General features: G+C 54.2%; 65 protein-coding genes (2 of these 65 only partly in view). 10 read left to right on the plus strand and 55 right to left on the minus strand.

Features of this window, described 5'->3' with window-relative positions:
• Positions 1-141 carry the beginning of a ribonuclease Z gene (gene rnz / locus KNP64_RS04745; protein ID WP_138859294.1) on the minus strand. 765 nt of this gene lie to the left of the window's left edge, so the window shows 141 of its 906 coding nt (coding positions 1-141); it begins with the start codon at positions 139-141; its stop codon lies off the left edge, out of view.
• Positions 142-216: 75 nt separating this feature from the next.
• Between rnz and KNP64_RS04750 the strand changes: the two genes are divergently transcribed.
• Entirely contained in the window at positions 217-390 is a 174-nt protein-coding gene (locus tag KNP64_RS04750) for a hypothetical protein (RefSeq protein WP_167491781.1), read from the plus strand.
• Between the two features lie 44 nt (positions 391-434).
• On the opposite strand, the gene KNP64_RS04755 is transcribed toward KNP64_RS04750, so the two are convergent.
• The gene (locus KNP64_RS04755) at positions 435-1565 is read right to left on the minus strand and encodes a M20/M25/M40 family metallo-hydrolase (protein WP_214753147.1); all 1131 of its coding nucleotides are present in this window, start codon (positions 1563-1565) and stop codon (positions 435-437) included.
• Between the two features lie 179 nt (positions 1566-1744).
• Positions 1745-2734, minus strand: coding sequence for an aromatic acid exporter family protein (locus tag KNP64_RS04760; RefSeq protein ID WP_034777929.1), 990 nt, complete (start codon positions 2732-2734; stop codon positions 1745-1747).
• Positions 2735-2801: 67 nt separating this feature from the next.
• Between KNP64_RS04760 and KNP64_RS04765 the strand changes: the two genes are divergently transcribed.
• Both KNP64_RS04765 and fadH read left to right on the plus strand, forming a co-directional pair.
• Positions 2802-3881, plus strand: a complete 1080-nt coding sequence (locus tag KNP64_RS04765) for an N-acetylglucosaminidase (RefSeq protein WP_371815283.1) — start codon at positions 2802-2804, stop codon at positions 3879-3881.
• 93 nt (positions 3882-3974) lie between these two features.
• Complete coding sequence (fadH, locus tag KNP64_RS04770; protein WP_371815273.1) at positions 3975-4739, plus strand: 2,4-dienoyl-CoA reductase; 765 nt, start codon at positions 3975-3977, stop codon at positions 4737-4739.
• Between the two features lie 32 nt (positions 4740-4771).
• On the opposite strand, the gene KNP64_RS04775 is transcribed toward fadH, so the two are convergent.
• The 8 genes from KNP64_RS04775 to KNP64_RS04810 form a co-directional block, all read right to left on the minus strand.
• Complete coding sequence (locus KNP64_RS04775; RefSeq protein WP_138859289.1) at positions 4772-5359, minus strand: HD domain-containing protein; 588 nt, start codon at positions 5357-5359, stop codon at positions 4772-4774.
• A complete protein-coding gene (locus tag KNP64_RS04780; protein WP_034777938.1) occupies positions 5359-6033 on the minus strand; it encodes a metal-dependent hydrolase in 675 nt (224 codons plus the stop codon). The genes KNP64_RS04775 and KNP64_RS04780 overlap by 1 nt, the downstream gene beginning before the upstream one ends.
• Positions 6034-6072: 39 nt before the next feature.
• The gene (locus KNP64_RS04785; protein ID WP_138859288.1) at positions 6073-6795 is read right to left on the minus strand and encodes an amino acid ABC transporter ATP-binding protein; all 723 of its coding nucleotides are present in this window, start codon (positions 6793-6795) and stop codon (positions 6073-6075) included.
• Entirely contained in the window at positions 6792-7451 is a 660-nt protein-coding gene (locus tag KNP64_RS04790) for an amino acid ABC transporter permease (RefSeq protein WP_138859287.1), read from the minus strand. The genes KNP64_RS04785 and KNP64_RS04790 overlap by 4 nt, the downstream gene beginning before the upstream one ends.
• A gap of 56 nt (positions 7452-7507) precedes the next feature.
• On the minus strand, positions 7508-8296 hold the full coding sequence (locus tag KNP64_RS04795; RefSeq protein WP_138860293.1) for a transporter substrate-binding domain-containing protein: 789 nt from the start codon (positions 8294-8296) through the stop codon (positions 7508-7510).
• Positions 8297-8480: 184 nt separating this feature from the next.
• On the minus strand, positions 8481-8822 hold the full coding sequence (locus KNP64_RS04800) for a DUF952 domain-containing protein (RefSeq protein WP_138859286.1): 342 nt from the start codon (positions 8820-8822) through the stop codon (positions 8481-8483).
• 55 nt (positions 8823-8877) lie between these two features.
• Positions 8878-9306, minus strand: a complete 429-nt coding sequence (locus KNP64_RS04805) for a BrxA/BrxB family bacilliredoxin (RefSeq protein ID WP_034777946.1) — start codon at positions 9304-9306, stop codon at positions 8878-8880.
• 34 nt (positions 9307-9340) lie between these two features.
• On the minus strand, positions 9341-10525 hold the full coding sequence (locus KNP64_RS04810; protein ID WP_214791913.1) for a class I SAM-dependent methyltransferase: 1185 nt from the start codon (positions 10523-10525) through the stop codon (positions 9341-9343).
• 99 nt (positions 10526-10624) lie between these two features.
• Here KNP64_RS04810 and KNP64_RS04815 point away from each other — a divergent pair, with 99 nt between their 5' ends.
• Positions 10625-11401, plus strand: coding sequence for a sporulation protein (locus tag KNP64_RS04815; RefSeq protein ID WP_138859284.1), 777 nt, complete (start codon positions 10625-10627; stop codon positions 11399-11401).
• 81 nt (positions 11402-11482) lie between these two features.
• Here KNP64_RS04815 and KNP64_RS04820 read toward each other — a convergent pair whose 3' ends face one another.
• The 8 genes from KNP64_RS04820 to KNP64_RS04855 all read right to left on the minus strand — a co-directional run bounded on the left by KNP64_RS04820 (position 11483) and on the right by KNP64_RS04855 (position 21123).
• Complete coding sequence (locus tag KNP64_RS04820; RefSeq protein ID WP_214791911.1) at positions 11483-12826, minus strand: dihydrolipoamide acetyltransferase family protein; 1344 nt, start codon at positions 12824-12826, stop codon at positions 11483-11485.
• Positions 12827-12837: 11 nt separating this feature from the next.
• Positions 12838-13815 (minus strand): alpha-ketoacid dehydrogenase subunit beta, encoded by a 978-nt coding sequence (locus KNP64_RS04825; RefSeq protein ID WP_214791909.1) that lies wholly within the window; start codon positions 13813-13815, stop codon positions 12838-12840.
• Positions 13815-14813: a thiamine pyrophosphate-dependent dehydrogenase E1 component subunit alpha gene (locus KNP64_RS04830; RefSeq protein WP_138860292.1), complete on the minus strand. Its 999-nt coding sequence runs from the start codon at positions 14811-14813 to the stop codon at positions 13815-13817. The genes KNP64_RS04825 and KNP64_RS04830 overlap by 1 nt, the downstream gene beginning before the upstream one ends.
• A 21-nt stretch (positions 14814-14834) precedes the next feature.
• Positions 14835-16244: a dihydrolipoyl dehydrogenase gene (lpdA, locus tag KNP64_RS04835; protein WP_214791907.1), complete on the minus strand. Its 1410-nt coding sequence runs from the start codon at positions 16242-16244 to the stop codon at positions 14835-14837.
• Positions 16228-17319, minus strand: coding sequence for a butyrate kinase (buk, locus tag KNP64_RS04840; RefSeq protein ID WP_214791905.1), 1092 nt, complete (start codon positions 17317-17319; stop codon positions 16228-16230). The genes lpdA and buk overlap by 17 nt, the downstream gene beginning before the upstream one ends.
• Before the next feature lies 1 nt (position 17320).
• Positions 17321-18442 (minus strand): Glu/Leu/Phe/Val family dehydrogenase, encoded by a 1122-nt coding sequence (locus KNP64_RS04845; protein WP_138859279.1) that lies wholly within the window; start codon positions 18440-18442, stop codon positions 17321-17323.
• A gap of 24 nt (positions 18443-18466) precedes the next feature.
• Positions 18467-19363: a phosphate butyryltransferase gene (yqiS, locus tag KNP64_RS04850; protein ID WP_138859278.1), complete on the minus strand. Its 897-nt coding sequence runs from the start codon at positions 19361-19363 to the stop codon at positions 18467-18469.
• A gap of 122 nt (positions 19364-19485) precedes the next feature.
• Positions 19486-21123, minus strand: coding sequence for a sigma 54-interacting transcriptional regulator (locus KNP64_RS04855; RefSeq protein WP_138859277.1), 1638 nt, complete (start codon positions 21121-21123; stop codon positions 19486-19488).
• A 130-nt stretch (positions 21124-21253) separates the two neighbouring features.
• On the opposite strand from KNP64_RS04855, the gene KNP64_RS04860 reads away from it, so the two are divergent.
• A complete protein-coding gene (locus KNP64_RS04860) occupies positions 21254-21502 on the plus strand; it encodes a DUF2627 family protein (RefSeq protein WP_034777970.1) in 249 nt (82 codons plus the stop codon).
• A gap of 613 nt (positions 21503-22115) precedes the next feature.
• On the opposite strand, the gene spo0A is transcribed toward KNP64_RS04860, so the two are convergent.
• The 15 genes from spo0A to aroQ all read right to left on the minus strand — a co-directional run bounded on the left by spo0A (position 22116) and on the right by aroQ (position 35841).
• Positions 22116-22847 (minus strand): sporulation transcription factor Spo0A, encoded by a 732-nt coding sequence (gene spo0A, locus KNP64_RS04865; protein ID WP_214791904.1) that lies wholly within the window; start codon positions 22845-22847, stop codon positions 22116-22118.
• Positions 22848-24545, minus strand: coding sequence for a DNA repair protein RecN (recN, locus tag KNP64_RS04870; RefSeq protein ID WP_214791902.1), 1698 nt, complete (start codon positions 24543-24545; stop codon positions 22848-22850). It lies immediately after the preceding gene.
• A gap of 13 nt (positions 24546-24558) precedes the next feature.
• Positions 24559-25008, minus strand: coding sequence for a transcriptional regulator AhrC/ArgR (ahrC, locus tag KNP64_RS04875; protein ID WP_021067696.1), 450 nt, complete (start codon positions 25006-25008; stop codon positions 24559-24561).
• A 139-nt stretch (positions 25009-25147) separates the two neighbouring features.
• Positions 25148-25969, minus strand: a complete 822-nt coding sequence (locus KNP64_RS04880; RefSeq protein WP_214720374.1) for a TlyA family RNA methyltransferase — start codon at positions 25967-25969, stop codon at positions 25148-25150.
• A 6-nt stretch (positions 25970-25975) separates the two neighbouring features.
• Entirely contained in the window at positions 25976-27868 is a 1893-nt protein-coding gene (dxs, locus tag KNP64_RS04885; RefSeq protein WP_214791900.1) for a 1-deoxy-D-xylulose-5-phosphate synthase, read from the minus strand.
• A gap of 123 nt (positions 27869-27991) precedes the next feature.
• On the minus strand, positions 27992-28870 hold the full coding sequence (locus tag KNP64_RS04890) for a polyprenyl synthetase family protein (RefSeq protein ID WP_214791898.1): 879 nt from the start codon (positions 28868-28870) through the stop codon (positions 27992-27994).
• On the minus strand, positions 28867-29097 hold the full coding sequence (xseB, locus tag KNP64_RS04895; RefSeq protein ID WP_034777980.1) for an exodeoxyribonuclease VII small subunit: 231 nt from the start codon (positions 29095-29097) through the stop codon (positions 28867-28869). The genes KNP64_RS04890 and xseB overlap by 4 nt, the downstream gene beginning before the upstream one ends.
• Entirely contained in the window at positions 29066-30415 is a 1350-nt protein-coding gene (xseA, locus tag KNP64_RS04900; protein ID WP_138859272.1) for an exodeoxyribonuclease VII large subunit, read from the minus strand. The genes xseB and xseA overlap by 32 nt, the downstream gene beginning before the upstream one ends.
• Positions 30408-31244, minus strand: coding sequence for a bifunctional 5,10-methylenetetrahydrofolate dehydrogenase/5,10-methenyltetrahydrofolate cyclohydrolase (locus KNP64_RS04905; protein ID WP_214791896.1), 837 nt, complete (start codon positions 31242-31244; stop codon positions 30408-30410). The genes xseA and KNP64_RS04905 overlap by 8 nt, the downstream gene beginning before the upstream one ends.
• An 84-nt stretch (positions 31245-31328) precedes the next feature.
• Entirely contained in the window at positions 31329-31712 is a 384-nt protein-coding gene (gene nusB / locus KNP64_RS04910) for a transcription antitermination factor NusB (RefSeq protein ID WP_138859270.1), read from the minus strand.
• A 112-nt stretch (positions 31713-31824) separates the two neighbouring features.
• Positions 31825-33168 (minus strand): acetyl-CoA carboxylase biotin carboxylase subunit, encoded by a 1344-nt coding sequence (gene accC, locus KNP64_RS04915; RefSeq protein ID WP_251126298.1) that lies wholly within the window; start codon positions 33166-33168, stop codon positions 31825-31827.
• 7 nt (positions 33169-33175) lie between these two features.
• Positions 33176-33631 carry an acetyl-CoA carboxylase biotin carboxyl carrier protein gene (gene accB, locus KNP64_RS04920; RefSeq protein ID WP_138859268.1) on the minus strand — a complete coding sequence of 152 codons (456 nt, stop codon included), beginning with the start codon at positions 33629-33631 and terminating at the stop codon, positions 33176-33178.
• A gap of 113 nt (positions 33632-33744) precedes the next feature.
• Positions 33745-34311 carry an elongation factor P gene (gene efp, locus KNP64_RS04925; RefSeq protein ID WP_021067706.1) on the minus strand — a complete coding sequence of 189 codons (567 nt, stop codon included), beginning with the start codon at positions 34309-34311 and terminating at the stop codon, positions 33745-33747.
• Between the two features lie 29 nt (positions 34312-34340).
• The gene (locus tag KNP64_RS04930) at positions 34341-35408 is read right to left on the minus strand and encodes a M24 family metallopeptidase (RefSeq protein WP_371815282.1); all 1068 of its coding nucleotides are present in this window, start codon (positions 35406-35408) and stop codon (positions 34341-34343) included.
• Positions 35404-35841 (minus strand): type II 3-dehydroquinate dehydratase, encoded by a 438-nt coding sequence (aroQ, locus tag KNP64_RS04935; RefSeq protein ID WP_138859267.1) that lies wholly within the window; start codon positions 35839-35841, stop codon positions 35404-35406. The genes KNP64_RS04930 and aroQ overlap by 5 nt, the downstream gene beginning before the upstream one ends.
• A 144-nt stretch (positions 35842-35985) precedes the next feature.
• On the opposite strand from aroQ, the gene KNP64_RS04940 reads away from it, so the two are divergent.
• Both KNP64_RS04940 and KNP64_RS04945 read left to right on the plus strand, forming a co-directional pair.
• Positions 35986-36930 carry a DUF1385 domain-containing protein gene (locus tag KNP64_RS04940; protein WP_214711441.1) on the plus strand — a complete coding sequence of 315 codons (945 nt, stop codon included), beginning with the start codon at positions 35986-35988 and terminating at the stop codon, positions 36928-36930.
• Positions 36931-36946: 16 nt separating this feature from the next.
• Positions 36947-37360: an SA1362 family protein gene (locus KNP64_RS04945; protein WP_034777995.1), complete on the plus strand. Its 414-nt coding sequence runs from the start codon at positions 36947-36949 to the stop codon at positions 37358-37360.
• A gap of 55 nt (positions 37361-37415) precedes the next feature.
• Here the strand turns inward: KNP64_RS04945 and hpt are convergent, their stop codons facing one another.
• Both hpt and mntR read right to left on the minus strand, forming a co-directional pair.
• Positions 37416-37943, minus strand: coding sequence for a hypoxanthine phosphoribosyltransferase (gene hpt, locus KNP64_RS04950; protein WP_138860290.1), 528 nt, complete (start codon positions 37941-37943; stop codon positions 37416-37418).
• A gap of 178 nt (positions 37944-38121) precedes the next feature.
• Positions 38122-38550: a transcriptional regulator MntR gene (mntR, locus tag KNP64_RS04955; RefSeq protein WP_034778001.1), complete on the minus strand. Its 429-nt coding sequence runs from the start codon at positions 38548-38550 to the stop codon at positions 38122-38124.
• Between the two features lie 164 nt (positions 38551-38714).
• Between mntR and KNP64_RS04960 the strand changes: the two genes are divergently transcribed.
• Positions 38715-39095: a rhodanese-like domain-containing protein gene (locus KNP64_RS04960; RefSeq protein WP_034778003.1), complete on the plus strand. Its 381-nt coding sequence runs from the start codon at positions 38715-38717 to the stop codon at positions 39093-39095.
• Positions 39096-39186: 91 nt separating this feature from the next.
• Here the strand turns inward: KNP64_RS04960 and gcvPB are convergent, their stop codons facing one another.
• The 13 genes from gcvPB to KNP64_RS05025 form a co-directional block, all read right to left on the minus strand.
• Positions 39187-40662, minus strand: coding sequence for an aminomethyl-transferring glycine dehydrogenase subunit GcvPB (gene gcvPB / locus KNP64_RS04965; RefSeq protein WP_214753118.1), 1476 nt, complete (start codon positions 40660-40662; stop codon positions 39187-39189).
• A complete protein-coding gene (gene gcvPA / locus KNP64_RS04970; RefSeq protein ID WP_214763585.1) occupies positions 40662-41999 on the minus strand; it encodes an aminomethyl-transferring glycine dehydrogenase subunit GcvPA in 1338 nt (445 codons plus the stop codon). The genes gcvPB and gcvPA overlap by 1 nt, the downstream gene beginning before the upstream one ends.
• A 25-nt stretch (positions 42000-42024) precedes the next feature.
• The gene (gcvT, locus tag KNP64_RS04975) at positions 42025-43098 is read right to left on the minus strand and encodes a glycine cleavage system aminomethyltransferase GcvT (protein WP_138859263.1); all 1074 of its coding nucleotides are present in this window, start codon (positions 43096-43098) and stop codon (positions 42025-42027) included.
• Between the two features lie 147 nt (positions 43099-43245).
• On the minus strand, positions 43246-43584 hold the full coding sequence (locus KNP64_RS04980) for a hypothetical protein (RefSeq protein ID WP_034778008.1): 339 nt from the start codon (positions 43582-43584) through the stop codon (positions 43246-43248).
• Positions 43581-44066, minus strand: a complete 486-nt coding sequence (locus tag KNP64_RS04985; RefSeq protein WP_034778010.1) for a shikimate kinase — start codon at positions 44064-44066, stop codon at positions 43581-43583. The genes KNP64_RS04980 and KNP64_RS04985 overlap by 4 nt, the downstream gene beginning before the upstream one ends.
• On the minus strand, positions 44059-44337 hold the full coding sequence (locus KNP64_RS04990) for a hypothetical protein (protein ID WP_214791890.1): 279 nt from the start codon (positions 44335-44337) through the stop codon (positions 44059-44061). The genes KNP64_RS04985 and KNP64_RS04990 overlap by 8 nt, the downstream gene beginning before the upstream one ends.
• Positions 44337-44819 (minus strand): prepilin-type N-terminal cleavage/methylation domain-containing protein, encoded by a 483-nt coding sequence (locus KNP64_RS04995; protein WP_138859261.1) that lies wholly within the window; start codon positions 44817-44819, stop codon positions 44337-44339. Before KNP64_RS04995 ends, KNP64_RS04990 begins: the two co-directional genes overlap by 1 nt.
• On the minus strand, positions 44755-44991 hold the full coding sequence (locus KNP64_RS05000; protein ID WP_138859260.1) for a hypothetical protein: 237 nt from the start codon (positions 44989-44991) through the stop codon (positions 44755-44757). Before KNP64_RS05000 ends, KNP64_RS04995 begins: the two co-directional genes overlap by 65 nt.
• On the minus strand, positions 44978-45415 hold the full coding sequence (locus tag KNP64_RS05005) for a prepilin-type N-terminal cleavage/methylation domain-containing protein (RefSeq protein ID WP_138859259.1): 438 nt from the start codon (positions 45413-45415) through the stop codon (positions 44978-44980). The genes KNP64_RS05000 and KNP64_RS05005 overlap by 14 nt, the downstream gene beginning before the upstream one ends.
• A complete protein-coding gene (locus KNP64_RS05010) occupies positions 45412-45723 on the minus strand; it encodes a prepilin-type N-terminal cleavage/methylation domain-containing protein (protein ID WP_034778021.1) in 312 nt (103 codons plus the stop codon). Before KNP64_RS05010 ends, KNP64_RS05005 begins: the two co-directional genes overlap by 4 nt.
• Before the next feature lie 17 nt (positions 45724-45740).
• On the minus strand, positions 45741-46718 hold the full coding sequence (locus tag KNP64_RS05015) for a type II secretion system F family protein (RefSeq protein ID WP_214791888.1): 978 nt from the start codon (positions 46716-46718) through the stop codon (positions 45741-45743).
• Positions 46700-47506, minus strand: a complete 807-nt coding sequence (locus tag KNP64_RS05020) for an ATPase, T2SS/T4P/T4SS family (protein ID WP_034778024.1) — start codon at positions 47504-47506, stop codon at positions 46700-46702. Before KNP64_RS05020 ends, KNP64_RS05015 begins: the two co-directional genes overlap by 19 nt.
• Positions 47507-47564: 58 nt before the next feature.
• Positions 47565-47951 carry a Spx/MgsR family RNA polymerase-binding regulatory protein gene (locus tag KNP64_RS05025; RefSeq protein ID WP_052090134.1) on the minus strand — a complete coding sequence of 129 codons (387 nt, stop codon included), beginning with the start codon at positions 47949-47951 and terminating at the stop codon, positions 47565-47567.
• A gap of 248 nt (positions 47952-48199) precedes the next feature.
• Here KNP64_RS05025 and KNP64_RS05030 point away from each other — a divergent pair, with 248 nt between their 5' ends.
• Positions 48200-48463, plus strand: coding sequence for a DUF2626 domain-containing protein (locus KNP64_RS05030; RefSeq protein WP_021067727.1), 264 nt, complete (start codon positions 48200-48202; stop codon positions 48461-48463).
• A gap of 38 nt (positions 48464-48501) precedes the next feature.
• Here the strand turns inward: KNP64_RS05030 and KNP64_RS05035 are convergent, their stop codons facing one another.
• Complete coding sequence (locus KNP64_RS05035; RefSeq protein WP_034778027.1) at positions 48502-49122, minus strand: MBL fold metallo-hydrolase; 621 nt, start codon at positions 49120-49122, stop codon at positions 48502-48504.
• A 158-nt stretch (positions 49123-49280) separates the two neighbouring features.
• Between KNP64_RS05035 and KNP64_RS05040 the strand changes: the two genes are divergently transcribed.
• Entirely contained in the window at positions 49281-49460 is a 180-nt protein-coding gene (locus KNP64_RS05040) for a DUF2759 domain-containing protein (RefSeq protein ID WP_214791886.1), read from the plus strand.
• Positions 49461-49540: 80 nt separating this feature from the next.
• On the opposite strand, the gene KNP64_RS05045 is transcribed toward KNP64_RS05040, so the two are convergent.
• The 5 genes from KNP64_RS05045 to KNP64_RS05065 form a co-directional block, all read right to left on the minus strand.
• On the minus strand, positions 49541-51457 hold the full coding sequence (locus KNP64_RS05045) for an LTA synthase family protein (protein ID WP_138859256.1): 1917 nt from the start codon (positions 51455-51457) through the stop codon (positions 49541-49543).
• A gap of 242 nt (positions 51458-51699) precedes the next feature.
• On the minus strand, positions 51700-52662 hold the full coding sequence (locus KNP64_RS05050; RefSeq protein ID WP_138859255.1) for an ROK family glucokinase: 963 nt from the start codon (positions 52660-52662) through the stop codon (positions 51700-51702).
• Positions 52663-52755: 93 nt separating this feature from the next.
• Positions 52756-52950 (minus strand): YqgQ family protein, encoded by a 195-nt coding sequence (locus KNP64_RS05055; protein ID WP_034778034.1) that lies wholly within the window; start codon positions 52948-52950, stop codon positions 52756-52758.
• Entirely contained in the window at positions 52947-53969 is a 1023-nt protein-coding gene (locus KNP64_RS05060) for a M42 family metallopeptidase (protein ID WP_138859254.1), read from the minus strand. The genes KNP64_RS05055 and KNP64_RS05060 overlap by 4 nt, the downstream gene beginning before the upstream one ends.
• A 15-nt stretch (positions 53970-53984) precedes the next feature.
• Positions 53985-54503: the final stretch of a rhomboid family intramembrane serine protease gene (locus tag KNP64_RS05065; protein WP_138859253.1), read on the minus strand. The gene runs 534 nt beyond the window's last position; 519 of the gene's 1053 nt are visible here — the last part of the coding sequence; the start codon falls outside the window, past its right edge; its stop codon occupies positions 53985-53987.

Here is a 54503-nt window from a genome sequence, read left to right on the forward strand (position 1 = left end):
TTTCGTATGAAGCATTTGGTGCTGGGTCGCTTCACCGCAATCGATGAGCCACGTCTGTTTCGAAAGCGTGAGCGCCAGACCGGAAACGTTCCGTTGTTTCGAGGGCATGCCGGAGCCAGTTCCTAAAAATTGTAACTTCATAAATAATTTTGTCCTTTCTTCTAGTGCATTCCATGCTATACTGTAGGCAATCGTTGATAAAGGATGTGATCCGTGATGAATAAAGTTGAACATTCCGACTCGATCTATGAACTGATCCGGGAACGGGCGACTTCAATGAATCGCAAACACCAACAAGAACTAGGCACCTCAATCCACATTCACGACATAGCGATGGAACTTCACTGTTCAGACGAACTCGTCTTGGAATCATTGGAATTCGCCGCATAATCACTCGAACACATAGGAAGAGCCGACATCGCGTCGGCTCTTTTTCACTTCGTTTTCGGTGTCGCGACGTGCTCGACAATTTGAACGACATATTCAACCAACTTGTATAGCTCGACGAGCGGCATGCGCTCGTTCGTCGTATGAATCTCTTCATAACCGACAGCGAGGTTAACGGTCGGAATCCCGCCCCCAGCGATGACGTTCGCATCTGACCCTCCACCTGAATGTAAGATTCGTGTCGGGCGTCCGATGGCCGCTGCCGCCGCTTTCGCGACTTCGACGACTTCGTCGCCTTCTTCGAACTTGAAGCCCGGGTACATGATGTCGATGTCGACTTCGGCTCGGCCACCATGTGCCGCTGCCGCCTCGACGTAAGCTTGTTTCATCGACTCGGCTTGGGCTTCCATCTTCTCGTGGATGAGCGAGCGCGCTTCGGCGAGCACCTCGACGTAATCGCAGACGATGTTCGTGGCACGTCCGCCTTCGAACCGTCCGATATTCGCTGTCGTCTCGTCATCGATTCGTCCAAGCTTCATCTTCGCGATCGCTTTCGCCGCGATTTGAATGGCCGAGACCCCTTTCTCAGGCGCGACACCGGCATGCGCCGTCTTACCGTAAATTCTAGCGTTCACTTTCGCTTGTGTCGGGGCAGCGACGATGATATCGCCGACCGGGCCGTCCGAGTCGAGCGCGAAACCGAACTTCGCATCAATTTTCGACAAGTCGAGTACTTTCGCCCCGACGAGACCTGACTCTTCGCCGACCGTGATGACGAATTGGATTTGACCGTGCGGAATCGCTTGTTCCGTCAAAACACGGACCAGCTCAATCATCGCCGTCAAACCAGTTTTATCATCAGCGCCGAGGATGGTCGTCCCATCCGTCACGACGTAGCCATCTTGAATACTCGTCTTGATCGCTTTACCTGGTGTGACCGTATCCATATGCGCCGTGAAATAAATCGGGTCGACGCCTTGTTTCGTAGCAGGTAGCGTGATGATGAGGTTGTTACCTGAATGAGCCGTTTTCGTCGATGCGTCGTCCTCGTAGACGTCACATCCGAGCTCAGTGAAGACCGCCTTTAAATGCTCACAGATGACTGCCTCTTCTTTCGTCTCCGAATCGATGCCGACCAACTGTAAAAATGTGTCAAGCACCCGTTTCTCGTTTACCATGAAAACATCCCTCCATCCAAACATTTCTAGGTTATTATAACAAACTCGTGCCGTTTGCACGAACCTTTTCCATTCTGTACAATGAGGACAAACACATTTGGAGGAACGTCATGAGTAAGAAACAGAAAAAGCGACAACGCATCATTCAAATCGGTGTCGTCGTCATCGTATCCATCTTTTTATTGAGCACGTTTTTGTCGGGGATGGCCATGTTCCTGTAACAATAGGATATAGCGCTCTTTCAAAATCAAGTAGCTCTTCACATCAGACAAAATATTGAGCAACGATGAACGTACCTCAAATTCCTCACGTGACGTGGGGAGGGGTACGTTTTTTCGATAATGCTCAATCGTCTCCTCGAGCTCCCGCAAGAACGTCGAGGCGTCGGCTTGTTGGTTGACGTTGTCGCCGACGAGTCGAAGGAACGTCGCGACCGGTTTGGCTTCATTGACGACGAGTGTGATTTCCCGTGAGTTCTCAGCGATGCGTTTCAAGATGTCATATTGCCGCTCCCGCATTCGGAAGTACAAGTAATCCATGTCCTCGTTCCGCTTCCCGATCGAATTCCCCATCCGGCGGAGCGCAAGATCTTTTCCTTGCTTCAAATAATCGCGTGTCTTCAACAGCATCATCGAATGGTCGTTATAGACGCCGGTCTCGACACATGCGGCCACATCATAAAAATGTACGGCGAGCGCCCGGTCGATATTGTCCTTGATGCGTTCGATCTCTTTATCGAGCGTCGGCATATACATGTTGACGACGAGCCCGACCCCGACCCCGATGGCGATCAACAACAACTCGTTCACGAACAAATCGAGTGAGAACTGTCCTTCCGTATACAGATGGGTCAGGATGACGACACTTGTGATCATGCCATCTTGCAGTTTGAGCTGTTGTACGAGCGGGATGAACATGACAAAATAAAGTGTGAGCGTCGCTGGCGAATAGCCGAGCAAGGTGAACATCAACGCACCCATGCCGATGGCAATCAAGCTGGCCATGACCCGTTCATAGGAGGCCCGAAACGACTTTTTCCGCGTCTCCTGAATACTGAGGATGGCGATGATGGCCGCGAAGACGTAATAGTCGAGATGAATCGTCTCCGAGATGAGCATGGCAATCCCGGCGGCTGCCGCCGTCTTGAGCGTACGTGATCCGATTTTCATAATAGCTCCTCCTCTCTCACAAAATTGTTCACTAGTTTCTTCCGTTTGGCAATCCATATGTTTGGAAGTGATCGTATTGAAAAGAAAGAAACGCGGCGTGATCCCGACGATTCTCACGCTCGCTCTCGCCATATCCGGTTTCCTTTGGCTCCAAGATCGTCCGATCGGGTCGTATACCGTTCAGACCTATGACAACGGGGACGTCTCGACCCGGGCGTTCGAGTCGCTCGATGAGGCGCGCGCCTACATGGAACGCGGGGGCAATCGCGCCCTACTCGATGCGTCGGGAGACGTCATCGATTTCACAGGTACTGGAATCGCGGTCACCCCGACCGACCGAATCACAAACCTATATCAGGACGCCGAGTTTAAGAAACGGCAGTCCTATGTCGCCGGTGGAACACGTCTCCGTCTCATGCAAACGGGCGACAAGCATTTGTTGGTAAATATCTCTGGGGCCGATGTCTACGTGAAGCCGGCCGACATGACGCTTTATCCGGACGCCGTCGTCGAGCGGCGCGGCTTCTATCAGATACAGGACGGACAAGTGTTCCATACCGTCGAGGCGAACGGCAATTTGGCCGGGACGTTTCTCGTCGGACCGGCGCCGCAACAGTCGTCCGACCGATATTACACGGAGGACGTACGCGACGTGTTCGATTCGCCCTACCAATTCGCTTCAATCGCGTCGAAGGCACCGTATTCGGCTCGCGAGCTCGACGCATTCCTCGAATCACTCGACGATAGCCCGCTCGCTGGGAAAGGCGACGCCTTCAAGGACGCCGAGGCCGAATTCGGCATCAACGCCTTGTTCCTCATGGCTGTAGCCGGACACGAGTCCGGTTTCGGTACGTCTGCCATCGCCCGTGAAAAAAATAACTTGTTCGGCTTCCAAGCGACCGACAACGATCCGAGCGGAAATGCGGCCTCTTATCCATCCGTCGAGGCGAGCATCGATGCGGCGGCTCGTTTATTCGCCGAGAAGTACGTGACCGGAGATTACGACCGCGGTCCGTTTCCGGGCAATAAACAAGAAGGCGTCAACGTCTTTTACGCCTCGGACCCATATTGGGGCGAGAAAGTCGCCGGGACGATGTATCGCATCGATCGTGAACTCGGATTAACCTATTTCAAACAGCTAAAATGACGGCCACGGCGGCCGTCATTTTTTTTGCAGGAATCCCCCCTTCGCTGAGCGAATACCTAAATGAACGACCATTCATTCCAAAGGGGGATTTGTATGAAAACGATTTGGATCACAGGTGGCTCATCGGGGATGGGCAAGGCGATGGCGCTAAAATTCAAAACCGAGGGTTGGAACGTCGCCATCAGCGGCCGCAACGAAGAGCGGCTACAAGAAGCGATGGGCGAACTGGAGGCCATCGGGGCCGGAGCAGCGATGGCCGTGCAACACGATGTGCGTGACTACGAGGCGTGTTCACAAGCACTCGATCAAATCAGCCAACGGTTCGGACCGGTGCATGCGCTCGTCAATAACGCAGCCGGCAACTTCGTCTGTCCGACGCTCGACTTGACGCCGAACGGCTGGACGAGCGTCATCGACATCGTCTTGAACGGGACGTTCAATTGTACCCACGTCCTCGGCAAACATTGGGAACGGGAGCAACTGCGGGACGGCTCCATCATCAACATGGTCGCCTCCTACGCCTGGCAAGCGGGCGCCGGTGTCGCCCCGAGCGCCGCCGCCAAGGCCGGGGTGCTCAATTTGACGCGGACGCTCGCCGTCGAATGGGGGTATCAGTTCGGGGCACGCGTGAACGCGATCAGCCCGGGCCCAATCGAGCGGACCGGTGGTGCCGACAAACTCGCCGTCCACGTCATAGAAGTCGAGCGCATCCGTCGTAACGTGCCGCTCGGACGGTTCGGCACACCCGAAGAGATTGCCGACCTCACCTATTGGATGGCGTCGGACGAGATGCGCTATTTGAACGGAGAATGTATCTCGCTCGACGGCGGCCATTGGCTCAATAAACATCCGTTCTAACCTAAAACGGCCGAGGAGATTCCTCGGCCGTTTCATATGTCTTGTCCCGTCCATTCCGCTTCGAACCTGTCCAAAAATGAGACCATGAATGCGTGGCGTTCCCGAGCAATCTGTCGTGCCCGTTCCGTATGCATCCCATCCGCGAGCCGGAGCAACTTATCATCGAAGTGGGCGACCGCACTTGTCGCATCGTTCGGGTCATATAAAGCCGTTCCGCGTGACCCCGCGAATTGGAACGTGCGGGCGATGCCGATCGCCCCAATCGCGTCGAGTCGATCCGCATCTTGCAGGATGGCACTTTCCAACGTCGATGGACTTCTATGTTTCGAGAACGATGTCTCGCCGATGATCGTCAGGACGTGCGCCCGTCGATTCGGGTCGAGCGCTAACGTGTCCAAGTGACGCGCGACGAGCCCCGCCTCGCGACCGAGCTTCTCATCCTCGACGTCGTGCAAGAGCGCCGCGAGCGTCAAGGCGAGACCATCGACCACCTCGCCTTCCGCGAGATGCATCGCCAAACGGCGGACGCGGTCGAGATGAGTCATGTCATGCCCGGTATGGTCTCCGGCATGGAGCTTTGTCACGTACCGTTCGGTCTCGAGCACCGCTGGATGACTCATCAAATCTCGATCGTCGTGTTCGGCTCGATCAAGAGGCCGCGTTGATGCAATTGATCGCAGAAAGCCTGTGCGTCTTGTTTGATGGGTGGGAACGTGTCGAAGTGAATCGGTACGACCCGTTTCGCTTGGAGCCAGTGCGCCGCATCGAGTGCGTCGACCGGTCCCATCGTGAAGTTGTCACCGATCGGGAGGAACGCGACGTCGATATCGAACCGCTCCCCGTACAGTTTCATGTCCGAGAACAGGGCCGTGTCCCCGGCGTGATACACCGTGAGCGCCTCTGTCTCGATGATGAACCCGCCCGGCATACCCATGTAGATCGGGACGTCCCCCATATCAAGACTCGAGCTATGGAAAGCCTGCGTCATCGTGACGCGACCGAACGAAAACGAATGGCCGCCCCCGATGTTCATCCCGTGGACCGAATAGCCTTTTTTCTCATAATATGTCGCCAGTTCGTGCGTCGCGACGATTGTCGCGCCCGTCTGTTTCGCGATCAGTTCCACGTCTTCGATATGGTCGAAATGAGCGTGGGTGAGCAGGATATAGTCTGCTTTGACGCTCGCCGGGTCGACGTCCGTATGCGGGTTGCTCGTCAAGAACGGGTCGATCAAGACGGATGTCCCGTCGATATCGAGTTGTACGGTCGCATGGCCATAGTAGGTGATCTTCATAGAAATCCTCCCTTTCTGTTATCAGATGGAATCTTTCACTTATAATACTTTTTCTAAGAAGCGTTTTGCGCGGTCGGTCTGCGGGTTGAGGAGCAGGTCGGCCGGTTTGCCTTCCTCCATCAAGATACCTTCGTCGAGAAAGAGGACGCGGTCCGCCACTTCGCGGGCAAAGCCCATCTCGTGCGTGACGACGACCATCGTCATCCCTGAATCGGCGAGTCCTTTCATGACGTCGAGCACTTCGTTGACCATCTCTGGGTCGAGCGCCGACGTCGGCTCATCGAACAACATGACGTTCGGCTCCATGGCGAGCGCCCGGGCGATCGCGACCCGTTGCTTCTGTCCACCCGACAGTTGGCTCGGGTAAGCGTCAATCTTCTCCGATAATCCGACGCGTTCGAGGAGCTTTTTAGCTCGTTCGATCGCTTCGGCCTTGCTCACTTTCAAGACGTTGATCGGCGCGTACGTCAAATTGTCGAGCACGCTCATATGCGGGAACAAGTTGAACTGTTGGAACACCATGCCGATGTTTTGACGAGCCTTCGAGACGTTCGCCCCTTTTTTCGTGAGCTCATAGCCGGCGACGCTGACCGTGCCGGACGTCGGCACTTCAAGCATGTTCAAGCAACGGAGGAACGTCGATTTCCCGGAACCGGACGGACCGATGACGGCGACGACTTCCCCTTTCTCAATCGATGTCGTAATGCCTTTGAGGACCTCGAGGTCACCAAATTGTTTGTATAAATCCTTTACTTGTATCATCTGCCATCACTCTTTCTAAGCCGTTTTTCTAGACGTTGACCAAGATACGTCAACACCATCACTATTGTAAAGTATATCACACCGGCAAACAGGAGCGGTTCAAAGTAGATCGCCTTTTGCCCACCGACGATTTGCGCCCGACGCATGATGTCGAGCACACCGACCGTCGAGACGAGCGCCGATTCTTTCGTGAGCGTGATCATCTCGTTGACGAGGGCCGGCAAGATGTTTTTGAACGCCTGCGGCAAGATGATTGACCGCAGTTGTTTGACGTACGGGACGCCGAGGGCATCCGACGCTTCCCACTGGCCTTTATCGACCGCTTGAATCCCGGCCCGAATGATTTCCGAGATATACGCCGCCGAGTTGAGTGAGAAGGCGATGACGGCCGACTGATACGGCGTCGTGATATAACCGGTCAATTGCGGTAACCCGAAGTGGATGATCGCGAGTTGCAAGATGAGCGGTGTCCCGCGGAACACGGCCGTGTAGGCGTGCCCGATGAAGTTGATGAGACGGTTTGGGACGATCTTGAATGTGGCGACGACGACCCCGAGCGTGATCCCGAGCAAGGCTGAGACGAGCACGACTTGAAACATGACCGGGATCCCTTCGAGAATATACGGGATAGAATCATAAATCCGACTAAAATCCATTGTGAGTTCCTCCTAAAAAAGGCTGACTGATATTTTCAGTCAGCCTTCTTCAATCTTTATTCAGCTGGTGCTGCTTCTTGTTCGAACCATTTTTGTGCCAACTTCTCGATTTCTCCTGAATCAATCATCTTGTTCAATTCTTCATTGAATTGATCGCGGAGCTCATCGTCCTTACGGAAGGCGGCGGCAGAACCGGCCTCTTCCTCGTCGACGATTTCAAACGTTGAAAGTTCGCTGTCTTGGTCGAGGTATTTCTTCGCGACCGTATCCTCGATGACCATTGCATCGATGCGACCAGTCTTGATTTCCTGGATGATCTCCGGGATCTTGTTCAAGGCGACAATTTCAGCGCCCGGGATTTGTTCTTTAGCGATTCCTTCTTGAATCGAACCAAGTTGGACCCCGACTTGTTTCCCGTCTAAATCTTCAAGCGACTGGATGGCATCCCCTTTTGACAAGATCAAGTTCTTCGCCGTGAAGTAGATGTCTGAGAAATCAGCGTTCTCTTTTCGTTCTTCTGTCGGTGTCATACCTGCCATGACGAAATCGACACGGCCAGCGTTCAGCGCCCCGAGTAGGCTACCGAAATCCATGTCTTCAATTTTCAATTCATAGCCCATGTTCTCGGCCACTTGCTTGGCGATGTCGATATCGAAACCGACGATCTCGTCGCCGTTCGCCGTATCGACGAACTCATATGGGAAGTAGTCCGCACTCGTCCCCATGACGATGACTTTATCCTTCTCATCGGTCGACGTCGAACCTCCTTCGTTCACGTCTGCCCCACAAGCTACCGTGAAAGCGGCAAGACTTGCGATACATAATGCTAGAAAACCTTTTTTCATATTCATCGTCCCTTTCTTCATATAGGATGAAATTATCAGAACTTTAAAAAAATTATGACATATATGTGAATAGTGCTCAACTGTTCTTCAACTCATCATATGTCCGACTTGTTCTTCAACCACTATATACACATAATTATTACTTGTAAAGTATATTCATGCATAAAATATAAAAAAAATACGGTCACATTCGCTCGTAAGCAAAATAAGTGACCGTACCGTTGTCGCGAGAGCCGTAGGGCTGCACCCGTTTGACCGACGCGATCGGGATGGCGCTATACACGTGGGGATAGCGTTCCCCGTCCTCGTCAAACTCGTAGTGGAGCAGGCCGCCGAGACGTCCGACATGGAACGAGACGAGCACGACTCGCTCCCCATGATAATGTCGACGCACGAATTTGCCGATCTGTTGCGGGGTGCAACAACGAATATAACCTTCCGTCTGGAGGGTCGGCTCGTTGATCTCGCCGCGCGACAAAGCAATCGTATATTCGGCCTCGCTCATGATTTTGACGACTGGTTCCATCTCATCGATCCCTTCTTAAGGAAAAGCGCAAAGGCAATGCCTCTGCGCTCACTTCTTAGGCGTAGTAAATATCGAACAACGTCTGTAACTGCTCGACGAGCTCTTCGGCCGTCGATGACTCGATCGTGCTCCGTTCGACCATCGTGACGATATTGCCGTCTTCTAACAGCGCGATCGATGGTGACGACGGGGCGTAACCTTCGAAGTATTCACGGGCCCGGTCCGTCGCTTCACGGTCTTGACCCGCGAACACAGTCACGAACTGGTCCGGTTTGACGCCTTCCATCTTGTTCACATACGCTGCTGCCGGACGAGCGATGCCACCAGCACAGCCACATACCGAGTTGACGAGCACGAGCGTTTTGCCTTCTTTTGTTAACGCCGCGTCGACTTCTTCCGGTGTCGTGAGTTCTGTGTACCCTGCAGCGCGTACCTCATTGCGAGCTTGTTCGACTACATCTTGAAAGTATAATTGAAAATCCATATTGTTTCCCCTTTCGACTTGCGTCTGTTCTTTCTTATTTTACGTCTAGTGGATCGGTTAGGACAAGTCTATCGCTCAATTGTCCTTCGAGGAACGGTGTCGCGTTCAACAGCGTCTTGAAGGCCACATAGCGGGCCCGCGCTTCAGCGGTCGCTTCCCGGTTCGTGAGATACGCCCGAATCAGGATGTTTTTCGGCGTGTGCTCCATATCGATGAACTCGAGCAGTTGCGCCTCATAGCCGACGAGTCCAAGTAATTCGGCCCGAATCGAATCGGTGGCGAGCGCCGCGAACCGTTCTTTGACGAGTCCATGCTGCAGCATGACGTCGAGGCTCGGCGCCTCGAGTTGACGATTCAATTCTTTTTGACAACAAGGGACGCTCAAGATGACTTTAGCTCCCCAGCGAACGGCCCGGGCGAGCGCCATGTCCGTCGCGACGTCACAGGCATGAAGCGTGACGACCATATCGACCGCCGTCTCGCCTTCGAACTCGTTGATGTCCCCGACGAGAAACTCGAGGCGCTCATAGCCGAGGTCACGGGCAATCCCGGCACATTCTTCGATGACTTCCTTCTTCAAATCGAGCCCGGTGATATGGACGTCATAGCCTTTCATTTCATGCAAGAAGTGATAGAGGGCGAACGTCAAATATGACTTCCCTGAGCCGAAATCGAGAATCCGGACGGTCCGGTCGGTCGGTAAATGTTTGATTGAGTCTTCGATAAACTCGAGGAAGCGGTTGATTTGTTTGAACTTGTCGTATTTTTGACGCTTCACTTTTCCGTCCTCGGACTGGACGCCGAGGCGGATGAGGAACGGTACCGGTTCATCGAGCGGTAACAAATACTGCTTCTCGCGGTTATGGTTCAGCTTCACTTGTTTCACGGCCGTCTCACGTTCTTTGAACGTCACTTTGAACTTTTTAGACAGTTGAAAGTGGACCTCGGACGCCGTCAACTGGAACTGACCTTGGCGGAACGTCTCGAGCAATTCATCGAGCTCGATGACCGCCTCGTCCGGTGTGAGATTTTTATGTTTCATCACCCGTTCAAATTGGTATTCGAACTGTATCTGGTACTCGCCTTTCAACAGGACCGGCTTCAATTTGACCCGGCGCAAATCGTTCGACTTTTGACGCGGTTGGCTGATTGTCGCCGTCACGAGCTCGTTCTGGCGAATCACATCAGCGAGTCGCTGTTTTAACTCTGTATATTCCACTGCGTTCATCCTTTTTTCAATAGTTTCGAAACTTTTGTTCACGTGTATTCGTACATACTATTACACGAACACGTGCAAACGTCAAAGGAGGATTATTGTATGTTCAAAAAGTTATTATCATCGATTGGGATCGGTGCCGCGACGGTCGATACACGGCTCGCGGAGAACGCCTGTGTGCCAGGCGGGACGCTCGATGGTGTCGTCCATATCAAGGGCGGCAGCACCGAGCAATCGGTCGACCGGATTTACATCTTCTTCAACACGCTCTATAAGCATGAGGTGAACGACAAGACAACGTACTCGACGTTCACGATTGAGAAGATTTTGTTGAACGAAGCGCCGTTCATGATTGGTCCCGACGAAGTGAAAGAAATCCCGTTCACGATCGACGTGCCGTTCAACACGCCGATTTCGGTCAGCCAATCGAAATCGTGGATTGAGACCGGTCTCGATATCGCCCAGGCCGTCGACCCGAAAGACGAGGACTCGATTCTCGTCAAACCGAACCACGCTCAACAGGTCGTCCTCGACGTGCTCGACGACATCGGCTTCCGCTTGAAGAAGGCTGATACGGAGATGCTCCCGGCCCGCCATCGTTCCGGCCGTCTCCCGATTGCCCAAGAACTCGAATATTCACCGAACGGAACGAGCTATGGACGCAAACTCGATGAGCTCGAAGTCGTCATGCTCCAAACGGAGTCGTCTCTAGACTTATTGATTCAAGTCGACAAGAGCGTCCATAATCTCGGCAGCCTGTTCGCCGACTTGACGGGGACCGACGAGTCGACGCACCGACTCAGCTATACGAACACCGAGCTCGCCTCGCCCGAACGGATTCGCCGCGATCTCGAGGCATTGATTGAACGTTCCATCTGAACCATGTTGCCACGGAAAATTCCGTGGCTTTTTTATTTTCCATATGAAAAATCCTGCCCTCGATCGAAGGCAGGACGTGAATCAATAGAGCGTATACGTGTCTGGATCGATCGATTCGAGCGACTGCTTGATCGCCTGCAAGAATTGACCGGCGACGAGACCGTCGAGGACACGGTGGTCGACCGACATACACAAGTTGACCATATCACGCGCTGCGAACATCCCATTCACCCAAACGGGACGTTTCACGATCGACTCGACCGACAGGATGGCCGCTTGCGGATAGTTCAAGATCGGCGCCGATTGAATCGAACCGAACGCACCCGTATTGTTGATCGTGAACGTGCCACCGCGCATCTCGTCCGCTTTCAAACGGTTGCCGCGGGCACGGGCCGCCACGTCTTGAAGGGCGACAGCGAGCCCTTTGATGTTCTTCTCGTCCGCATGTTTGATGACCGGGACGTAGAGGGCGTCGTTCGCTGCGACGGCGACCGACAGATGGATATCTTGATGGACTTTGATGTGATCGCCCGCCCATTCCGAGTTCATCATCGGATGTTTTTTCAACGCCTCGATCGCCGCCTTCATAAAGAACGGCATGAATGTCAGTTTGACACCTTCGCGCTTGAAGAACTCGTCTTTCAACTTGGCCCGCGCTGAGACGAGGTTCGTCACATCGACCTCGATCATGAGCCACGCATGCGGGGCCTCATGTTTCGAGCGGACCATGTTGTTGGCGATCGCTTGACGGACACCGGCCGTCGGAATCAACTCGACGCGGTCCGTTGAGACGTCAGCAGAAGTCGTAGCAGCTGGCGTTACAGCCGGGGCAGCTGGCGTTACAGCCGGGGCAGCAACTGTTTCAGGCACTTCGAGCTTCACTTGGGTCATCGTCTCTTGGACTGGCGTCTGCGTCGCCGCTTCCGGTTTGACCGGACGACCTTCTGACAAGTAGCGGAGGACATCTTTGCGCGTGATGCGACCACCGAGGCCGCTGCCGTCGAGCTCGTTCAAGTCGATCGCATTCTCATTGGCGAGTCGGATGACCGCCGGCGAGAAACGTCCATTATTCTGTTTTCGCGGGGCGGCCGACGCGGCAGTGACCGCTTGCTTCGTCTCGACCGGGGCCGATTCGACTTGTGCCGGTTCTGCTTTCGGTTCTGCTTTTGCCGGTGTAGACTCGGCACCTTCGACTTCCATGATGAGGACTGGCGTGCCGACGGCGACCGTGTCCCCTTCACTGATTAACATTTCTTTCACGACGCCGGCACTCGTCGCCGGGATCTCAGCCGTCACTTTATCGGTCATGACCTCGGCGAGCGGCTCATACTCCTCGACGCGGTCACCTGGTTTGACGAGAAACGTCGTGATCGTCCCCTCGGTGACACTTTCCCCGAGCTGTGGCATTTTAATTGTCTGTTCCATATGACCCCTCCTTAAAAGGCGGCGAGCTGACGTGCCCGCTCCGCGATTTTTTCAGGGGAGACGATGAAGAATTTCTCCATCGGTGGTGCATACGGCATCGACGGAACGTCCGGTCCCGCCAGACGTTCGATCGGCGCATCGAGTTCAAATAGTGCTTTCTCAGCGATGATGGCCGCGACTTCCCCGATGATGCTGCCTTCTTTATTGTCCTCGGTGACGAGGAGCACTTTCCCGGTTTTCTTGACGGATTCGACGATGGCGTCTTGGTCGAGCGGATAAATTGTGCGCAAATCGAGGATGTGCGTGCTGACCCCTTCGGCTTCAAGCGTCTTCGCCGCTTCCTGGGCCATGTGGACGCACAGACCGTACGTGATGATCGTGATATCGCCACCTTCCCGCTTGACGGCGGCCTTGCCGATCTCGACCGTATACTCTTCGGTCGGGAGTTCCGACTTCAATAGACGATACGCCCGTTTGTGCTCAAAGAAGAGAACCGGGTCATTCGAACGAATGGCTGCCTTAAGCAACCCTTTCGCATCGACCGGATCGGACGGGATGACGACCTTGAGTCCAGGCGTCGAGTTGAACATCGCCTCGACCGATTGAGAGTGATAGAGCGCACCATGGATTCCACCGCCGAACGGTGCACGGATGACCATCGGGCACGTCCAATCGTTATTTGAACGATAGCGGATTTTCGCCGCTTCCGAGACGATTTGGTTGACCGCCGGCATGATGAAGTCGGCGAATTGCATTTCGGCAATCGGACGCATGCCATACATGGCCGCTCCGATTCCGACACCTGCGATTGCGCTCTCGGCGAGTGGCGCATCGATGACGCGGTCCTCGCCGTACTTCTCAATCAAGCCTTGGGTCGCGCGGAACACACCGCCTCGGACGCCGACATCTTCCCCGAGCACGAAGACGTTCTCATCGCGTTCCATCTCTTCATGAATCGCTTCATTGATCGCTTCAATAAACGTTTTCATCACATTTCCTCCTCGTACACATGGTCCATCGTCGATTCAGGAGACGCATAGGGTGCCTTGTCGGCGTACGCAGTCGCCTCATTGACTTCACGATCGACGTTTGCCTCGATCTCTGCGAGTTCTTCCTCGGTCATGACGCCATCCTCAATCAAACGCTTCCGGAACAATTGATTCCCGTCGCGATTTTTAAGGTCAGCCAACTCTTCGAACGAGCGGTACGCTTTGTCATCGTCATCCGACGAGTGCGGTACGAGACGTTCGACTTCGGCTTCGATGAGCGTCGGGCCTTCGCCGCGAAGAGCGCGGTCGCGGGCTTCTTTCACGGCGACATAGACGGCAATCGGATCTGTCCCATCGACCGTGACGCCCGGCATCCCGTAACCTTTGGCGCGGTCCGATACACGCTCACAAGCGAGCTGCTTCGAGAGCGGTACCGAGATGGCATATTTGTTGTTCTCACAGAACAAGATGACCGGTAGCTTGTGGACACCGGCGAAGTTTGCACCTTCGTGGAAGTCGCCTTGGTTCGATGAGCCTTCTCCAAACGATACGAATGTGACGAGCTCTTCATTTTTCAGTTTGGCGGCGAGCGCTACACCGACCGCATGCGGTACTTGCGTCGTCACCGGAGACGAACCCGTCACAATGCGGTGCTGTTTTGAACCGAAATGCCCTGGCATCTGACGACCGCCCGAGTTCGGGTCTTCCGCCTTGGCGAACGCCGACAACATCAAGTCGCGAGCCGTCTGTCCGAAGTGGAGGACAACGGCGACATCGCGGTAATACGGGAGAATATAGTCCGTCCCTTTCTCAAGCGCGAACGCTGCCCCGACTTGGGCCGCCTCTTGTCCTTGACACGAGACGACGAACGGGATTTTTCCGGCACGGTTCAATTTCCACATGCGCTCATCGATTTTACGGGCGCGGACCATCGTCTCGTACATCGCACCGAGGTCTTGTTTCGTCAATCCTAGTTCCTCATATGAATTCACAGTCATCTGTTCCATTCTGTTTCCTCCTTAGGCGTGAATCGGTAATCCGTCAACGGCCAGTGCCGCTTCTTGGAACGCTTCGCTCAGCGCCGGGTGAGGATGGACGAGTTGGCCCATTTCCCATGCCGTGGCGTTCAAGACGAGAGCGAGTCCGCCTTCTGTGATCAGTTCTGTCGCTTTTGGCCCGACGATATGCACACCGAGCAGGTCGTCGGTCGACTTGTCGGACACGAGCTTGACGAATCCGTCCGCCGGTCCTTCGATGCGGGCCTTGCCGAGGCCGTTGAAACGATACGTGCCCGTCTTCACTTCATGACCGGCCGCTTTGGCCGCTTCCTCGGTCATGCCGACCGATGCGACTTCCGGCACCCCGTAGACGCAACGCGGGATCAACGCATAATCGAGCGGAGTCGGCTCGTGACCGAGAATCGTCTCGACCGCCTTGACACCTTCCGCTGAGGCGACATGGGCGAGCTGGAGCTTGCCGATGCAGTCCCCGATGGCGAAGATGTGACGTTCTTTCGTCCGATACTGCTCATCGACTTGGATGACACCGTTCTCGACGACAATCGATGTGTTCTGTAACCCGAGATGTTCCGTATTGGCGACCCGTCCGACCGAGACGAGCACACACTCGACCGAGATCGTCTCTTCGCCGACCGCGAGCGAGACGGCATCGGTTGCTACTTCTGTACGCTCCGGATCGACAGTGACGTTCTTCAACACACGGACGCCCCGTTTTTTCAGGAGTCGTTCGACTTCCCGTGACACCGCCTTGTCTTCGAGCGGCAACAGTCGCTCTCCGACTTCGATCAAGGTGACGTCAACGTCGAGGTCGATGAGCATCGAGGCCCATTCGACACCGATGACCCCACCGCCAACGATGGCGATCGATGCCGGCATCTGTTCGAATTGGAGCAGGTCGTCCGAGTTTAAAATCCGTGTATGGTCAAACGGCAGACCAGGCAGTTCGCGCGGAATCGACCCCGTCGCGATGATGAGCTGGTTCGGCAAGATGAGCTCAGACTCGCCCGAGCTGTCCTCGACCGCGACCGTTCCCGGCTGCGGCGAGAAGATGCTCGGCCCTAAAATCGAGGCCTTGCCGCGGAATACCTCGATCTTGCCTTGTTTCATCAAGTGCTCGATGCCTTTCTCAAGCCCTGCGACCAAATCGCGTTTGAACGACTGGGCGCGTTCCATGTTGAACGTGACCGTTCCCGTCTCGACGCCGTAGGCGCTCCCATGTTTCGCCGTCTGATAGACGTGGGCCGCTTTCAACAACGCCTTCGTCGGGATGCAGCCTTTATGTAGACATGTCCCGCCGAGTTTCTCGGCCTCCACGATTGCGACAGTTTTACCGGCTTGGGCCGCCTTGATGGCCGCGACATATCCGCCAGGACCGCCGCCGATGACGACGATCTCAAATTCTCGTGCCATGTGTATCCCCCTCATATTCTCGAACTGCTTCTTCTTGTCGGATGGCCCGGAGTGCGCCTTCGGCGAGTGCCTTCAACTCATCTTCACCAGGATAGATGTGGACCGGCGCCAAATAGCCGACGCGCGCACTGACTTGCTCGGTCAGCCAAGTCGAATAGGCGATGCCGCCCGTCAACAGAATCGCGTCGACGTCACCAAATAAGGTGGCGCCATGTTTGGCGATCTCTTGGGCGACCCGGTACGCCATCGTCTCGTAAAGGAGTGCGGCTTGCTCATCACCGTCTGCCATCCGCTGTTCGATCTCGATCGCGTCGAACGTCCCGAGGTGGGCAAACAAACCACCGCGTCCGACGATTTTTTGTTTCATTTCCGACTCTTTATACCTGGTACTATAACATAGTTCTACTACCTGTCCAACAGGAATCGAACCGGCTCGTTCCGGCGCGAGCGGTCCGTCGCCATCGAGTCCGTTGTTCACATCGATGACCGTCCCTTTGGCATGGGCGCCGACCGTGATGCCGCCTCCGAGGTGAGCGATGATTAGGTTGAGTTCTTTGTAATCGCTTCCATTTTCGGCGGCAAAACGCTTCGCGACCGCTTTTTGGTTCAAGGCGTGGAAGATGCTGCGTCGGTTGATTTCAGGCATTCCCGTTGGTCGCGCGAGCGGTCCGAGCTCGTCGACGACTACTGGGTCAACGATAAAATTCGGTACTTGAAATAACTCACCGAGCTTGTGGGCGAGCAAACCGCCCAAGTTCGAGGCGTGCATGCCGAAACGTCCGCTCGCCAAGTCTTCCTGCATGAGCGGATTGACGGCGTACGTCCCCGACGTCATCGGGGCAAGCAAGCCACCGCGACCGACGATCGCGGACAAGTCCTCGCCCGCGATGCCCGTCTCGGCCAACAAGGCTCGTACTTCCCGTTCCCGATGCGAAAGTTGCTTCGGAATTGACAATCCTGTGACGTCGGCCCCATGACGGACGGTCCGAGACATGATCTCGACCGCTCCGTCAAACAAGCCGACCTTCGTCGAAGTCGAACCAGGGTTGATGGCAAGAATGAGCTGTCTTGTCATTTTAGCGACCACCTAACAGACTCTTTTCGACTTTCAAGAACTGGCTGCGTGAACGTGCCATCATCTGAATGCGCTCTTCAGCCATCTTCTCGGCCGCGACGTGGGTCGGTACCCCGTCCCGTTCGGCAATCTCGAAGACGCGCTGCATGTTGTCGTAAATGAGCTCGACTTTCTTCATCGCCCGCTCGCGGTTATAGCCTTCGAGCTCGTCGGCCACGTTGATGACACCGCCCGCGTTGATGACGAAGTCTGGGGCGTAAAGGATACCGCGCTCCTCGAGCACGTCCCCGTGACGATCCTCAGCGAGCTGGTTGTTCGCCGCTCCGGCGACGATTTGGGCTTTGAGCATCGGAATCGTCTTATCATTGATGACCGCACCGAGCGCACACGGGGCGAAGATGTCACAATCGACCGCATAAATCTCGTCCGGCTTGACGACCGTCGCGCCGAAGTCCGTCTCGGCCCGTTTGAGCGCCTCTTCGTTGATGTCGGTGACGACCAAGTGTGCCCCTTCTTCATGTAAGTGGCGGCACAAGTTATAGGCGACGTTCCCGACCCCTTGGACGGCGACCGTCTTGCCGGCGAGCGAATCCGAACCGAACTTCCATTTCGCTGCCGCCTTCATGCCGCGATACACGCCATACGCCGTCACCGGTGATGGGTTGCCGCTCGATCCGAACGCCGGGCTGACACCGGTCACGTAATCCGTTTCCATGTGGATGAAGTCCATATCGGCGACCGACGTATTGACGTCCTCGGCCGTGATGTAGCGCCCGCTGAGCGATTGCACGTAACGACCGAATGCACGGAACAACGCCTCTGATTTGTCCGTCTTCGCATTGCCGATGATGACGGCCTTCCCGCCACCAAGGTTGAGTCCCGCCGCCGCGTTCTTATACGTCATCCCTTTGGCGAGACGGAGAACGTCCGTGAGCGCCTCTTCTTCTGAAGCGTAGTTCCACATCCGCAGCCCCCCGAGAGCCGGTCCGAGCGTCGTATCATGAATCGCGATAATCGCCTTCAATCCCGATGCCTGATCTTGACAGAAGACGATTTGCTCATAGTCTTCAGCATGTAAGACGTCGAAAATACGAAAGCGTGGTTCCATGTTAGTTTCCATCATTGATGATTCCTCCATATGCGTAGTTTATTTTTTGGCGTGCAGTAATGCGAACGCGAGTGAGTACAGCTTGGCCTCGGCCGTATCGGCCCGACTCGTCAAGACGACCGGGGCGGCCGCGCCGACGACGATGGCCGCCACACTTGCTCCGGCAAAGTACATCATCGACTTATAAAGGACGTTGCCGACCTCTATGTATGGGACGAGCAATAGGTCGGCTTGTCCGGCGACGTCGCTGGCGATGCCTTTCTGTTTGGCCGCGACCATGTCGACGGCGTTATCGAGCGCGAGCGGCCCGTCGACGATACAACCTTTGATTTGTCCGCGCCGGTTCATCTGACTGAGCAGTGCGGCGTCCAGTGTCGCCGTCATCTGCGGATTGACGACTTCGACCGCCGCGATGGCGGCCACTTTCGGCGACGCGTAACCGATGTCATGCATCGCCGCCACGGCGTTATGAATGATGTCGACTTTTTCATCGAGTGTCGGCGCGATATGGATCGCCGCGTCGGTCACCCCGATCAGCCGGTCCCGATTCGGGATTTGGAACAGGGCGATATGGCTGAGCGTCCGGTTCGTCCTCAGCCCCGTCTCCCGGCTGAGCACGGCTTTCATGAACGTCGACGTCGCGACCATTCCTTTCATGAGCACATCGGCTTCCCCCGTTTTGACGGCGAGTGTGGCCCGTTTGGCAATCTCTTTGTCGCCTTTGACGTGGATGATGTCGACCGCGTCCTCGTCGATGCCGTGATCATCACACAATCGTTTAATCTCTCGGGCCTCCCCGATCAGTTTGAACCGAGACAATCCGTGATCGGTCGCGAGCTTGACGGCGCGGATGACTTCTACGTCGGCCGCCCCGGCGATCGAGACGGTGCGCCCGTTCAGTTGTTTCGCTTGTTCGAGCATCCGTTCAAAATTCATGCGTGTCCCCCCTTGCCTGTCTTCACTTACTATCATGCAAGATTGTTTCCATTTTTGAAAGCGCTTTAATCAGTTGCACATTACGCACATTATTGCATGGTATGAAAAAAAGTGCAGGTAATTTATTGCAGACGTTCAAGTTTATTATACAGCGTTCGGATCGAGATGTGTAATCGACGAGCCGCTTCCGACTTGTTGCCGTCCGCTTCCTCGATCGCCCGTTCAATCAAATCTCGTTCGTAACGTGCGACGGCGTCTTGCAAGGAAAGCGCGTCGGTCGGTCGTGTCGACGGGACACGGGCTGAGAGTTGAAGATGGTGCGGGGCGATCCACTGTTCGCTGCTCGCCATATAGATCATCGCCCGGCCGAGCACGTTCTCGAGTTCACGGACGTTGCCTTTCCAGTATTGGCTCTTCAGCAGTTCGGTCGCCTCACGGTTCACACCGCGCACACTGCGGCCGTACTCTTGATTCAATTTACGGACGATGCGCTCACAGAGCGGCTCGACTTCTTCAAGCCGGTCCCGGAGCGGCGGGATATGAATCGGCATCCGATTGATCCGATAGTACAAGTCTTCACGGAACGTGCCGTCCGCCACTTTCTGTTCGAGGTCGGCGTTCGTCGCCGCGATGATGCGGACGTCGACCGGAATCGCATTCGTGCCCCCGACCCGGACGATCTCATGTTCCTGCAGGACACGGAGGAGTTTGACTTGGACGTCGACCGGCAGTTCGCCAATTTCGTCTAAGAAGAGTGAGCCGCCATCGGCCTCTTCGAAATAGCCGACCTTCCCACCACGTTTCGCCCCACTGAAGGCACCGTCCTCATAACCGAACAACTCACTCTCGAGGAGCGTCGGGGAGATGGCCGCGCAATTGACGCGGACGAACTTTTTATATTTCCGCGGAGACTCTCCGTGGATCGCATGGGCGAACAACTCCTTACCTGTTCCCGACTCCCCGCGAATGAGGACGGTGACCGGCGTGACCGCGGCGAGGCGGGCCTGTTCGATGACGAAGCGCATCGCGTCGCTTGACGCGATGATGTCGGCAAACTGGTATTTCGCCTCAAGGTTGCGGATACGCGTCTTCGCTTCTTGCAGCTCGTCACGGAGCGCCCGGATTTGAGACACGTCCCGGATCACACCGACCGACCCGCGCAGTTTCCCTTCGACGATAATCGGTTCGGCATTGACGAGAATGTCGCGCCGCGTCGCCCCGATTTGCATCCGGATATCGCGGACTCCTTGCCCGGTCGACAGCACTTTCAAGTGAACGCTCTCCTGCATGCCGATGTCGGCCGTCGCCGGCTTATCGACGACGTCTTCTTTCTTGAATCCCGTCAGTCGCGTATAGGACGGGTTGATTAAAATCGTATTCCCGTTGTGGTCGGCGACCGAGATCGCCTCGCTCGTACAGTCGATGATCGCCTCGAGCATCTGTTGGTTTTGCTTCAGCCGTTCGACGACGATACGGATGAACTCCCCGGGCAAGACGACCGCGTCCGCAAAATGTTCTTTCAACTCATCAAACGTCTCAGAGCGTCCGGTCGTCTCGATCACGAAATCGAGACGTGTTGCAGCACATACCCGCCAATCCCCCGCCGTCATAATCCCGTGGTTGCGCGCGAGCTGCACGCCTTCGGCCATCGCTTCCGGGTCGATGACGGCGACGACGGTGACGAGCGGCGAGTCGAGCAACATCTTCAACACCTCGGTCCCGCCTTTCCCCGCACCGACAATCATCAATCGTTTATTCATTCTAATATCCCCCATTTTACCGTTCTGCATCCATGCTACTGAACCTGAACTGATTTCGCAACCTCACAAAAAAGGCCGTGTCGAGCTATGTATTTTCTGTTAAAATAATGAGTGTTAAGGAGGAGATCCTATGCGTATCATCGCACTGCTGATCTTGATCATCCCTGGCCTACTTGGTGTCTATGGCATCAAGTTGCTTCGCGACAGTTTCTTCCTCAAAACGAGCGTCCCATTCTCTTGGATCGAGTCGGTGGCAGCCGCCTCCATGCTCCAAGGAACGTTCGGGCTGTTGATCGCGATGGGCGGGATCGGTTTTGTGGCAGGTTATATCTTCAATCGTGACAAGAAAACAGGCAAAGTCCCGCGAATAGATTCTTGAACACAAAAAAAGGTTCCCTAACTTGACTTCATTTCAAGTGCGGAACCTTTTTATTCGTATTGAATTGTGATCACTACGGATGATCTCCTCTCCTACTTGCTACAATCTTGTGACATGAGGTCCAATGGTCTTCTTAATGAAGAAGTTTGAAAGAAATTAGTAACTGCCGTCTTGCGTGAACGGAAACGTACCCATTCGAGTTACTAACAAATAGTCATCGGGTCATGTCGAACCATCCATCGTGAAGTCGAACGCTTGCCATAAACTGTTCAACGGTTGACAACACTCCTTTTGGTCAACTGAACGATTCGTTTTCCCCGAACACGGTCCCTAGCTTCGAACCGATGCCGGAATCGCCTCGCGAATGAGCGTACGTCGCGACCTCTCGTCGGGACGATGACGATTTGAGATGTCGTTCCCACCTCTGAGCTATTGACGGATAGCGGTCCGAGATGATTTCTTGCTCTAACCTGTTCCGGAACACGTTAGAAAGCGTTCATCTGACGCTCGTCCAAGTAACTTGGTACACCTTTATTATAACAAGTTCCGGCAATTTTGCAAGCGCTTTCTTTCACAATATTAAAGAAAATCAGGAGGAGAACCCCCTGATCGGTCATTTCTGTTTAAACGATTGATACGTGACGAAATATGAAATGAATTCAGAGTTTTTCGGACTGCGCTCGCGCTCAGGCCGGCCATCGAACATCTCATGGTCGCGCATCCCGTTCTCCCATGCCGTCTTGATGGCATGGCGCATCGCACGCTCGACACGGGACGACGTCGTCTCATGCTCTTTCGCGATCATCGGATACAGTTCCTTCGTGATCAATCCGAGCAGCTCTTGGCGCTCCCGGACGTAGACGACGGCTTGACGAATATATTTGAATCCTTTGATGCGCGGTGAAATCCCGAGTTGTTGCAACAACAGCGAGATATCGAGTTCTTCCGGCGACATCGCCTCGAATTCTCGGCTCGAACCAGCGGCGAGTTCGCGGATTTTCGTGATCAATTGTTGAATGTTGAACGGCTTGACCAAAAAGTAAGAAGCGCCGAGTTGAACTGCCTGTTTCGTCACTTCATCTTTCCCGAACGCACTGAGCATGATCACTTCCGGTTTGGCATGAGCCAATTCCGTCTGTAACCGTTCGAGGACGCCGATGCCGTCCAGGTGCGGCATGATGATGTCGAGCAGCAGCACGTCCGGCTGGTGTGTCTTGACGACGTCTAAGCATGCCTCGCCGTCGTAGGCGGTCCCGACGACTTTTAAGTCGTCCTCGGTCTCGAGTTGTCGGGTCAACAAGTCGACGATTTCTCGATTGTCGTCCGCGATGCATAATGTGATCAATTAAGACACCCCTTCGATAAACTTCCGTTTTAATTGGAGAGACATAGTGAGCAGTTCCTCCACATGTTGTTTCGTCAAATCCGTCATCTGCGCCCCGGCGATCATGCGCCCGAGCTCATCGACTCGTTCGGCATGACCGAGCGTGGAGACGTTCGTCTTCGTGCGATCATCCGTCTCCGTCTTCGTGATGTACAAGTGCTGATCTGCCATGGCGGCCACTTGAGCCAAATGGGTGATACAGAGCACTTGTGAGCCGACCGACAGACGGAAGATCTTCTCACCCATCGCTTGGGCGACCCGTCCTGAGACACCCGTATCCACTTCATCGAAAATGATCGACGCGACGCCGACCGTTCGCGAGAAAATCGACTTCAAGGCGAGCATGACGCGGGACAATTCTCCGCCGGAGGCCACTTTGGCGAGCGGCTTGAAAGGCTCCCCGACGTTCGTCATCATATAGAATTCGACTTGATCGAGCCCGTCCGCCTTGAACGGTCCTTCTTTGAACCGAACTTCGAACTGGGTCTTCTCCATATATAATTCTTTCAATTCACGCTGAATCGCCTTCTCGAGCTCGGTAGCCGCTTGTTTACGGGCCGCCGATAGCGCCAGCCCGGACGTACGTACTTTTTGTTCGAGCTGGGCGAGCCGGTCCGATAGTTCTTGCAAATGTTCTTCCCGATTCGTCATCGATTTTAACTCATCAGCAATTTTTTCCCCGTACGTGATGACCTCGTCGATCGTGGCCCCGTATTTCCGCTTCAGCTGTTGGAACAAAGCGAGCCGCGTCTCGATCTCATCGAGCCGGATCGGGTCGAATTCGAGCGAGTCGAGCTGGTCACGCAACTGAAATTTCGCGTCTTCGAGCAAGAAGTAAGCGTTCGAGATCGTCTCGGCCATCGGCGCGAGCGATGTCGACAATGCGGAAGCTTCCTCCATCTCGCGCATGGCGATGCCGATCTGGTCGAGCCCTTTCGCCTCATCCGCGACGGCCTCATACGATAACCGGACGTGCTGATGAATCCGCTCGAAGTTGGCGAGCTCGTTCCGTTCCTCCGTGAGCGTCTGTTCTTCACCGACTTTCAGCTCGGCCGCCTCGATCTCATTCGTCTGGAACGCGAGCAAGTCCATGCGTTGGGCCAACTCTTGTTCACTTTGACTCAACCGTTTCAACTCATCGGCGACGTTTTTCCAATCGACGTAAGCCTCGCGATATCGCTCGAGGAGCGGGGCGAGCTCGGATTCGGCAAAGCTGTCCAAAATACCGAGATGGTACTCGGCATCCATCAAGTGCTGATGCTCGTGCTGGCCATGGATATCGACGAGCAGTCGGCCGAGTTCGCGTAGCGTCGATAGCGGCATCATCTTGCCGTTGACCCGGCAAACGCTCTTTCCGCTGCTATGTAAGTCGCGGCGTAAAATGACGGTCCCTTCTTCGATCTCGATCCCGTATTGGGTCGCCGCCTCGAGGATCGGGTGGTCCGGTTCGACGATGAACAGCCCTTCGATTTCCGCCTTGTCTTGACCGTAACGGACGAACTCGCTCGAGCCGCGTCCCCCGACGAGCAAACCGATGGCGTCGAGTAAGATTGACTTCCCGGCCCCGGTCTCCCCTGTCAATACGGTCATCCCACGTTTGAACGTGATATTCAGTTCATCGATGATCGCAAATTGTTTGATCGATAGTTCTGCTAACATACGATAATTCACCTCATAACATCCCGAGTAGTCGTTCGATGATTCGTTTCGCCTGGTCTTCGTCACGGGCGATCATCAAAATCGTGTCGTCTCCACATACCGTTCCAATCAGCTCGTCCCATGACAAATGATCGATCAAGACACCGATCGCATCCGCATTGCCCGGCAACACTTTCATGACGACCAAGTTTTGAGCCGAGTCGACCGAGACGAAGCTGTCACCGAGGATCCGCTTCATCTTGCCGTACGGATTGAAGCGTTGATCGGCCGGGAGACTATACTTATAGCGACCGTCGTTGAGCGGCACTTTCACGAGATGAAGTTCTTTGATATCCCGCGAAACTGTCGCTTGCGTCACCGGATAGCCGGAGCGGTGGAGCTCATCGACGAGCTCGTCTTGTGTCTCGATTTCACGATTGGTCACGATTTCTCGAATTTTAATCAAGCGCTGTCCTTTGTTCATACTCGCTGACACCTCATTTTATGTTTCGCATACTCAGTATCATTCTAAAGTATTGTCGAAAAAAGGTCTAGCTTTCGCGGGATGAATTCCCTGGATCGGCGAGCGGACACAAAAAAACTGCAGACAAGACGTCTGCAGCTCAAGCGTTCTTCTTCAATTGCGCGTGGGCGGCGTCGATGACCGCGTCCACGTCGATGGCTGGGTCGACACTGCCGACGCCGATGAAACGGGCGAACAATAAGAACTCGATATTCCCATCCCCACCGGTGATCGGCGAGAAGTCGAGTCCCGCAACTTCGAACCCTTCCGAGGCGAAGTAACGGACCATGTCGTCGACGACCCGTTCATGGATGGCACGGTCCCGGACGATGCCTTTCTTGCCGACATCGGCCTTCCCGGCCTCAAATTGCGGTTTGACGAGCGCCATGACGATGCCGTTAGGCTTCAAAATCGTCTTCAACGGCGGAATCATGAGCCGAAGCGAGATAAATGAGACGTCAATCGTCGCAAAGTCCGGCGCCACCGGAAACTGGTCCGCGGTCGCATGGCGGAAGTTCATCCGCTCCATGACGACGACACGGTCATCGCTCCGCAGCTTCCATGCCAATTGGTTATAACCGACGTCGACGGCATACATCTGCGCAGCGCCGTTTTGGAGCGCGCAATCAGTAAACCCGCCTGTCGATGAACCGATATCGATGCCGATGTTACCAGCCACATCGAACGGGAAGACTTGGAGCGCTTTTTCAAGCTTCAGTCCCCCCCGTCCGACGTATGGCAACACTTGGCCTTTCACTTCGAGCGGGATGTCGTCAAACACTTTGTCCCCCGCCTTATCAAGCCGTTCGGTCCCACTATAGACGAGACCGGCCATGACGGCCCGTTTCGCTTTCTCTCTCGTCTCCGCTAACCCGCGGTCGACGAGGAGTACATCTAATCTAGTTTTCTTTCGTTTTTCCATAGTTCCTCACACATTCTGTCGATTTGTCACTTGAACGAACTGCTGAACCGAGTCAGCGATTTGCGTCGGACGGAGCCCGATTTCTTCGAGCAATTGATTGACGCCGCCGTGTTCGATATAGCGGTCCGGAATGCCAAGTCGGAGCACACGCGGGAACTGCCCGGCATCGCTCGCATGTTCGAGCACACTGCTGCCGAAACCTCCGGCGAGCGCCGCTTCCTCTAACGTGACGAGCGGGATGCCTTCCGCGTATAAAGCGGAGAGCATGACGTCGTCGAGCGGTTTGATCGTACGAGCGTTGATGACACGGACGCTCACTTGCCCTTCAAGCAGTGCACGCACTTCAAGCGCGTCTTGCACTTGTGGACCGAACGTCAAGATGGCGACATCCGTTCCGTCCGCGACCGTCTCCCAGACGTCGAGCGGCAATTCGCGGAGCGTCTCGCTCATCGGTGTCCCGATTCCTTCGCCGCGCGGGAAACGGACGGCGATTGGACCGTCATCATACTTCAGCGCCGAATAGACGAGATGTTGCAATTCCTCTTCGTCTTTCGCCATCAAGATGCGAATGTTCGGCACGTGGCGCATAAAGGCGATATCGAACACGCCTTGGTGCGTCTCCCCGTCCGCTCCGACGAGACCAGAACGATCGATCGTGAAGACGACGTTCAAGTTTTGACGGCAAATGTCGTGCACGAGCTGATCATAGGCGCGTTGGAAGAACGTCGAATAGATCGAGACGACCGGCTTCAAGCCTTGTGTCGCCTGTCCTCCGGCCAATGTGACCGCATGTTGCTCGGCGATGCCGACGTCAAACATCCGCTCCGGGAATTGCTTGTTGAAGCAATCAAGTTTCGAGCCGACGCTCATCGCTGGTGTGATGAGTGTCACGCGCTCGTCCGTCTCGGCGACTTTCGTGATCGTCTCAGCGACGACCTTCGAATAGCTCGGTCCTTTGACCTTGCCTTTGATGACTTCTCCCGACTCGATTTTATACGGTCCGAGACCGTGCCACGTGCCGACACCATCGAGTTCGGCCGGACGATAGCCCTTGCCTTTTTTCGTGATGACGTGAACGATGACCGGTCCATCGATTTTCTTGGCGTACTCGAGCGTCTCGAGCAGGTCGCGTAAATCGTGACCGTCCGTCGGTCCGAAGTACGTGAATCCGAGCTCTTCGAAGAACGTCCCTGGGATGAGCGCTGATTTCAGCATATCCTTCACGCGTTCCCCGCTCCGTTCGAGCGAGTTGCCGACGATGGGGATATGTTTGATGAGCGTCTCGACTTCCTCACGGGCGTGTTTCAGTTTACGTGACGACCGCATCCGGCCGAGCATGTTGTGCATCGCGCCGACGTTCGGCGCGATCGACATCTCGTTATCGTTCAAGATGACGATGACATTTTGTTTCTCGGCGCCGATATGGTTGAGCGCTTCGAGCGCCATTCCCCCAGTTAGCGCCCCGTCCCCGATGATGGCGATGGCCCGGTCGTTCGAGCGTCCTTTCAACTCGTTCGCGATGGCGATTCCCATCGCGGCCGATAAGGACGTCGAGCTGTGCCCCGTCTCCCAGACGTCATGATTGCTCTCACAACGCTTCGGGAATCCGCATAAGCCGTTGTATTGACGCAGCGTATCGAACTGACTCGTTCGTCCTGTCAAGATTTTGTGGACGTACGCTTGATGCCCCACGTCCCATACGAGTTGGTCTTTCGGACTGTCAAATACACGGTGCAAGGCAAGCGTCAATTCGACAACCCCTAGGTTTGGTCCCAAGTGCCCTCCCGTTTCAGCCAATTTTTCAATCAAAAACCGTCTGATGTCTGCGCCGAGCGCTTCTAACTCGGGTACCGACATCTTTTTTAAGAATGACGGGTCTTGAATGGATGTCAAGTCCATGATGACCATCCTTTCTCCTGTCTTATTACTGATTCGTACCTTACATTTTACAAGAATGTGTCCATAGATGCTATACATTCACAAAAACAAAGGTGACACGATGTGCTCATCGTGTCACCGAGATTAATGATTGCGTCGTACGACGAAGTCGAGAAGCTCCCGTAAAAGTGGGGCCTCGACCGAAAGTTCGGCCAGTGCGGCCTCACTTTCCGTGACTTCTTGTTCCAGCGCTTTTTTCGCTCCATCGAGACCGAGCAGTTTCGGATACGTCGCTTTATCGTTTCCTTCGTCCGAACCGACTCGTTTCCCGATGAGCGCCTCGTCTCCTTCGACGTCTAAAATATCATCTTGGATTTGGAAGGCGACCCCGAGATGTTTTCCGAACCGTGCAAGCGCCTGACGATCCGTCTCGGAAGCGTCCGAAAGGATGGCCCCCGCTTCAAGGGCATACACGAGAAGCGCCCCCGTCTTCCGCTCATGGATCGATTGCAGAGTCGACAGTGTCACACCGCTCCGTTTCTCAGCGAGCATGTCATCGAGCTGACCGCCGACCATGCCGGCGCTACCTGCCGCTTCACTGAACCCTGTCATGAGGGCGACGACTTTCGTCGCTTCCAAATCGGCCCGTGCGATGAGATGAAACGCATCCGTCAGCAAGGCGTCGCCTGCGAGAATCGCGGTCGCCTCATCGAACTGACGATGGTTCGTCGGACGCCCGCGACGGACGTCATCGTCATCCATCGCCGGAAGGTCATCATGGATGAGCGAGTAGGTGTGGACCATCTCGAGTGCGACGGCCGCTTCATGCCCGAGCGCCCGCGGACGGCCATATGTATCGAGGACGGCATAAAGAAGGGCCGGACGAATCCGTTTCCCCCCCGCCTCGAGGGAGTATGTCATCGATTGAAACAAGCGCTCCGGCATCAGAGACGGATCGAGCAAGCGACGCGTCGCCTGTTCGACCTCTTCTTTCCATGCCTTTAGATGGACCTGCACGCTCATACGGTCCCTCCTTTTTCACGGAGCGTCCCGTCGAGTTCAAGAATTTCGTCCATTTTTTGTTCCGCCGCCGTCAATTTGGTCTGACAGAGGGCAGACAATCGCACGCCTTCCTCGTAAAGGGTCATCGCTTCTTCAAGGGCGACTTCTCCCGTCTCGAGTTGTGTCACGATTTCCTCGAGCCGGGCGAGCGCCGCTTCAAACGTCAGTTCTTCTTGTTTCTTCGCCATCGTGTCTCTCCTTCACTTCCGCGACGGCATGGCCATCCCGAAATCGGATCGTCACCAGGCCGTCATGTAGTTGTTTGACATCTTTCACGTACGTCCCGTCCTGTTCGACGAACGTGTATCCTCTCGCGAGCACGGCGAGCGGGCTGACAGATTGCAATCGTCCTGCCAACTGGGCGAATTGAACCGCCGGTCTCTCGAGAGGTCGAATGCGTTCTAACCGTCCTTCATATTGCCGGAAACGGTCGTCTTGCGTTCGGAACACTTGCATCAGATTGCGGACGTCGAGGCGTTGGGACGACGCTGCGAAACGGTGCCGCGCGTGCGTCACTTGTTTCGTGGCACTCTGTTCGAGCCGAATCTCGGCCTGGGCGAACCGCTCTCGCTTTTGAATGATCGTATAGCGGGGCGACTTGAGGCCGTAACTGTTTTTCATGCGCTCGACACGTTCGCGAAGCGAGGCCATTTGCGTCGTCACGACCCGCGTGAGTGCGCGACTTAAGCGCTCCACATCTTTTCGTTGCGCTTCGATTGTTGCCGTCGCGAGCTCCGCCGCCGCTGTCGGAGTGGCAGCCCGTACGTCGGCGACGAAATCAGCCAACGTAAAATCTGTCTCGTGACCGACGGCCGAAATGACAGGAATCTCGGAATCGTAGATTGCTTCGACGACGACATCCTCGTTGAACGCCCACAATTCCTCGATCGATCCACCTCCGCGTCCGACAATCAATACATCGCAGTCGGTGCGTTCATTCATCCACCGAATCGCACTCGCCACTTGCGGAGCGGCTTGTTCACCTTGGACTGCGACAGGAGCGAACGTGATGGCCACGTGCGGTGCCCGCCGTCTAAGCGTCGTCGCGATATCGTGCAAGGCTGCGCCTTTCGGAGACGTGATGATTCCGATGCGCTCAGGGAACGCCGGTAGCGGACGTTTCCGTTCCGCCGCGAACCAGCCCTTCGCCTCGAGCTCACGTTTTCGTGCCTCATAGCGTTCGAACAAGATGCCGATGCCGTCTTGCCGCATGAGCTCGACGTACAATTGAACATCACCGGTCGACTCATACATCGTCACTCGAGCGACGACGACCACGTTCATCCCGTCCGTAGGTTCAAAGTTGAGCGTGCGGGCATCTCGTGAGAACATGACCGCCTTCATGCGGGACGATTCGTCTTTCAGTGTGAAATAGCAGTGCCCTGAGGCGTACCGTTTAAAGTTCGAGATTTCGCCGATGACGGCGACTTGTTGCAACACCGGGTCACCGTCGAGTTGACGTTTCACATAACGGACGACTTCAGAGACTTGAATCGGATTAGCCACGTGAGGCGACCTCGACCGTATTGTGCATGAGCATCGTGATCGTCATCGGACCGACACCACCCGGAACCGGGGTGATGGCGCCAGCGACGTCGCGGACCCCATCAAAGTCAACATCTCCGACGAGACGGCTGTCGACGCGGTTGACACCGACATCGATGACGATCGCTCCCGGTTTGACCATCTCGTTCGTGACGAGACCGGCCCGACCGACGGCGACGATCAAAATGTCGGCTTGACGCGTCATCGCACCGAGATCGACCGTTTTCGAGTGACAGTATGTCACCGTGGCCGACTCGTTCAAAAACAGCATCCCGACAGGTTTCCCGACGATTTGGCTGCGACCGACGACGACGACGTGTTTACCGACGAGGTCAGTCTGTGTCTTGACGAGATGGAGAATTCCGTGCGGCGTGCACGGCAACAGTGTCTCGAGACCGAGCATCATCTTCCCGACGTTGGTCGGCTGGAACCCATCCACATCCTTGTCTGGCGAGATGCGCATGATGACACGGTTCTCATCGATATGCTTCGGTAGTGGCAATTGAACGAGGATGCCATGGAGCTCGTCGTCCTCGTTCATCGAATCAATCAGTTCGAGCACTTCACGTTCCGAGATCGTCTCATCGAAACGAATCACTTGTGAATCGATCCCGATCTCAGCTGCTGCCCGTTCTTTACCCCGGACGTAGCTGTGGCTCGCCGGATCATCCCCGATTAAAATGACTTTCAGTTTCGGAACGATGCCGCGCGCACGAAGCGCACTGACCCGTTCTTTCAACGTTTCCCGATATGATGCTGCGATTTGTTTCCCGTCGATCACTACTGCCATCTCTCTCATCCCCCGTTATCTTAGGTTTCTCTGTAGTTGGTGTGGTGTCTTCTCTATTTGTATGACGCGTTTCTCTCTCTTCGTTTACGCTTTAATAATGTTGCCGAGGACGCCGTTGACGAGCTTGGCCGCTTCTTCGTCGGCGAACGACTTGGCGAGTTCGACCGCCTCGTTGATCGTCACTTTGTCCGGAATCGTCTCGACATAGAGCAACTCGTACGTCGCCATGCGGAGAATCGTCCGCTCGACGTTGCCGAGGCGATCGAGTCTCCAGTTTTTCAAGTTTTCGACGAGCAGTTCGTCAATTTCGTCTTTCTTTTCTAACGTCTCAACGACGAGTTGTTCGTAGAATGGATCCGAATCCATACCGTCGAGGGCGAATTCGATGGCCTCGTCCACCTTAAGTTTTGATACTTCGATTTGAAAAAGCGTTTGAATCGCTTTTTCTCGTGCTTCATGACGTTTCATTCAGATACTCTCCTTTTGCATGCTTTCATTGTGATAGTTTAGCATAAAGCCTCCATAAATTCAGTACAAAAAACCAGGAAGCCCAAATAATGTTCGGGCTTCCTGGTACGGTTCATTTTGTGAGCGTCATTTCTTTTTCGACAAATTTCGTGTCGAACGCGCCCGCTCGGAAACGTTCGTGCGCCATGACTTGTTGATGGAATGGAATCGTCGTATGAATGCCCGATACCGTGAACTCATCGAGCGCGCGAAGCATCTTCGCGATCGCCTCTTCCCGCGTCGGGGCATGGACGATCAACTTCGCCACCATCGAATCATAGAACGGCGGGATGACCGCGCCTGAGAACAGACCGCTGTCGACCCGGACACCCATACCGCCCGGCACGATGTACTGATCAATTTTCCCAGCCATCGGACGGAAGTCGGCAAACGGGTCCTCGGCGTTGATGCGGCACTCGATCGAGTGTCCGCTGAACGTGATGTCGGCTTGACTGATCGCGAGCGGATGACCGAGCGCGACCTCGAGTTGTGCTTGGACGAGGTCGAAGCCGGTGATCATCTCGGTGACCGGATGTTCGACTTGGATTCGCGTGTTCATTTCCATGAAATAGAACTCGTTCGACTCCGGGACGTAGATGAACTCGATCGTACCGGCACCAGAATAACGGATCGCTTTGGCCGCTTTCACGGCCGCATCTCCCATCGCTTGGCGCGTCGCCTCATCGATCGCCGGCGACGGTGCCTCCTCGATCAGCTTCTGCATCCGGCGCTGAATCGTACAATCACGTTCTCCGAGATGGATGACGTTGCCGTACTGGTCGGCGAGCACTTGCACCTCGACGTGGCGGAACGACTCGATGTACTTCTCGAGATAGACGTCGCCGTTGCCGAACGCCTGCTTCGCTTCTTTACGAGTATCCGTGAGCCCTTTGACAAGCTCTGTCTCATCATAGGCGACACGGATTCCGCGTCCTCCGCCTCCGGCCGTCGCTTTGATGATGACCGGATAACCGATTTCACGGGCGAGTTCGACCGCTTCCTCGTCGGTCACGACCCCACTCGATCCCGGGACGACCGGAACGCCCGACTCGATCATCGTTCGCTTCGCTTCGTCTTTAATGCCCATCTTCCGAATCGCATAACTGCTCGGTCCGACGAATTGGATGCCGCACGCCTCGCTCATCTCGGCGAATTCGGCGTTTTCGGCCAAAAAACCGTAACCCGGATGAATCATCGTCGCATCGACCGCACAAGCGACCGATAGGATGTTCGGGATATTCAAGTATGAGTCTTTGGACGGGTTCGGTCCGATGCAGTACGCCTCGTCGGCGAGACGGACGTGTAGCGCTTCACGGTCGGCCTCGGAGAAGACGGCGACCGTCGGAATGTTCAACTCTTTCGCGGCCCGGATGATCCGGACCGCAATTTCTCCACGGTTTGCAATGAGTAGTTTCATAGACACCTCACTTCACGCTGAAGAGCGCTTGACCATATTCGACTAAATCGCCGTCAGCGACGAGCATCTCGACGATTTCTCCGCTGATTTCCGCCTCGACGTCATTGAACAGCTTCATCGCTTCTAAAATACAGACCACTTGTCCAGCTTCGACGCGATCGCCGACTTGGACGTAGGCCTCCTTGTCCGGTGCCGGGCGCGAATAGAACGTCCCGACCATCGGCGACGTGATCGTCCGTAAGTTGCTCGGGGCCGCTTCCGGTGTGACTGCTTGCTCCGTTTGAGCGGCCGGTGTAGGTGCAGCGACCGGCGCCGCTTGGGCGGCTGGTGTATGATGGGCGGCGAGTTGCGGGGCCGCTTCTTTTTTCAATGATAGTTTAAATTCTGACGTCTCGAGCTCCAGCTCGTGGACGGACGTCTGATCGAGCATTGTGATCAGCTCTTTAATATGTTCGATTTGCATGAAATAACCCCCTGTTTATACCTGGTACTAATCTCTACTCTACTATAACTGGTCAGACCAGTGAATGCAACGACAAAAAAAGAGCCCATTCCGAAGAATGGACACCCTTTGCCTTACCCGTTATAGCGGCCCGTGAACTCGCCTGTGCGCGTGTCGACCGTTACTTTTTCGCCTGGCTCGATGAAGAGCGGCACTTGAATGATGTGGCCCGTTTCGACCGTCGCATTTTTCTTCACGTTCGATGCCGTGTCACCTTTGACGCCTGGATCGGCCTCGACAATCGTCAAGACGACCGTCGTCGGGAGCTCGATGCCGAGAATCTCGCCATCGTAGTCAGCGATGCTCACTTCCATGTTTTCAAGCATGTACGGGAGCGCCGCTTTCACTTGCTCGCCCGTGAGTTCGAGCTGCTCATACGACTCTGTGTCCATGAACACGTACGTGTCGCCCATCGGGTAGAGGTACTGCATACGCTTACGTTCGATGTGGGCACGCTCGATGCGCTCGCCGCCACGGAACGTCGTCTCTTGAATCGCCCCCGTGCGCAAGTTACGCATCTTCGTACGAACGAAAGCCGCGCCTTTACCCGGCTTGACGTGTTGGAATTCGATGACTTGCCAAATCGATCCGTCCGACGTTTTGACCGTTAAGCCTGTTTTTAAATCGTTAACTGATACCATGTTGATTTCCTCCTAAGATGAGCTGAGACTCAAGCCTCAATCGTAATTAACTCTTTTGGCGACTGCGTGAGACGGAAATTGCCAGTCTCAGTGATGACGATATCGTCCTCGATGCGACATCCGCCGATTCCGGCGATGTAGATGCCTGGTTCGACCGTGACGACCATCCCCGGTTCGAGCACCGTCTCCGAACGGAATGACAACCCTGGCGCCTCATGGACTTCCATGCCGAGACCGTGTCCCGTCGAATGCCCAAAGTACTCACCATAACCGGCTTCTTTGATCACATCACGCGTCAACGCGTCCGCCTGGATTCCCGTGATCCCGGCTTTCGTGCCTTCGACACCCGCGAGTTGTGCGCGGAGTACCGTATCATAGATGTTGCGCAACTCGTCTGAGATCTCTCCGACGGCGAGCGTGCGCGTGATGTCCGAGCAGTACCCCTGATAGTAAGCCCCGAAGTCGAGTGTCACGAGTTCGCCTGCCTCGATGACCTTATCACTGGCCACACCGTGCGGCAATGCCGAGCGATGGCCCGATGCAACGATCATATCAAACGACGACGAGTCGGCTCCTTGAGCACGCATGAACATCTCGAGTTCATTCGCGACCTCTTTCTCTGTCCGGCCCGGGCGGATAAACGACTGGATATGGGTGAACGCCGCATCCGCAATCGCCGCAGCTTCCTTCATTATCTTAATCTCTGACTCATCCTTAATCAAGCGTAGCTTTTCGACGATGCCTGATGTCTCGACGAGTTCGGCGTTGACGTCTTTTTCATACGTCCGGAATTGCCCGACCGTCATGTCATCTTGCTCGATACCGAGGCGTGCGACCGCTTCCCGGTCCACGACTTCTGCGACCGACTTGATGAGCGATGTCTTGTGTTCAATGATGTCGAACCCTTTCACTTGGCTCGCGGCCTGTTCCGTGTAGCGGAAGTCGGTGATGAAGCTCGCCGACTTTGGCGTGATCACAAGGACGCCACTCGACCCGGTGAACCCCGACAAGTAGCGGATGTTCTCCCGTTTCGTCACGAGCAATCCGTCAATTCCGTTCGCTTCTAGCTGAGCTTGCAGTTTGTTGACCCGTTCAATCATGTCGATTCCTCCAATGTTCGATCAGCGCCTGCAACGCGAGCGTGTAACTCGTCAACCCGAAGCCGCTGATGACGCCGAGACAGACGCCGGCGAGCTTGGATTCATGACGAAACGACTCTCGTGCATGCACGTTCGAGATATGTACTTCGACGACCGGGGCCTTGATGGCGGCGATGGCATCTCGAAGCGCGATTGACGTATGTGTATACGCCCCGGCGTTGAAGATGACCCCCACATAATCGTACGCTTCGTGTAGCGCGTCGATCAGTTCGCCTTCATGGTTGGATTGGACGAACGTCAACTCGACGTCATCTGGCGCGGCGAGCAACAGCTCCGCCGTCAGTCCCTTCAACGAGACGTCACCATATACGTCCGGTTCACGTCTCCCGAGTAGATTCAAATTCGGCCCATTCAAGACGAGTATGTGCACAAGTCTTCCCCCCCCTGTTCGTCAAGTCGCCTCTATTGTAACAAATTTAACGGTTGTAGCGACAATTGACGTTCATGTGGTTTCGTTTTTTAGGTGAATCACGGTATAATTCAACTATATAACTGTAGGAATCGAGGAAACGCCATGAAAACTAAACCACTGATCCCCGTTGGAGGGCAAGCGCTTGTGGAAGGCGTCATGTTTCAAGGACGCGCCGAGAGTGCCTCGGCAATCCGCCGGAAGGACGGATCCATCGAGACGTTCGAGCAACCTCGCATCCTCGTCCCCTGGGTCCAATCGTTAAAGAAAGTCCCGTTCCTGCGCGGCGTGGTTGCCTTATACGAATCGCTCAAAAACGGTTCCGCCCACATGAACTTCGCCAGTGACCGCTATGACGTCGATCCGAGCGAGGACGAGGCGACGAAACCGGATGAGAAGAAACAGAACATCTTGATGGTCATCATGATCGCGGTCGTCGGGATCATCTCGTACGTGTTCGGCAAGCTCATTTTTAACGTCACACCGGCCCTGCTCGCCGCCATGTTCCAAAGTGTGCCCGCATTGTCCGGTCACGTGATTCAAAACCTCCTCGAAGGGGGAATAAAATTAGTATTGCTGCTCAGTTACCTCTATTTGATTTCCTTGACACCGCTCATTCGACGCGTGTTTCAATATCACGGCGCTGAACACAAGGTCATCAACTGTTATGAGTCCGGACGACCGATCACCGTCGACAACGTCCGCTCGAGCTCACGCCTCCACTATCGCTGTGGGTCAAGCTTCATCCTGTTCACCGTTTTCGTTGGCATCGGCGTCTATATGGTCGTCCCGATCGATCCGCTCTGGGTCCGACTCGTCAGCCGCATCGCCTTGTTACCGGTGGTCATCGGCATCTCGTTCGAGGTGCTCCAATTCACAAACCGTTTTCGTGAACATCGCTTCCTATCCGTCCTCGGCAAGCCGGGACTATCGCTACAGCTGTTGACGACGCGTGAACCAAACGATGAGCAAATCCGCGTCGCCATCGAGGCTTTCGAAACATGGGAACGTTCAGAACTAGGTCAACCGGCCGCGCAAAGAGAGGGATAAAGAGGAGGAAAGCACCATGATCAGACAAAGAATCGGTACGACCGCTGCCACGATCGTGTTCATCTTAGGCTTCATCGGAGTCGGACATATGCTCGCGACCGACCCCGGTCGCTTGTTCAGACAGTTGCTCTTCATCGGTATTTTCGGGTTAATCTTCTATGTGATTTACCGTGTGTTCATGGCTCCTAAAATCTCAGCCGAGGATATGCGGTACCGGAAGACCGCTCAGGCTTCCAAAAAACGGATGCAACGTCCCGGTGCGAACCCTAAAGTGAAACCGTCCGCGACGACGAAAAAGAAAGCGAAACCTGGTTCAAACGTGACGAAACTCTCGAAGCGCCCGGCTCGTTCGACGCATCGTAGCGACGCCCCTCACCTCACCGTCATCGAGGGGAAGAAAGGCAAGAAGAAAAAGAAAGCGAACATGTGAAAACGAACCAGATCGCCACGGGCGACCTGGTTCGTTTTTTGTCGTGATTCGGAAGTCAGTCCGTTTCGACGAAACCGATATACGGTAGATTGCGATACTGTTCGGCATAGTCGATACCGTACCCGATGACGAACTCATCCGGGATCTCGAAGCCGACGTAATCGGCGTCGAGCGTGACGAGGCGGCGGGCCGGCTTGTCGAGAAGTGTACAAATCTTCAATTGCCCCGGTTGATGTAACGTCATATGCTGACACAAGAATTTAAGCGTCTGTCCCGTGTCGATGATGTCTTCGATGATGACGACGTACTTCCCTTCGACATCAAGGTCTAAATCTTTCCGGAGTTGGACGTTCCCGCTCGAAGTCGATTTCTTCCCATAAGAAGACGTCGCCACCGTATCAAGTTGGACACTGCCCGTCATCTGTCTCATCAAATCAGCCGCAAAGACGAGCGACCCTTTCAAGACGGCCACGAGGACGATTGGTGTCCCGGCCGCATCCCGTTCGATTTGTTCAGCGAGTTCCGCCACGCGCTGTTTGATTTGTGCTTCGTCAAACAGTGTCCCTTTGATTTGAATATCCATCATGTCGGCGATTGTTCGCCGTCACCCCCTTATCTTTCTTACCAGCACCCATTCTATCACAAAAACAACTCAAAAACAGACTAAAATTCAATTAAAACGTTTTATCGTTCGGTTCTAGAGACGTTTTGATAAAAAAAGACCGCTCCCGAATCGATTCATCGGTCGCGGTCATCTAGACTCACTCATCGTCGTTCGTATTCAGTTCTTGAAACGCGCGAAACTGGGCCATCAGTTCGGGCTTATCTTCAAAAAATTCGACGAACTGGGTCATGCAGTCAAGCGTGTTCGAGCTCAAATGGTGCTCGATCCCTTCGACGTCTTCGTAGACATGGGCCTCGTCGACACCGATCAAACGTAAAAATGATTCGAGCATCGCATGACGCTCGACGAGTCGTTTCCCGATTTTTTGACCTTTTTTCGTCAACATGAGTCCTCTATATTTCTCATAAATCAAATAGTCTTCCCGGTCGAGCTTTTGCACCATTTTCGTGACAGAGGAGGGATGCACCCCTAAATGTTCGGCGATATCGGACACGCGGGCGTATCCTTTCTCGACCATTAGCAAATAAATTCGTTCTAAGTAATCTTCCATACTCGGTGTCGGCATGGGCGTAGCCTCCCCTTATGTTCCGTTCTGCAACCTCTATTTTAACGCAACCACCTAGAAACCGAAAGCAGAACGGGTAAATCCATCAGTCAATCATTGTCTCATGACCTTAAATTCTTTATAATGGATGTTGGTGAAACTTAATAGAGAAAGGGAGAACATCAATGGGAATCGAAACTATCCTCGTCATCATCCTATGGGCTGCGCTCATCGCATACATCGTCTGGCGTTTCTTGCCGGCACGCGGTTTGAAGAAAATGAAACAAGAAGAGTTTCGTGCGTCGCTCCGTAAAGGACAATTGATCGACGTCCGTGAACCGAACGAGTATAAGGGAGGCCACATCGTCGGCGCCCGTAACATCCCGGTCGGCCAATTGAAACTACGCATGAAAGAACTTCGCAAAGATCAGCCGATCCTCATGTATTGCCAAGGCAAGTCGCGTTCGAACCAGGCGGCCAAATTGCTTATGAAAAATGGTTATACCGACATTTACATGCTCGATGGCGGCTTCAAAAACTGGAAAGGGAAAGTCAAGAAAGACTGACCTGCCCACCACGTCCACTCCTCACTCCGAGGAGGGACGTTTTTTTATTTCCAGAAAAATACCCGCTCACGAATAGTGAGCGGGTTCGGATTCAATTGATTGACGACGGTTGGCGTCGTTCGTATTTGAGCACTGGTTTCCGAGCCGCAAGCGTCTCGTCCAGGCGTTTGACGACCGTCGTATGCGGGGCCGTCTGAACGATTTCCGGATTCTCTTCCGCCTCTTTGACGATTTGGAGCATCGCATCGCAGAAGGCATCGAGCGTCTCTTTCGACTCCGTCTCCGTCGGTTCGACCATGATGCACTCCTCGACGTTGAGCGGGAAGTAAATCGTCGGTGGGTGATAACCGAAATCGAGCAAGCGTTTGGCGATATCGAGCGTCCGAACGCCGAGTGCTTTCTGACGTTTTCCAGACAAGACGAACTCATGCTTGCAGAACGTGTCATACGGCACATCGAACGCATCTTTCAAGCGGGCGAACATATAGTTGGCGTTCAATACCGCTTCGCGTGAGACGCGCGTCAACCCTTCCGCACCCATCGTCTTGATGTAGCTATAAGCCCGAACGTTGATCCCGAAGTTGCCATAGAACGGTTTGATGCGACCAATCGATTGCGGACGATCATAATCGAGCGTGAAGCCAGACTCAGAGCGGCGCGCGATTGGCGTCGGCAAGTACGGAATCAAATCGCGTTTCACCCCGACCGGACCAGAACCCGGACCGCCACCGCCGTGCGGCCCTGTGAACGTTTTGTGCAAGTTCAAGTGGACGACGTCGAAGCCCATATCCCCAGGACGGGCGATGCCTAGAATCGCGTTCGAGTTAGCACCGTCGTAATACAGTTTGCCGCCGGCCTCGTGCACGACTTTGGCAATCTCTAAAATATCAGCCTCGAACAAACCGAGCGTGTTCGGGTTCGTCAGCATGAGCGCTGCCGTATCCGTCCCGACTTTCGCTTTCAAATCCTCCAAATCGACGAGTCCGCGCTCATCCGACTTGACCGTCACCGTCTCGAAACCGGCGACGACGGCCGAGGCCGGGTTCGTTCCGTGTGCCGAATCAGGCACGAGTACTTTCGTCCGTTCCATATCACCGTTGTGATGGTGGAACGCCTTGATGAGCATGAGACCGGTCCATTCCCCATGGGCCCCGGCTGCAGGTTGCAGGGTCACTTCATCCATGCCAGTGATCTCAGCAAGTTGTTCTTGCAGATCGACCATGAGCTCGAGCGCCCCTTGAATCGACTCGACCGGCTGCAACGGGTGAATATGGGCGAAGCCAGGAAGTCGGGCCATGTCTTCATTCACTTTCGGGTTATATTTCATCGTGCACGAACCGAGCGGATAGAAACCGGAGTCGACTCCGTGGTTACGTGTCGAGAGCGACGTGTAATGGCGTACGACATCGAGTTCAGACACTTCTGGCAGTTCGGCCGCCTCTTGTCGAACCATCGAAGCCGGCAAGAGCGTCTCTAAATCGACTTCCGGTACCGTCGGCGTCGGCAAATTGTAGCCAGTCCGCCCCTCACGTGACACCTCAAAGATAAGCGTTTGTTCGTGTTGCATCAGTTCATCCCCCCAACCACTTCAACAAATAAATCGATTTCTTCTTTCGTTCGAAGCTCCGTCGCGCAGAGCAACATCTGGGTCTGACGGTCCGTTTCATACGTCCCGAGCGGCAAACCGCCGATGATACCATTGTCGAGCAGGTGACGCGATACTTGCTCCGCATCGATTCCGAAGTCGACAACGAACTCGTTGAACATCGGTCCTTCATCGATAACCGTATAGCCGGCCGCTTTGAGCGTTTCTTTCATGTAATGGGCCGTTTGCATGTTACGGACGGCCATGTCACGAATCCCGTACTTCCCGAGGGCAGACATCGTGATTGATGCCGCGAGCGCATTGAGCGCCTGGTTCGAGCAGATGTTTGACGTCGCTTTGTCACGACGGATGTGTTGTTCCCGCGCCTGAAGCGTCAAGACGAAGCCGCGCTTGCCATCCTCATCGACCGTCTGTCCGACGAGACGACCCGGAAGTTTACGCATGAGTGCTTGTTTGACGGCGAAGTATCCACATGACGGGCCGCCGAAGCTTTGCGGAATCCCGAACGGTTGGGCGTCACCGACCGTGATGTCGGCCCCGAGCGCACCCGGCGACTCCAAAATCCCGAGCGCGAGCGGATTGCTCGAGACGACAAACAAGGCGCCGGCGTCGTGCGCTGCTTTCGCGAGGGCTGACAAGTCCTCGACGCGTCCATAAAAGTTCGGATATTGGACGACGAGGCACGAGGCGTCCTTCAAATCGATGTCTGTCACGTCGGTCAATCCCGCGTTAACGTCCGTATATTCGACCGTGAGCCCTGGCCCACCGGCATACGTCCGGATGACGTCCTTCGCTTCCGGATGGACCGCTCCCGAGACGACGACACGTTTTTTCTTCGTATGGGCACTCGCGAGATACGTTGCTTCAGCAAGGGCTGTGATGCCGTCGTACATCGACGAGTTGGCCACGTCCATGCCCGTCAATTCGCAAATCATCGTCTGGAACTCGAACATCGCTTGGAGTTCACCTTGCGAGATTTCCGGCTGATACGGCGTATAGGCTGTATAGAACTCGGAACGGAGAAGCATGTGGTTCATGACGCTCGGAGAAAGGTGATCGTACATTCCGGCCCCGAGGAAACTCGGGGTCGATTTCGTGTGCACGTTCTTCTCGGCGAGCTTTGTCATATGACGAACGAGGTCAACTTCCGGAAGCGGCGCACCGATGGCCGCTAAAGAAGCCGTCTCCCGGAGCGATGCTGGAATATCCTCGAGTAGGTTTTCAATCGACTCGACGCCGATCGTCTGCAACATGTCACGCTCATCTTGCTCTGTCATCGGTAAATAACGAAACTCCATTCTGTTCATGCTGAATCCCCCTGTTTCATTTACGTTTATAAAACGGTGTCGGTACACGTTCGGCTTCTATTTTTTTCCCCCGAACTTCAACGATAAAGTGTGTCTCCTCCGCGAAACGGCGGTCGACACGCGCCCAGGCGATCGACTCGTTCACCGTCGGCGGCATCGTGCCGGTCGTGACGACACCGATCGTCTCCCCGTCAACTTCGACCGTCGCCCCTTGACGGGCGATGCCGCGCCCGAGCAAGCGTAATCCGATTAAGCGGCGCGGGATGTCTTCTTTTTGCTTCACGAGGGCATCCTTGCCGATGAAATCGGTATCGAGTTTGACGGCAAAGTTCAAGTTCGCCTCGAACGGCGTGACCGTCTCATCGAGCTCGTGCCCGTATAATGGCAAGCATGCCTCGAAACGGAGCGTATCGCGGGCCCCGAGCCCGCATGGAGTGACGTTTTCTGCTTCTAACGCCGACCAGATTGCGGCCACGTCCTCGGCCCGGGCGTAGAGTTCAAATCCGTCCTCTCCCGTATAGCCACTGCGTGAGACGATGGTCGACACGCCGGCCACGTCGCCGGTCATGAACCGGAAAAATTTGATGTCTGCTAGCGGCAAGTCCGTCAAGCGGGCCAGCACGTGTTCGGCCATCGGTCCTTGAATCGCGATTTGACCATAGGCGTCGGACTCATCGGTCACCGTGACGTCACCCGTCACATACTGACGAACGTGGGCCACGTCTTTTTCGATGTTCGAGGCGTTGACGACGAGCCAAAATGCATCTTCATCGAGTCGATAGACGAGCAGGTCGTCGACGACACCGCCATTCGGTAAACAGAACAGATTATACTGCGCCTGACCGATCTGTAATTTTGACACATCGTTCGTGACAAGACGTTGCACGTTCTCGAGCGCATCCGGTCCTTCGATGCGAATCTCCCCCATGTGTGACACATCGAACATGCCGACCTCGTTACGCACCGCCTGATGTTCTTCTTTAATCGACGAGAACATGATCGGCATCTCAAACCCCGCAAAATCCACCATCTTCGCCTTTACGGAAATCAAATCATATAAAGGCGTACGTTTTAACGATACTTTCTCCATATTATCCCCCAATCCCGAACGTAAATAATGTATTTCGTGAAATATTTCGTTTTCTATTCCACTCTATCAATTTTTTGCGGCTCTGCCTAGCCAAAATGGGCAAAAATAAAGAGGATGGAAAACGAAAACGTTTTCATCCTCATTATTTCATATTTTGGTCTCAGTGGAAACGTCTGGGCGTTCGATTCCAGCTGTCCGTTTAATTTCTTTCGTCAGTCCGATCGTCGCTTGCTTAAGCTCCATCGTCTCGTCTTTCACGTTAACGGAATAGGCCTTCATCTGCTTCACAGAGGCGTTGACCGTATCGACGTGTTGCTTGATTTCATTGACGAGACCTTGGATGACGTTCGCGCGAATCTGGAAACGTTCCGTCAAACGGGTGACCCGCCGCACGTCCGTCTTCATCTTGTTACGGTACAATAAAAACCCATACAAACCGAGCCCGACTAGTGCGAGCACAATGATGCCGAGATTGATCCAAATCATGTATCTTCCTCCTTCAACCGATATAAGGTATGCGCGATTGCTTCTGTGCTGAGCGAGGCGTCAAGCACGTGATCGGCACGCGCGTAGAGCGGCCGCCGACGTTCGTACAACGCTTCGACGGCCGCCTTGCCGTGGCGCACGAGAGGCCGGTCCGAGTCTTTGATTCGGTCCCAACACATCTCATACGGTAGATCAAGTGCGATGACGACACCGTTTTCGCGCATCCAATCGAGATTTTCGTCTCGTTCGACGATTCCGCCTCCTGTCACGATATAGGCAGCGCTCGCCTGTCGCAAAATCTCACTTTCTTGCAGGCGAAACGCTTCCTCCCCGTAACGGTCAAAATATGCGGGGATGTCCATTTGGACGTCCATTTCGAACAGCTCATCCAAATCAACGACGTGATTCGATTTTTCAAGATATCGTTTTAAGCTTGATTTACCTGTACCCATAAACCCGATGATGTAAAACGGTTTAGTCATCGAAATAAATCACCTCTTTATGTCGTTCTCCGGTCTCAAGGCGAATCTCGACCTCGACCGTCCCGCTGCTGAGCGGTCGACAGTTAATCGTCCCGGTCGGTTTTGTCACCGTGACGGCGGACGGACCACAGGACCGTTTGGCGACCATGACGTGTGATTCGAAGCGGATCGCCAAAATATCGAGCGCCAGTCGGTCGGTCGTTCGTTCCATATCAGTATACCAAAACATCGCTCCGCCGAGTAACCACGTCAACACGATTAACGTCGACATCACAAAGTATCCGCGCGCATGCACATCACGCTCTTCTCGCGGGGGCCGGTCGCGTCGGTCCACCGGATGCGAAAACCCTCTCCTACCGGTTCGACCTGATACGTCTCGATTCCTCTTAAAAATAGTAAATTCCCTCCCTCGTCTCCGACCATGACCAAATTACGATTGATCTGTTTGAGCGTCCACGACCACGTTGTGTCGTCCGGGCGCACGTATGTGCCGATAAGACGTCCCGATTCGACAACGCAATCCCGGCTATCGAAAAGTTTTCGCACGATCAGTTGGGGCGTCGTCGGCACCATGTCACGTGGTTGCTCATAAAACGCCTGGCCGAGTGCCAACAAGTGAACCGTGAGTCCAACGAACAGCGGGATCAAGAGCAACGTGAAGCTCACTTCAAGTAACGTGAACCCCCGCTCAAAGCGTCGGGAGACATAGGTCGCCATCACAGATTTCCGTACGTCCGCTCGGTTCGACCGCATCGTGCAACACCTCCCCTTGAAGCCGCTCATAACGCCGAACGGTCGTTTCGAGACGGTCGACCCGTTCCGTCGCGCCCTCGACAAAAGGTGCCACGACCCCGACCCACGCCAGGAGGAGCGCCAGGCTAAGGCAGATTTCCCAAAACGTGATACCTTTCTCATCGCCCTTCAACGCGAAGCACCTCCGGCTCATACGTCCCCATTCTAAACTTCAACGTCACCATCGTCGGTCCCGTATAAAATTTCCACTGCCCTGCATACGTCGCCGCTGTACGTGAGAAGACGATCTCACTTGTGGCCGGGAGGCTCATCTCGACCCCATCGGGTACAACACGCGATGCGATCGGCGTCATCCCACAGGCGATTTGATAGCGCCGTTCTTTTATGTACCACCGTAGACGCGGCACACATGATTCATCGGCGGCAACGTATGGATATTGGCCAACCTCGTTGATATCGCTCACAAGCGCCTCGGTGAAATCAAACAAGGCCAATCGATCCATCGAACGGACGACCGGGGTCGTCATCAACAGCAAGAGCGACAAGATGACGAGGACGGATGCCATCTCGACGAACGTATATCCGTCTTGCCTCATTGTTTTGTCAACGTACCGGTCGTCGGGGCGTACGTGTAGACCATCGATTGACAACTATACTCGAGCGGACTCTCCGTCGAGGCCCGTTCGATGACCGCCAACGTCTCCGGATAGGATTTGTGTTCCGCATAATACAAGTTGATTTCCGACTCGACAATGCGCACACTCCCCTCACAACTGACACTATCTGCCCGGGATTTCCCGTCTGACATCGAGGGAACGAGCAGTAACAGTAAGACCGAGATGATGAGTAAGACGGCAGCCATTTCGACGAGCGTGAACCCTTGTTCTGATTTGAATCGTGTCATGTTGTTGTTCCTCCTTGTTATAGTTGGGCCATGATCAATTTGACCGGCAAATAAATCGTGTAAAAAATCATTGTCACCATCATCGTCAAAAATCCGTATAATACCGGCTCGGCCTTGGTGATTAGTTGTTTCCAATACAATTCCATCTCTTCAAACACGAGATCACGATGCAACGTCATGATCGATCCCAGCTCACCACTCACCGTACCGACGCCGAAGAGACTGACGACCTCATGCTCGAGCAACCGTTCTTGCCGGGCCGCCTCTTCGAGTTCAAGACCGTCCGACATACGCTCATGGATCCGTCTCGCGATGGCCGCGACTTCCCCGTCACCCCGAGACAAACGCTCGATGATATGACGGACCGAACCTTGCCCTTCACTTAAGAGCGAGAGCTCACTGACGAACAAATACGTGACGTACAGCCGCCTGCCTCGTTCGACGACACGTAGCGGCACGAGCCGGCCGCGTCTCTCGTTCCAGTAGAGGGCCGCCCCGGTCACGAACAAGCCGATGAATAGACCCGGGAAAAACCAACGGGACAACAGAATTGCGTTTATCCCATCTAGCGCCTCGACGTCCACCATCGACAGCAATTTCGGGAAAATATAGAGCGCATAAATCGCCCCGAGTCCGAGCAGCATCGTCAAAATCACGAGCGGATACCGCGCTAGCTGCTTGAGCTCTTGCTGCAGGTTTCGGCGCATCGTCGACAAGACGAGCACTTGCTCGAGCCCTTCTAAAAAGTGATGGCCCCGCTCCGCCGTGACGAGCATCTCACGCATTCTTGGGTCGGTGACGAGTCCCGAGAACACTTCGGCGAGCGGCCGACCTTGCTCGAGTTGAAGCCGCATGTCCCGAATCACTTGTTTTGCTCTGCCTCGTTCATGAAGCTCAAGTGTTTCGAACGTCTTTTTCAATCCGACACCACGGGCCTGCAGCCTGAGAAAGCGACGGATCGTGAATAAGTCTTTACTCATCTGGTCTCGGACCATGAACAGCTCACCTCCTCTTCGCGGTGCAGGATGCACCAATGACGGGCGACCTCCATCTTGCCGACGAGCTGTTCGAGTCGATGTTCGCCGTCCTCGACACTCGCCGTGTGGAACGTCGCGATCGTCAAATGGCCACTGAGCGCCGCGTCGTGTGCCACCCGCAACTCCTCGCTCGTTCGGATCTCTCCGATGACGATGACGTCTGGGTCGGCCCGAAGTGTCTCTTTCAATAGACTGCGATGGTCAAGTCCCGCTTTCGGGTTGACCTCGAGTTGAATCACTCCCGGCACCTGCTTCTCCGGAGGGTTCTCGATCGTCACGATTCGGCGGCCGCCCAAACTTTGCAAAAATGCGTAGAGGACCGTCGTCTTACCTGCCCCCGTCGCGCCGCCAATCAATAACAATCCTTGTCGGAGCATAGCCAACTTCAAAAAGCGGTTCACATCCTCATCGTCTAGCAACTCGGACAACTGAAACGAGGCGTTCGGGAGTCGCCACGACATAAGCGTATGGTCGAATGAAGGTAAAAACGTGACCCGGATCGCGTCCTCCGTCCCGACGTACATACCAGACTGAGGCACGCGATGATCCGTTTCCGTTAGCGAGCACCAATATTTCATATGTAACGTCAACCGTTCGTAGTCAAACTGTGTCATCGACTCCAGTCGATGCAAGAGCGTCCCGTGGCGAACTTGAATCATCACCTCGTCTCCGTATGGCATAAAATGGACATCGCTCGCATTCAAATTTCGCGCCGCTCCCACGACACGCTCGATCACTCGTTTCATCTCCACCACCTCAATAAGAGCATAAAAAAAAGCCCACTCCTTGGAAAGTGGACTTGTGTCAGGATACGTTTGCAGTTGTTGATTCGAAACGACGGGCATACGCCTCGATTGTCGCTTTGTCATAGCCGACAATGACTTCGTTGCCATCCGTCAAGATTGGACGTTTCAATAGTTTCGGGTTGTCGCTCATCAATTTGAGCAATTCACTTAGCTTCAAATCTTCGACGTCGATGTCGAGTTGTTTGAACGCCTGACTTCTCGTCGCAAGAAGCGAGTCGACACCGTTTTCACTGAGCGCTAACAGCGTCATCAACTCATCTACCGTCGGGGCGTTCCGGAAGATATGGCGCTCGCTCACCTCGAGGTGTTGCTCTTGTAAAAACGCTTTCGTCTTACGGCATGAGGTACAGCTCGGATACGTATAGAACATCAATTCATTTGCCATTTTAATACCTCCTTTGAAGTTGAGAACCAATTCGTTCGATGTGTGTAAATCGATTATACAACCTTATACCCGTTTTGTACATAGTTTGTACAAGTTTTTTAATTTTTTGTACAAGTTTGTGCAACCTAATTATTTCACATATTTTTCACGATTATTTTGCTCAATTCACACGTTTCCATAGCATTTTTCTGAATGTGTTGGTAAAATAGTGAATGAGAATGGAATAATGCACGTATGGGGGGATTAACATGGCGAGAATGTTCCGTGTCCTAGGCTTTTGGACTGGGTTGATCGCGGCGCTTGCTTTCGTAGGCGCACTCGGTGGAGATCAAAGCAGTAGCGAACATAGTGGTGACTTCGTCGTAATGGGTCTTGTCTTTTTAGCTCAAACTATTTTCTTCGTCGCACTAGGCTACTTGAAACTCACTGAAAAAACGTATGTATACGTGTTCGGCGCATATTTGACTGTCTTCTTCGTCGTCTTCACGTATTGGAGTAACTTCCAAATGTAAAAAAAGATTGTCTCCTCGTGAGACAATCTTTTTTTGATTCATCGCTCGAAAAATGGATTCGTCCGGATTTCGGCCTCGAGCGTCGTCTTCGGCCCATGTCCGGAATAGAGCACAGTCTCGCCTGGTAACAGCTGTCGCATCCGATCGATCGATCCGAGCAAAGTGGCCTGGTCGCCACCGTATAAATCGGTCCGTCCGACCGACTGTTTGAAAATCAAATCCCCACAGAAGGCAATGCGTTCCGTCGGGATGTGGAGCGTGACGCTGCCCGGCGAATGACCAGGCGTGTGATGCAACTCAATCGTGAAGGCACCGATTTCGAGCGTTTTACCTTGATAGACCCGTTCGGCTGGACGCATCGATGCGCTCGGCAGATGGAACTTCGCCGCCCCGTTCTTCTCGTCGTCCATCAGCCACGTCCGTTCCGCTTCATGGACGTACACCGGTACGGCGTAACGATCACGAAGGGCATCGATGCCACCGATATGATCGAAATGGGCGTGTGTCAACAAGATGGCGTTCAAGCCACCGAAGCGTTCGACCGCCTCAAAGAATTTCGGATCGTCCGTACCTGGGTCGACGATGAGGACCGTCCCGTCTTTCTCGAGCACGTATCCGTTCTCTTGGGCCAAGCCCGATGTGATTTTTACAATATTCATTCAGAACACCTCCACATCCCATTCTAATCGATATTGTGGCAAAATTGTAGCGGAGGCTTTCTTTGCTCGACAGCGTGTACATTATCGGATAAAATAATAATGATATTTCAGTGAAATTTTTATGAATTTCATGACGTATAATAAAGGGGGAACTCGTCATGCATTTGTATGAACCATTTGGATGGATCTCGCTCATCGTTGCACTCGTTGCAATCTGGGGAATGGCCCGTTCGGTTAAGAAACGCCAATTCTTTCCACTGGCTTTCGCCGCGGTCACTGTACTCGTATTTGGATTTTTCGGCGTCGCGACATTGATTTACGGTGGAATCCCAGGCTAATGAGCATGAAGACGACCTCGGTCGTCTTTTTTTGTATAACAAACAGCGCCGTCCCGGCTAAGCCGGGACGGCGCTGTTGCTTACTGTTCGGTCTGTTCTTTAAAACGAAGCAGATCCGAATAAATCAAGTCATCATTCATTTGGAGAATCTTCTCTGCTTCTTCACTATCCGGTCCACAAAGTGAAACGTCCTCAACGACTTCACCACTCGAGGCGTCATAGCATGTCGATTGCGTCCAGACATACTCCTCAGTGATAACGGTGCCGTCACGGAAGATGGCGCGGCTCGTCCGGTCTTCCGATAACAAGTCGCTACCGAATCCGACCGTGTCCGACGTGTCGATTCCGAGCAAGTGAAGGATCGTCGGTTTCATGTCGACATGACTGCCGATCGTGTCATGTACTTCGCCCTTGGCTTGTCCCGGTAAGTGGACCGCGAACGGGACCGCTTGGAGCTTGGCGACGTCGTATGGCGTCAACTCGTCTTTCCCGAGCAGGTCGGCCATCGCGTCGTTATGGTTCGTCGAGATGCCGTAATGGTCACCGTAGACGACGAAGATCGTGTCATCCCACATACCGTTCGCCTTCAACTCATCGATGAACAACCCGAGCGCGTAATCCTGATACGCGAGCGCCTGCGGGAAGTTGTTGAGCGTCGTCGAGTTCGTCTCGAATTTCGGGACGAGCTCATAGTCTTCGCTCGGCATCGTGTACGGGAAGTGGTTCGTGAGCGTGATGAACTTCGCGTAGAACGGCTCCGGCAACTCTTCGAGCATCGGGATCGACTGTTCGAAGAAACTGTCGTCGAGAAGTCCCCACTCCGTCATATCCTCGGGGTTCCCGAGGTCATAACTTTTCTCGTCGAAGAATTGATCGACACCGATATTTTTATACATCAAGTCCCGGTTCCAGAACGACTTGTTGTTGGCGTGGAACACGGCCGAGTAGTAGTTGTCTTCCTTGATCAATTCAGGAAGCGCCTGATACTCGTTGTCGGCGTTCGTGAAGTAGACGGCACCGCGCGGGAGGCCGTAGAGCGAGTTATCGAGTGCGAACTCGGCGTCTGACGTCTTCCCTTGTCCGACCGTATGGTAATAATTCGGCCAGTAGTGTGACTCTTCGATCAATTTGTTCAAGTTCGGCGTGATGTATTCGCCGTTCGAGGCCTTCATGTTGTGCGTGAAGTTTTGGGCCGACTCGAACGAGACGACGATCACATTTTTGCCTTTATATTTCCCGAAGTAGTCCGGGTTCGGTGCCGCGTAATGTTGACGGGTATATTGCTCAACTTTCGCCAGTTCCGATCCATCGGCCATCGCTTTCTGGGCCGATGTCTTCGTTTGAAGCATCGCGTCATAGACGTGGAAGTTGAACGTCCCAATATTTTTGACCAACAGCTCCCGGTCGAACGAACGTGTCAATAGTTCAGGGCGTTCCGTTTCGGCGAGCGATAAGTTGAACAAGAAAACGACGACCGCTGTTGCGAACGTCACGAGCGCTCTCTGATGAGAGGCCGCCGTCGCCTTCGCATTGATGCGTCGTAAGATGAACGGCAAGGCGAGCACATCCCCGAGGATGATCAAGTCCTTCCATTCCAACAATGAGGTGAACGAGGTCGACAACGTCTCCATGTTCGAAGGTTGCAAGATGACCGGCATCGTCAAGTAGTCGGTGAACTCGCGGTAATAGACGGCGTCAGCGAACAAGATGAATGACGCCGCGGCATAGAGCATGTACAATACCCACTTCTGCTTATTTCCTTTAAAGAAGAAACTGAAAGCGAATAAGAAAAGTGTGGAGCTGATCGGGCTGATCAGCAAGATGAATGCCTGGGCGGTGTTTTCAATCGGGATATTGAAGAAAAATTGGTAAACTACGTACGTCTTCGTCCAAAGTAATAGCGTGAAAATCCAAAATAACCGATATTCTTGAAACGAAGCGCGGACCGTATCATTCAGTCGCATAGTAAGCTTCGAAAAGCTCTGAGATGACTTCATCTGACGGCCTCCTCCTCTGTTCAACGGGCGACGAGATCAAACGAACTCGCTCCCCCTATTTTTTTATAAGTTCAATTGGCTTGTTATCCATTTCACGTACGATAAAAGTCCGGTATCAAGTCCAAATCTTACCCCTTTTATAACAAAAAATCAACTCTGTCATTACAAATTTTACATTATCCCATACCCGTTCCATATGAAAAACACGCCTGCGTCAAGACGCAGACGTGCATGGACAATTATTAGACACGGGTTGGCAAGAAATGTTTGCGGGCGAGCCAAGCACACCCGATGACACCGGCGTCGTTCTCGAGTTCCGCAATTTTGAACGTGGTCGAGGCGTAGACGCGTTCGAGGGCGAACCGTTTGAACTGCTCATCGAGCGGTTCAAGGAGCGCTTCACGCGCTTTCGAAACCCCTCCTCCGATGACGATCATCTTTGGATTCAACGTGTTGGCGATATTTGAAATCGTTAGGCCGAGATATTCGGTCATCTCTTCGACGACTTCTGTGGCGACGGGATCGTTCGCCTTGAACGCTTCAAACACGTCACGTGCCGTCACTTCTTTCAACTCGTTCAACGACGTCGTCCGATTTTTTCGTTTTTGGAGCGCCAAGCGGGCGACACCTGTCGCCGAAGCGATCGTCTCGATGCAACCTTTGCGTCCGCAACCGCACATGACGGCTTTCGACTCGTCACGTTCAACAGTGATGTGACCAATCTCTCCAGCCATCCCTGCTGCCCCGTGGACGATGTTTCCATTCGTGATGACACCGCCACCGACGCCCGTGCCGAGTGTAATGGCAAGGAGTTCTGACGCGCCTTCACCGGCACCTTTCCACATCTCACCGAGTGCGGCGGCGTTCGCGTCGTTCTCTAGGACGGCCGGCAATCCCACGGCTTTCTCAAACTCGCTGACGAGTGCAAAGTATTTCCAACCGATGTTCGGCGAGTATTCGACGACACCCTCGGAGAAGTTGATGAATCCAGGTGCCCCGATTCCCGCACCGGCGAACTCCTCTTTCGCTTTGCCCGATTTTTCTAGATAAGCCTCGAATGAAGCAGCGATATCAGTCGGAATATGTACCCCGTTTTCTCGAATGTCCGTCGTGATCTCCCATTTGTCAGAAATGATCCCGTTCATATCTAAGACGGCCATTTTCACCGTCGTCCCACCAATGTCGATTCCTAATAACCACTTCATCTGTTCCACTCCTCATCTCGATTAAATCGCTTTCATCCCATAGTTTACACTATTAAACCCCTAGTGCAAACCTTTGCACTAGGGGTTTTTCTGTCAATCTATTGAATTTTTCAATTCATGCGTCAAAATGATCTTGGCCGTGTCATACTCTCGTTGTTCAATCATCCCGCCGGCATGCAACTCGTCGAGTTCCATCATCATGAGGCCAATCTCGGCATCGCGTTCGCCGATATAAATGATCGTCCCGAATGATTTCAAGAATTGTTGGACATCATAAAAATTTCTCATCGTCCGTCTCCCATCGTCGTGAGCACGTAATGATAGAGCAGTTCCCGTGTCGCCTCGAGCGATTTTGTATGCGTCCGCTCATAGCTATGGCTCGACTCGATGCCTGGTCCGAGGAGTGCATGGCGTACATCGTAGCCGGCACTGATTGCTGCCGAGGCGTCGGATCCATAATACGGATAAATATCGACTTTATGGGCGATACCGTGTTCCCGGCACAACGCGGTGAACTGACGGCGTAATCCAAGATCGTACGGACCTGATGAATCTTTCGCGCAGATTGAAACCGTATATTCGTCCGAGTGCTGGCCGTCCCCGAGCGCTCCCATATCGACGGCGATATATTCGGTCACCGCCTCCGGGATCCCGGCGTTGCCCCCGAACCCGACCTCTTCGTAGTTGGAGATCAAGTAATGGACCGGATGTGGCAAGTCGGCGCCGACGAGGTCTTTTGCCAAGTCGAGCAAAATGGCGACGGACGCCTTGTCGTCGAGGTGTCGAGATTTGATATAACCCGCGTTCGTCTGGCGAAAGCGTGGATCGAACGAGACAAAGTCCCCGACCTCGATGCCCAGGGCACGCACGTCTTCAGCCGAATGAACGTCAGCGTCCAGTCGTACCTCGATATTTGATGCCGTCCGTTCGGCACTGTTCGTGTCTTTATACACATGGACGCTTGATTGATGGATAAGAATCGTTCCTTCGACAGGTTCACCCGCCTCCGCATGGACCAAACAGTTCTCCCCTTCAATGGCGGTCCAGGCATAGCCGCCGACTTGTGTCAACCGTAGACGGCCACTCGGCAAAATCTCTTTCACCATCGCCCCGAGCGTGTCGACGTGAGCCGTCAACAGGCGCGCCCGATCCGATTTCCCGTCAAACGTCGCAAGGAGCGCTCCTTTATTCAAGCGTTTCGTGGCGACGCCGAGATTCGTGAGTTCTTGCTCCACGAAGCCGATCGCCTCATCCGTCATGCCGGACGGACTCGGAATTTCAACCAGTTGCTTCAACGTATTAATCATATCCTTACTCCTTTGTCATCGATTATAGCCGAACCAGAATAACGCTCCAGATGCCACGAGTACGATCACCGCAAACAACAGGCGGCGCTTCTTCGTATGCTCATCCGGCAAGCCGACCACTCCCGCCATCAGAAAACCCCCGACCAGCCCCCCCGCATGTGCGGAATGGTCCAAACTAGCGCCAAGGACGAAAGCGAGTCCTACGTTTAATCCTAACATAATAAACAGCGGCGGACCGAGCGTCTTCATAAATAAGGAACGGTCTCGGAGGCCAAAATAGAGGAGTGCCCCGACCAGCCCGAACAGCGCCCCCGATGCCCCGGCCGATATGGCTTCACTGAACGCGTAAGAGGCGACTGTGGCGATGACGCCGGCTAACAAATAAATGGTGACGAAGCGTGACGAACCGTACATCCGTTCAACAAGCGGACCGAGCGACCAAAGCGCGAACATATTGATCGCGAAATGGAACCAGCCGATATGGAGAAACATCGGTGTGACCAGGCGCCACCATTCCCCTTCGTCGATGAGCGG

Source organism: Exiguobacterium sp. s64 (assembly GCF_018618035.1).
Classification (GTDB): domain Bacteria; phylum Bacillota; class Bacilli; order Exiguobacteriales; family Exiguobacteriaceae; genus Exiguobacterium; species Exiguobacterium mexicanum_A.

What these genes read in the sequence shown, in the direction of transcription:
- KNP64_RS04750 (WP_167491781.1), top strand. Translation starts at nt 217, where the DNA reads ATGAATAAAGTTGAACATTCCGACTCGATCTATGAACTGATCCGGGAA.
- KNP64_RS04755 (WP_214753147.1), bottom strand. Translation starts at nt 1,565, where the DNA reads ATGGTAAACGAGAAACGGGTGCTTGACACATTTTTACAGTTGGTCGGC.
- KNP64_RS04760 (WP_034777929.1), bottom strand. Translation starts at nt 2,734, where the DNA reads ATGAAAATCGGATCACGTACGCTCAAGACGGCGGCAGCCGCCGGGATT.
- fadH (WP_371815273.1), top strand. Translation starts at nt 3,975, where the DNA reads ATGAAAACGATTTGGATCACAGGTGGCTCATCGGGGATGGGCAAGGCG.
- KNP64_RS04775 (WP_138859289.1), bottom strand. Translation starts at nt 5,359, where the DNA reads ATGAGTCATCCAGCGGTGCTCGAGACCGAACGGTACGTGACAAAGCTC.
- KNP64_RS04780 (WP_034777938.1), bottom strand. Translation starts at nt 6,033, where the DNA reads ATGAAGATCACCTACTATGGCCATGCGACCGTACAACTCGATATCGAC.
- KNP64_RS04785 (WP_138859288.1), bottom strand. Translation starts at nt 6,795, where the DNA reads ATGATACAAGTAAAGGATTTATACAAACAATTTGGTGACCTCGAGGTC.
- KNP64_RS04790 (WP_138859287.1), bottom strand. Translation starts at nt 7,451, where the DNA reads ATGGATTTTAGTCGGATTTATGATTCTATCCCGTATATTCTCGAAGGG.
- KNP64_RS04795 (WP_138860293.1), bottom strand. Translation starts at nt 8,296, where the DNA reads ATGAAAAAAGGTTTTCTAGCATTATGTATCGCAAGTCTTGCCGCTTTC.
- KNP64_RS04800 (WP_138859286.1), bottom strand. Translation starts at nt 8,822, where the DNA reads ATGGAACCAGTCGTCAAAATCATGAGCGAGGCCGAATATACGATTGCT.
- KNP64_RS04805 (WP_034777946.1), bottom strand. Translation starts at nt 9,306, where the DNA reads ATGGATTTTCAATTATACTTTCAAGATGTAGTCGAACAAGCTCGCAAT.
- KNP64_RS04815 (WP_138859284.1), top strand. Translation starts at nt 10,625, where the DNA reads ATGTTCAAAAAGTTATTATCATCGATTGGGATCGGTGCCGCGACGGTC.
- KNP64_RS04820 (WP_214791911.1), bottom strand. Translation starts at nt 12,826, where the DNA reads ATGGAACAGACAATTAAAATGCCACAGCTCGGGGAAAGTGTCACCGAG.
- KNP64_RS04825 (WP_214791909.1), bottom strand. Translation starts at nt 13,815, where the DNA reads ATGAAAACGTTTATTGAAGCGATCAATGAAGCGATTCATGAAGAGATG.
- KNP64_RS04830 (WP_138860292.1), bottom strand. Translation starts at nt 14,813, where the DNA reads ATGACTGTGAATTCATATGAGGAACTAGGATTGACGAAACAAGACCTC.
- lpdA (WP_214791907.1), bottom strand. Translation starts at nt 16,244, where the DNA reads ATGGCACGAGAATTTGAGATCGTCGTCATCGGCGGCGGTCCTGGCGGA.
- buk (WP_214791905.1), bottom strand. Translation starts at nt 17,319, where the DNA reads ATGACAAGACAGCTCATTCTTGCCATCAACCCTGGTTCGACTTCGACG.
- KNP64_RS04845 (WP_138859279.1), bottom strand. Translation starts at nt 18,442, where the DNA reads ATGATGGAAACTAACATGGAACCACGCTTTCGTATTTTCGACGTCTTA.
- yqiS (WP_138859278.1), bottom strand. Translation starts at nt 19,363, where the DNA reads ATGAATTTTGAACGGATGCTCGAACAAGCGAAACAACTGAACGGGCGC.
- KNP64_RS04855 (WP_138859277.1), bottom strand. Translation starts at nt 21,123, where the DNA reads ATGAATAAACGATTGATGATTGTCGGTGCGGGGAAAGGCGGGACCGAG.
- KNP64_RS04860 (WP_034777970.1), top strand. Translation starts at nt 21,254, where the DNA reads ATGCGTATCATCGCACTGCTGATCTTGATCATCCCTGGCCTACTTGGT.
- recN (WP_214791902.1), bottom strand. Translation starts at nt 24,545, where the DNA reads ATGTTAGCAGAACTATCGATCAAACAATTTGCGATCATCGATGAACTG.
- ahrC (WP_021067696.1), bottom strand. Translation starts at nt 25,008, where the DNA reads ATGAACAAAGGACAGCGCTTGATTAAAATTCGAGAAATCGTGACCAAT.
- KNP64_RS04880 (WP_214720374.1), bottom strand. Translation starts at nt 25,969, where the DNA reads ATGGAAAAACGAAAGAAAACTAGATTAGATGTACTCCTCGTCGACCGC.
- dxs (WP_214791900.1), bottom strand. Translation starts at nt 27,868, where the DNA reads ATGGACTTGACATCCATTCAAGACCCGTCATTCTTAAAAAAGATGTCG.
- KNP64_RS04890 (WP_214791898.1), bottom strand. Translation starts at nt 28,870, where the DNA reads ATGAGCGTGCAGGTCCATCTAAAGGCATGGAAAGAAGAGGTCGAACAG.
- xseB (WP_034777980.1), bottom strand. Translation starts at nt 29,097, where the DNA reads ATGGCGAAGAAACAAGAAGAACTGACGTTTGAAGCGGCGCTCGCCCGG.
- KNP64_RS04905 (WP_214791896.1), bottom strand. Translation starts at nt 31,244, where the DNA reads ATGGCAGTAGTGATCGACGGGAAACAAATCGCAGCATCATATCGGGAA.
- nusB (WP_138859270.1), bottom strand. Translation starts at nt 31,712, where the DNA reads ATGAAACGTCATGAAGCACGAGAAAAAGCGATTCAAACGCTTTTTCAA.
- accC (WP_251126298.1), bottom strand. Translation starts at nt 33,168, where the DNA reads ATGAAACTACTCATTGCAAACCGTGGAGAAATTGCGGTCCGGATCATC.
- accB (WP_138859268.1), bottom strand. Translation starts at nt 33,631, where the DNA reads ATGCAAATCGAACATATTAAAGAGCTGATCACAATGCTCGATCAGACG.
- efp (WP_021067706.1), bottom strand. Translation starts at nt 34,311, where the DNA reads ATGGTATCAGTTAACGATTTAAAAACAGGCTTAACGGTCAAAACGTCG.
- KNP64_RS04940 (WP_214711441.1), top strand. Translation starts at nt 35,986, where the DNA reads ATGAAAACTAAACCACTGATCCCCGTTGGAGGGCAAGCGCTTGTGGAA.
- KNP64_RS04945 (WP_034777995.1), top strand. Translation starts at nt 36,947, where the DNA reads ATGATCAGACAAAGAATCGGTACGACCGCTGCCACGATCGTGTTCATC.
- hpt (WP_138860290.1), bottom strand. Translation starts at nt 37,943, where the DNA reads ATGGATATTCAAATCAAAGGGACACTGTTTGACGAAGCACAAATCAAA.
- mntR (WP_034778001.1), bottom strand. Translation starts at nt 38,550, where the DNA reads ATGCCGACACCGAGTATGGAAGATTACTTAGAACGAATTTATTTGCTA.
- KNP64_RS04960 (WP_034778003.1), top strand. Translation starts at nt 38,715, where the DNA reads ATGGGAATCGAAACTATCCTCGTCATCATCCTATGGGCTGCGCTCATC.
- gcvPB (WP_214753118.1), bottom strand. Translation starts at nt 40,662, where the DNA reads ATGCAACACGAACAAACGCTTATCTTTGAGGTGTCACGTGAGGGGCGG.
- gcvPA (WP_214763585.1), bottom strand. Translation starts at nt 41,999, where the DNA reads ATGGAGTTTCGTTATTTACCGATGACAGAGCAAGATGAGCGTGACATG.
- gcvT (WP_138859263.1), bottom strand. Translation starts at nt 43,098, where the DNA reads ATGGAGAAAGTATCGTTAAAACGTACGCCTTTATATGATTTGATTTCC.
- KNP64_RS04980 (WP_034778008.1), bottom strand. Translation starts at nt 43,584, where the DNA reads ATGATTTGGATCAATCTCGGCATCATTGTGCTCGCACTAGTCGGGCTC.
- KNP64_RS04985 (WP_034778010.1), bottom strand. Translation starts at nt 44,066, where the DNA reads ATGACTAAACCGTTTTACATCATCGGGTTTATGGGTACAGGTAAATCA.
- KNP64_RS04990 (WP_214791890.1), bottom strand. Translation starts at nt 44,337, where the DNA reads ATGTCGACGTTAATCGTGTTGACGTGGTTACTCGGCGGAGCGATGTTT.
- KNP64_RS04995 (WP_138859261.1), bottom strand. Translation starts at nt 44,819, where the DNA reads ATGCGGTCGAACCGAGCGGACGTACGGAAATCTGTGATGGCGACCTAT.
- KNP64_RS05005 (WP_138859259.1), bottom strand. Translation starts at nt 45,415, where the DNA reads ATGAGGCAAGACGGATATACGTTCGTCGAGATGGCATCCGTCCTCGTC.
- KNP64_RS05010 (WP_034778021.1), bottom strand. Translation starts at nt 45,723, where the DNA reads ATGACACGATTCAAATCAGAACAAGGGTTCACGCTCGTCGAAATGGCT.
- KNP64_RS05015 (WP_214791888.1), bottom strand. Translation starts at nt 46,718, where the DNA reads ATGGTCCGAGACCAGATGAGTAAAGACTTATTCACGATCCGTCGCTTT.
- KNP64_RS05020 (WP_034778024.1), bottom strand. Translation starts at nt 47,506, where the DNA reads ATGAAACGAGTGATCGAGCGTGTCGTGGGAGCGGCGCGAAATTTGAAT.
- KNP64_RS05025 (WP_052090134.1), bottom strand. Translation starts at nt 47,951, where the DNA reads ATGGCAAATGAATTGATGTTCTATACGTATCCGAGCTGTACCTCATGC.
- KNP64_RS05030 (WP_021067727.1), top strand. Translation starts at nt 48,200, where the DNA reads ATGGCGAGAATGTTCCGTGTCCTAGGCTTTTGGACTGGGTTGATCGCG.
- KNP64_RS05035 (WP_034778027.1), bottom strand. Translation starts at nt 49,122, where the DNA reads ATGAATATTGTAAAAATCACATCGGGCTTGGCCCAAGAGAACGGATAC.
- KNP64_RS05040 (WP_214791886.1), top strand. Translation starts at nt 49,281, where the DNA reads ATGCATTTGTATGAACCATTTGGATGGATCTCGCTCATCGTTGCACTC.
- KNP64_RS05045 (WP_138859256.1), bottom strand. Translation starts at nt 51,457, where the DNA reads ATGAAGTCATCTCAGAGCTTTTCGAAGCTTACTATGCGACTGAATGAT.
- KNP64_RS05050 (WP_138859255.1), bottom strand. Translation starts at nt 52,662, where the DNA reads ATGAAGTGGTTATTAGGAATCGACATTGGTGGGACGACGGTGAAAATG.
- KNP64_RS05055 (WP_034778034.1), bottom strand. Translation starts at nt 52,950, where the DNA reads ATGAGAAATTTTTATGATGTCCAACAATTCTTGAAATCATTCGGGACG.
- KNP64_RS05060 (WP_138859254.1), bottom strand. Translation starts at nt 53,969, where the DNA reads ATGATTAATACGTTGAAGCAACTGGTTGAAATTCCGAGTCCGTCCGGC.